This window comes from Pseudomonas sp. CFBP2511, assembly GCF_030209255.1.
Taxonomy (GTDB): domain Bacteria; phylum Pseudomonadota; class Gammaproteobacteria; order Pseudomonadales; family Pseudomonadaceae; genus Aquipseudomonas; species Aquipseudomonas avellanae.
This window is the reverse complement of record NZ_JARVSI010000001.1, coordinates 115,078-172,748: the sequence shown is the minus strand read 5'-3', so window position 1 is coordinate 172,748 and position 57,671 is coordinate 115,078. Positions and strand designations below refer to the sequence as shown.

The window sequence follows — 57,671 nt, the reverse complement described above, 5'->3', positions numbered from 1 at the left end:
AGAAACCACATTGCCATCTGACTCCAGCTCCCCTGCCAGTTGCGTTTCCCAGCCGATGAAGTAGTCGACGCCCTGTTGCCGAATCGCGTCCACCTGATCCTGTGGGCGAGATATCGAAGGTGAGTCCTTGAGGCCGATGACCCTGGGCAACCGGGCAATGGCGTTGAGGGTGGCTAAGGACTTTTCGTTACCTGACAACGCGGCCTCGTTGTACATGAAGATGTCCAGCTGCGTCGCGTCATGAATGGCCTGGTAATGGTCGATAATCGCCTGCTGGCTGATGCCGGGTGTGAAGGGCGAGGTGAACATGACTGCCTGCGCGCCTGCCTCCTGAGCCAGCCGGGCAAAGTCCAGCACCTCTTGTGTGGAGCTGCGTTCAATCCCGGCGATGACCAGCTTGTCGCCTGCATGCCGTAGCGTCATTTCCAGCATCTGCAGCCATTGCTGGCGCGACAGCCGCCAGCCCTCTCCAGAGGTCAGGCACGGGATGTAGCCATCTACGTGGGGTGCCAGGCTGTTAAGGAGACGTTTCAGGCTTGTTTCGCAGACCTGTTCCTGCTCGTTCAGGGGCGTAATCAGCGGCACCAGAATGCTTTTACCCGACATGTTGGAAGTCCTCATTGCGGATCACCAGGGCGCACGACTGCTCATAGAGACGTTGCAGCATCTCCGGGAACGCAGGCCGTTCGGGCGTGTTTTCAAACGGCTGGAGGAAAGGCTGCAACACCTGCAGGCGCAGCAACTCCAGGTCGTGGGTATAAAACGGCAGTTCGTGCTCCAGCACCTGCGCCGCGAGCAGTTTCTTCTCGGCGGGCAAGCCCTTGAACAGCGAGTCATTGGCAGCGCGCTGGAGTACCTGTTCACTGCAGCCCTGGCGCTGGATGGCCATGTCGGTATGCAGCACATCCATGAACGGGTAATAAACGTCCTGCAGGGCTCGGCTTTTCTTCCAGATAATGGCGTCGCAGATGCCTACCTGGGCGAAATTCATCTGCACGCTGCTTGTGTAGAAACGCGAGAAAAACCCCAGGCATTTGTCGCGCACGCCAGGGTCTGCATGGTGCATACCCATGAAAACCGTTGCGTCGATCATTGGCAGGCGCAGGTTTGACATGGATCGCTCAGACATGGAAATGCTCCAGCGCATGGGCGATCATCTGGACGGCGGCATCGAACTCTTCCGGTTTACGTGCCAGCGCCAGCCGAATGTAACGCTGACCTTTTTCGGGCTGGCTCCAATAGAAGTATTTACCCGGCAGCACGTAGACGTCCCATTGCAGCAGATATGTTTGCAGCTCATCGGCGTCGATACCTGCCGGCAGAATCTCGAACCACGCGACGCTGGTGTCGATCATCGGCTGCATGTACTTCAACACCTTGCCCTCAAGACAGTCTCGAGCCCTGCGGCGGTTGACCTCCAGCACAGAGCGCACGGAGTTGAAGTCATCGTCGTTGCTGTCTTCGATATAGCGCGTCACCACGTTGAGGATGAACGGTGAGACGTTCAGTAGAACGCTGGTGACGATGCTGTAGATCTCGGCGTTGATGTCCTTGCTGGCCATGAGCGTGGCGCATTTGGTGTCTTGCAGGGGCCAGGTCTTGCCGGTGTCTTCCATGATCAGATAGCGCGTGCCGATATCGTCGAGTATCGCGTACGCGTCCACGCGCTCGCGTCCTGCGGCCATGAAAAACGAGGCGAAGCAGAAGTCGAGTATCAGCAGTTTGTTGTAATCCCGGCAGTACCTGGCCACTTCCACGAAGGTGTCCGGGCCGTCGGCAAACAGGCTTGAGCCGGTCGGATTATTGGGGTCCACAAGAAAGATGGCGTCCAGCCCGATAGCCGCTTTCTGCAGGTTTGCGTACACCTCGCTCGACGAGCTGAACAGGCTTTCATCCAGCGGTGACATGGGCACTTCCATGTGCTTCAACAGATCGTGCAGGTTATCGAAACACGGCTCGATCAGGCCCACACTCAGGGTGTTCTTGCGCAGGTACGTTGCGGTAATGTGCATGGCGATGGAGGCTGCGTAAACGAGGTAAATCTCGTCGTGGCGCTTCAGGGCATGGTGCTGTCCGTGGAAGGTAAAAAAGGCACGAATGAAAGCCTGCTCACTCTGGTATTGCGTCTGGTTCTGCGCCTGATACCACAGCTCGGGCAGGCTGGCGACGATCATGCGCTGGGTGTCGCTCTGATCCTGGTGCGTGTGGGCATCGGCCAGGTTGAAACGGGTCTTGAGGGCAGAAATTTCGTGTTGGGTAATATCTTCCAGAACAGGCATTGCTCTTGAAGAATCGATACTGGCTAACAAGCTATTCATACCATTATCCCTATGGTGTCGTTATTGTTTGAGCCGGAGCCGTTCCGGATGTCCAGAACGCCTGAGCAGATTTCCTTATTTTGGGCCGAAATAACACTGTACCTAGGTGCACGCACGCAGTTGTTATTGTTTCGAACGGTTTACCTGTTCCTAGGTACAGTAGATTTTAAGCGTTAAATACGTGATTCTTTCTACATGTTGCACAGGGTGGAGGGCGTTATGTCGAGCGGGTTTGAGTTTCAGGCGGCCAGTTACAGTCATATGCCCGTTGAGTTGCTGGAGTCGCTGTATTCCATGCGCAAGAATATTTTTTCAGACCGGCTTGAATGGAATGTTCGTGTCAGTGATACATTCGAGTTCGATGAGTACGACAATGCCGATGCGACGTACCTGGTCGGTAGCTGGAACGGCATTCCACTGGCCGGATTACGGCTGATCAACACCTGCGACAGCTATATGCTTGAAGGCCCTTTTCGCAGCTTTTTTGATTATCAGCCACCCAGGAATGTTCGCGTTGTTGAGTCCAGTCGTTTCTTTGTCGACACGATTCGCGCTCGTTCGCTGGGTATTGCGCATGCATCGCTGACCGGGATGCTGCTGTTCGCCCTGCACAACCACGTGGCGTCGTCTGGCCTGGATTCAGTCATCACGGTGGTCAGCAAGGCGATGGCGCGAATTGTGCGCAAAGCCGGATGGGTCTACAGGGTTCTGGCGACCGGAGAAGCAACGCCTGGCGAAACAGTGCTATTGCTGGAAATGCCCGTGACGGCTGATAACCACCGTCGCTTGCTCGATAACATTGCCCTCAGGCAGCGTGTTACGGATGACCTGCTGCGCTGGCCGATAGCGCTCGGTCCATCGGGTTGCGCGCAACGGGCCTGCGTCTCAGACCATGCCCATCTTGATGGCCTTGTAAACGGCCTGCTTTGCAGTGCGGACCTCGAGTTTGCTTGAGACGTTGGACATGTGAAATTTTACCGTGCGTTCCGATATGGAAAAGATCTCGGCGATTTCGCTATACGCCTTGCCCATTGCCACCCATTTCAGGATGTCTGTTTCGCGGCTGGACAACTTGCAATTCGCGGTGGGCGGAAAGAGTTCATGGGGCGCTCTGGTCTTGATCAGGCGATCGTGGAAGCGAATGAGGCTCATCTGAATATCAGCGGCCTTGTCACGGATGCGCTGGTCGAAGTCATGCTGCTGCTTGGCATTGCACAGGCTCAGAGCGGCAAAAAGCCCACTGGCATCGTGCAGGGTGAAAGTGGCCCCCGAGGACAATTGATATTTAGCCGATCGTTTCAGGAAATCATCGGTTTCGACGCACTGAACAGCGTTTCTGGCTTCCCTCCAGAAGAAGGGTGTAATGCTGTGCCAGGCATGTTTGATGATCGGGTCGATCAGGTGGTAGTTGGACGCAATATAAGATTTCAACCATGAGTCGGGATAATTGGAAAGGATGATGGGCTTGGCTTTACGGGCCTTGGGCGTGGTGAAATAGGCATACGTAAAGTCGCCAATATGATGCAGGTCGTTTTCAAAGTCTTCGATGAGTTGGCGAAGCGGAGCAGGGGCGCCGTTGATCTTTAACGGTGGACAGTCAAGTTGGTTTTTCACGGTACGAACCTCCATGTAATACCTTGTTTATTGTTTTGTTTTTTCTCGGTTTGGCCGCACTCATTATCCTCATTTGTATTTTTAGTAGTACATGAAAACCTGAACCACGTGTGTTTTTTGTTATTGAACAAGGAGTTAGGTGTAAGAAATCTCATTCATCAGGCATTGGCAAGTGAACAGGTGCGTTTTCGAGCGCTGAGCCTTGTGGGGCAATCATGTGTGCATAAGGTTTTTGATTGCGATTGCAATCATATTTCCCGTCTCATTAAGCTGCAAGGTACTTGTCCGACAGCAAGGAGTCATGATGAACGCCGCAAATGGCCATCCGTTGGCAACGCAGACCCGGGCGGCAGCGCTGGCTTGCATGGAAAAGGTTCAGACAGTGGCAGGGCTTGGGTTGCAGGGGTGCTGTTCGCCGCTGTTCGCGATGGCCGACATCGTCGAGCGCCTGACCAGAGACCCGTCCACTTCACGTCGTGTATCGGTGGTGTGCGCCAGCAGGCACATGTCTAGTGAGCAGGAGGGCATGCTTTCCAGCGCCTGGCCTTTGAAGTTTGCCGCTCAGGCCGGTGCAATCGAACTGCCACTGATCTACATGATCAGCAGCGAAACTTCGGCTCAGTTGAGCGCTTTTACGTCGGAATCGTCCGAGCGTGGAATTTTCTGCAATGACATCGAGACGCTGCCTTCTCGCTGGCCCAAGGGTGCTCATCCCTGGTTGCCGCTGTGGTTGCTGTCGAATCGCAAATGCCAGCCTTATGACCCTGCTGATGCCTCCGAGGCGCGGGCGATCACGCTGCATGCGCTGCGCAGCCTCTACGTCGAAGGCCACAGCGGTTTCTACTACATGGCGCTGCATGACGAATCCAGTGACGCGGTCAGCGCGCTGAACGAGGCCCAGGTGGCGGCGGCGGTGCAGGGCATGTATCGGCTTGGCGATGCCGTTTCCGGTGATGCCGGCACGCGTGTGCGTCTGTTGGGGGCGGGGCTGGCGCTGCGCTCGGTGCGCCAGGCGGCAGGTTTGCTCAGGGAGCACTGGGCTGTCGATTGCGAAGTCTGGAGTTGCCCAAGCTATACCCGGCTGGCGCGCGAAGCCGGATCGGCCAGACGCTGGAACCGTTTTCATCCGGGGCAGGCCCGACGGTCCTGGCACTTGCGTGATTGCCTGGGTGAAAGGCAAGACGCTGTCGTGGCGGTCACCGGTTATCCGCAGGCCGTCGTGGAGCAGTTGCGTGAGTATATGCCCGGCCGTTTCATGGGTGTGGGCGCTGATTCTTCTGCGTTGCACGGCTTGGCTGCACTCAGCCCGGAGTGGATCGTGGTTCAGGCGCTCACCGCTCTCGCCGAGGGCGGGCAGCTGGGTTACGAGCCTTTTGAGCAGGCCCTGCAACGTTATCGGCTTGCCTGATGTCAGCCCTTGGCGCCGCTTTGCCGGGCTGCCAGCGCAGCACGCTCCAGTGCGTCGGCAAACACCTGGCGTTGCTGGCCGTCGAATTGCGCCAGAAACAGCTCGGCCACTGCCGTCTGGTAGATCTGCCACATCTGTTTGCGCAGCGTTCGGCCCTTCTCGGTAATCGCTGCGACAGCGCCTCGACCGTCACTGTCGGAGCGGCGGCGTTCCACCAGCCCTTCGCTTTCGAGGCGGTCGACAAGGCGGGTCAGGTTGTAGCGTTCGATGGCCATGACATCGGCCAGTTCATGCATGCGCCGCATGCCCTGAGGGCCGCTTTCCACGCCCCAGAGCGCGTCGTACCACGCGTAGGGTGGCAGTTCGGCTGCGGCCAGACGTCGTTCGATTTCGCGGATCAGACAGCGGTGCGCCTTGACGAATCTGAACCACGTATCCGGTTCGGCTGACGACATGAATCACCTGGATCTGAAGTTCTAGAGGGTTGCAATAGTAACCGAACGCGGGCTAAATTCCGGCATGTGATTGCAATTGCAATCAGATTTTTCAAGGCAGACGCCTGTCTGGCGTTCACTGCCGCATCAAAGTAGGAGACGACGATGGCACAGCAACCCCGGTTTCTTGACGAGGATCCGCAAGAAACCCGCGAATGGCTCGAATCGATCGAGTCGGTACTCAACAGTGAAGGGCGTCCGCGCGCGCACTACCTGATCGATCAGTTGCTGGACTTCGATGTCGCCCAACACGGCGATTTCTATGGTCGGGTCACGACGCCCTACGTCAATACCATTCCCCTCGACCGCCAGCAGCCTTATCCGGGCGATCTGCAGGTTGAAAAGCGCATCAATGCCTTCATCCGCTGGAACGCGCTGGCCATGGTGCTGCGTGCCGGCAAGCATTCCGGTGTCGGTGGCCACATTGCTTCCTATGCGTCTGCGGCAGTGCTTTACGATGTTGGTTTCGATCACTTCTTTCGCGGGCGTACCGAGCAGTTCGCCGGTGATCTGGTTTACATCCAAGGCCATTCCTCGCCAGGCATCTACGGCAGGGCTTATCTGGAAGGTCGCCTGAGCGAAGAGCAACTGGATAACTTCCGTCGCGAAACCGACCGCGACGGTATTTCGTCCTATCCGCATCCGCGTCTGATGCCGGACTTCTGGCAATTTCCCACGGTTTCGATGGGCCTGGGGCCGATTACGGCGGCGTATCATGCGCGCTTCATGCGCTATCTGGAAAACCGCGGGCTCAAGGAGCATCAGGGCCGCAAGGTCTGGGCATTCCTTGGCGATGGCGAAATGGACCAGCCCGAGTCTCAGGCAGCCATTGCACTGGCCGGACGCGAAAAGCTCGACAACATCATCTTCGTCGTCAACTGCAACCTGCAACGTCTCGACGGGCCGGTGCGCGGTAACAGCAAGGTCATTCAGGAGTTCGAAAGCCTCTACCGCGCCGCTGGCTGGAACGTCATCAAGGTCATCTGGGGCGGCGGCTGGGATGCGCTGCTGGAGAAAGACAAGAGCGGTTTGTTGCGTCAGCGCATGATGGAATGCGTGGACGGTGAGTACCAGAACTACAAATCCCAGAATGGCGCTTACGTGCGCGAGCATTTCTTCGGCAAATACCCGGAGTTGCTGGAACTGGTCAGCGACCTGAGCGATGACGACATCTGGAAGCTCTCGCGCGGCGGTCACGACCCGGAAAAAGTCTACAACGCTTACGCAGCCGCCATGCGCCACCAGGGCGGACCGACCGTGATCCTGGCCAAGACAGTCAAAGGCTTCGGCATGGGTGAGGCGGGTGAAGGGCAGAACATCAACCATCAGTTGAAGAAACTGGGCGCTGATGCGATCAAGGCTTTCCGTGACCGTTTCGCGCTGGACATCACAGACGATCAATTGGGCGACATGCCTTACCTCAAGCCTGCCGAGGGCAGTACCGAGGCGCTATACCTCAAGGCCCGTCGCGCGCAACTGGGCGGGTACATTCCGGCGCGTTTCAGTGATGCCGCCACCTTGCAGGTCCCGCCGCTCTCGGCGCTGGATACCCAGCTCAAGAACACCGGCGATCGCGGTATATCGACGACCATGGCCTTTGTGCGCATCCTGTCGACGCTGCTCAAGGACCCGAACATCGGCAAACTGATCGTGCCCATCGTGCCGGACGAGTCCCGCACCTTTGGCATGGAGAACCTGTTCCGCCAGATCGGTATTCATTCCCACGTCGGTCAGTTGTACACGCCACAGGACGCGGGGCAACTGAGCTACTACAAGGAAAGCACAGACGGGCAGATCATGCAGGAAGGGCTCAACGAGTCCGGTGCCATTTCCTCATGGATCGCGGCCAGTACGTCCTATGCCAACCACGGCGTGATGACCGTGCCGTTCTATATTTTCTATTCGATGTTCGGCTTCCAGCGCGTGGGTGATCTTGCCTGGGCGGCGGGTGATGCCCGGGCGCGGGGGTTTCTGCTGGGGGCCACGTCAGGCCGGACCACACTGATGGGCGAGGGCCTGCAACATGACGACGGCCACAGCCATGTGATGTCATCGACGATACCCTGCTGCGTGTCGTACGACCCGACGTTTGCGTTTGAGCTCGCGGTGATCATTCAGGACGGCATGCGCCGCATGTTTGCCGAAAACGAAGACATTTATTACTACATCACGTTGCTCAACGAAAACTACCCGCACCCTGATCTGCCCGAAGGTGCCGAGCCCGGCATTCTCAAAGGCATGTACCCTTTGCAGGCCAGTGCATCGATCAACACCGGCAAGCACGTGCAACTGATGGGCTGCGGGTCGATCCTGCTGGAGGTCATCGCCGCCGCCCGCTTGCTGGAGGATGATTTTGGCGTGAGCAGCGAAATCTGGAGCGTCACCAGCCTTACCGAGCTGCGTCGTGAAGGCCAGGATGTGGAGCGCTGGAACCTGCTTAATCCCGAGCAGGAGCCGCGTCTGAGCTACGTGGAAAGCTGCCTGGCAGACAGGGAAGGGCCGGTTGTCGTGGCAACGGATTACATGAAGATATTCGCCGATCAGATTCGCCCGTTCGTGCCCCTGCGCCGCTTTGTGGCACTGGGTACCGATGGCTTTGGCCAGTCTGATACGCGTGAGTCGCTGCGTCACTTCTTCGAGGTAGACCGTTACTTCGTCGCGGTGGCGGCGCTAAAGGCGCTGGCCGATGACGGCAAGGTTGAACGCAAGGTCGTGGCGCAAGCCATCGAACGCTACAAAATCAACCCTGACAAGCAGAACCCGGTGCTGGTCTGAGGCTGGTTTAAAGGGGTTATGAAGGTATCGTCTGACCGGCCCTTTCGCTTGCTCATGAAAGGGCCGTTGAAGGCAGCCGATAATGTTGACGGCTGGACTCAGTCAGGCCGTCAGACGATCTTCCCGGAAGTCACGCAGCGCCTGTTCGATCTCTTCACGGGTATTCATCACGAACGGCCCGTATTGCACGATGGGCTCGCGCAGAGGTTTGCCTGCAATCAACAGCACTCGCGCACCGTGGGTGCTGCTGATCTGCAATTGACCTTCGCCAGACAGGCGCGCCATCTGGCGAGTAGCCACGGCTTGCGGGCTGCCCTCGATCTCGATACTGCCTTCGTACACATACAGCAACGCGAGGTGTCCTTCGGGCACCTGCGGGCTGATGCGACTGCCGGCAGGCATATGAAAGTCCAGGTACAGCGGCTCGGTGTCCGGGCGCTGCACAGCCCCGGCCTGTCGAACCGTGCCATCGTCGAAATGCCCGGCGATCACTACCACCTGCACACCGCCTTCGGTGGTCAGTCGAGGGACGTTTTCCGGCTGGATGTCCTGATAACTGGCTTCGTTCAGCTTGTTCTTGCCCGGCAGGTTCAGCCATAGCTGAAAGCCACGCATGGTGCCTTCTTCCTGTTCGGGCATTTCGCTGTGAATGATTCCGCGTGCTGCGGTCATCCACTGCACACCGCCACCCTGCAGCAGGCCGACATTGCCCATGTGGTCTTCATGGCGCATACGCCCTTCAAGCATGTAGGTCACGGTCTCGAAGCCGCGATGCGGATGGGGCGGAAAGCCTGCGATATAGTCGCCGGGCTTGTCCGATCCGAACTCGTCGAGCATCAGGAACGGATCGAACAGCTCGATGCCCCGGCCGCCGAAAACGCGCGTCAGTTTCACCCCTGCACCGTCTGAGGCAGGTTGGCCCGCCTGAATGGACAGCACTTTACGAAATTGAGTCATGTAAACAGAACACTCCTTATCAGATGATCGTGATAATGAGTGTCATGGTATGCGGGTCTGGTTGATAAACAGATTCAAATCCCGGGAGGGAATGATCGTATTTATCGATGTATTGCCGAGTGATGCCTGGTTATCAATCAGAATAAGCCTGCCCCGAAACAGCCTCCGGGACAGGTTTAAATGCTGCGGATGATCAGTGCGTGCTGCCCTGCGCCGACATGGACAACAGCTGTTTTTCCTGATTCCAGTCAAACGGCTCGTCGTTCTGTTCAGCTTCGTAACGGCGCTCTTCCAGGGCCTGATACAGTTCGATTTCATCATCGGGCATGAAGTGCAGGCAGTCACCGGCGAAAAACCACAGCAGGTCGCGAGGCACCAGATGCGCGATTTGCGGGTAGCGCTGAATCACCTGGCACAGAATGTCCTGGCCCAGGTACTGGCTTTCGATAGGGGCCAGCGGCAGTTGCTCGACCAGTTCGTCGAAGCGCTCCATGAACAGCGCATGGCTTTCTTCCGGAACCTGCTCGGCCTCGCCCAGCGCGACCAGGATGCTGCGCAGGTGTGCCAGCAGGCCAAGTTGGTGATCGAGAGTGGCGTCGGCCATCGGGGTAATCCTCAAATGCAAAACAGGCGCGAGAGTATAAAGCTCTACGCGCCTGCTGTGTGGTGCGACCTGATGGTTAGCGGATTTTGCCCGCTGCCAGGGTCAGTTCTTCCTTGTCGAAATCATCGACATCGATCACTTTGCGACGGGCCGCTTCGGCTGTGTGCAGTGTCTGTGCCTCGTCTGCCTGCAACACACCGATGCGCAATGCAGCGTCGATGGCGTGCTCGCCTGCGGTCGGTTTGACCTGGCCGCTCTTGAGCGCCACTTGCAGCTTCTTGTGCAACGGATAAGCAGCGCTCAGCAGGTCAATGGCATGTTGCAGTGCACCCACCGGATCCTCTGCCGATTGCGGGCGATAGCAGCCTGCCAGCAACTCTTCCAGCGTCGGGTCACCCTTGGCGCGCCCCAGCACCTGTGCGACTTCGGCATCCAGCTTGTCCGAAGGGCCTTTGTGACGACGGCCGAACGGAAATACCACTGCGCGCAACAGCCCGCCCAGCAAGGGGTTGGGGAAGTTGCCGAGGATTTCGTCCATGGCGCGTTCAGAGTGCCCCAGGCTTTCTTCCATGGCCCAGCGAAACAGCGGGCTCATGTGATCCGGCGAGCCGAGATCGTGATAACGCTTGAGCGCTGCCGAGGCCAGGTACATGTGGCTGAGTACATCACCCAGCCGCGCCGACAGGCGTTCGCGGCGCTTCAGCTCGCCACCCAGCAGCATCATGCTCAAGTCCGCCAGCATGGCGAACGCTGCGGCCTGACGGTTCAGTGCGCGGAAGTAACCCTGGCTCAGGGCGTTGCCCGGCGCTCGTTCGAAATGGCCAAAGCCCAGGTTGAGAATCAAGGTGCTGGCGGCGTTGCTTACCGCAAAGCCGATGTGTTTGAGCAGCAGGGTGTCGAACTCAACCAGCGCTTGCTGCTTGTCTTCGCGTCCGGCCAGGGCCATTTCCTTGAGCACGAACGGGTGGCAACGAATGGCGCCCTGGCCGAATATCATCAGGTTGCGTGAAAGGATATTGGCGCCTTCAACCGTGATGAAAATCGGTGCACCTTGCCAGTTGCGGCCCAGGTAGTTGTTCGGGCCCATGATGATGCCCTTGCCGCCATGCACGTCCATCGCGTGGCCGATGCATTCGCGGCCACGTTCGGTCAGGTGGTACTTGAGGATGGCCGACAGGACCGACGGCTTCTCGCCCAGATCGACCGCATTGGCGGTCAGCATGCGTGCGCTGTCCATCAGCCAGGCATTGCCGCCTATACGCGCCAGTGCTTCCTGAATGCCTTCGAAGGCCGACAGTGGCACATTGAACTGCTCGCGCACCTTCGCGTACTGGCCAGTCACCAGGCTGGTGTACTTGGCAGCGCCGGTGCCGACTGCCGGCAGCGAGATCGAACGGCCTACCGAGAGGCAGTTCATCAGCATCATCCAGCCCTTGCCGAGCATCGGCTGGCCGCCGATCAGATAGCTCAGGGGCACGAACACGTCTTTGCCAGAGTTGGGGCCGTTCATGAACGCCGCGCCCAGCGGCAGGTGACGGCGGCCGATCTCCACACCCGGTGTTTCGGTGGGGATCAGTGCCAGGCTGATGCCCAGGTCCTCTTCCTCTCCCAGCAGGTGTTCCGGGTCGTACGCCTTGAATGCCAGCCCCAGCAGGGTGGCTACCGGGCCAAGGGTGATGTAGCGCTTTTCCCAGGTCAGGCGCAAACCGATGACTTCCTCACCTTGCCACTGGCCTTTGCAGATGATTCCGGTGTCGGGCATCGCGCCGGCATCGGACCCTGCCAGCGGGCCGGTCAGCGCGAAACAAGGGATGTCTTCGCCACGCGCCAGACGCGGCAGGTAATGGTTGCGTTGTTCATCGGTGCCGTAATGCAGCAGCAGCTCAGCCGGGCCGAGGGAATTGGGCACCATCACGGTGGAGGCCAGGTCGCCGCTGCGGGTGGCCAGTTTCATGGCCACCTGGGAGTGAGCGTAAGCCGAGAAACCCTTGCCGCCGAACTCCTTTGGAATGATCAGCGCAAAGAAACCGTGCGTTTTCATGTGCGCCCAGGCTTCGGGCGGCAGGTCCATCGCCTGACCGATCTCCCAGTCGCTGACCATCGCGCAGAGTTCTTCGGTCGGGCCGTCGATAAAGGCCTGTTCTTCCTCCGTCAGTTGGACTTTCGGGTAGGCCAGGAGCTTGTCCCAGTCCGGACGACCGCTGAACAGCTCGCCGTCCCACCAGACTGTACCGGCATCAATGGCATCGCGCTCGGTTTCCGACATGGGCGGCAACACTTTCTGAAACCAGCTGAACATGGGTGCCGTGAAATGCTTGCGGCGCAGGTCTGGCAGCACCAGGGGCACGCACACTGCCAGCCACAGCACCCAGAACACAGTCAGCAGCCATCCTGGCGCGTGACTGAAAATGCCCATGGCCAGCAGATAGACGGCAACCACGCCTAGCGCCGGAAGCGGGGCGGTACGTCGATGAGCCAGCCAGGCAATGCCGACGACCAGCACTACAATCCACAACAACAGCATAAGTATTCCTCCGTGATGACTGCGGCCTTGGCAGCGGTCAAGAACTGGTCGCCAGGCAGTGATGAGACGACATCGATAGTGACCCTCGGTTGACGAGGAAGTTGCCGCTGTATGGGGTGCAGTATAGGGGTAGACTGGCGGGCGATTAATTTTCAGTGACTGCGAGGGGAACGCAATGCTCAAGATCTGGGGACGGAAAAATTCCAGCAATGTGCGCAAGGCACTCTGGATTGCCGAAGAAGTAGGCGTGCCGTACGAGACGCAGGATGCCGGTGGCGCGTTCGGGCTGGTCGACGAAGCCGCCTACCGCTCGAAAAACCCCAACGGCCGTATTCCCATGATCGAGGACGGCGATTTCGTACTCTGGGAGTCCAACGCGATCGTGCGTTACCTGGCCGCCCGCCATGCCCCTGATTCTGACCTGTTTCCCGCTGATGTTCAGGCCCGCGCTTCTGCCGACCGGTGGATGGACTGGACCACCTCGACCATCGCCGCTCCGTTCAGCCCGGTGTTCTGGGGCGTGGTGCGCACGCCGCCTGAAAAGCAGGACTGGCCGACCATCGAGCAAGGCATCAAAACGCTGCACGGCCTGCTGCTGGTTGCCGATGATGCCTTGTCTCGCCAGCCTTATCTGTCCGGTGAGACCTTCGGCATGGGCGACATTCCCTTGGCGTGCTTCGCCTACGGCTGGTTTGAAATGCCGATTGAACGTCCGCCGCTGCCTCACCTCCAAGCCTGGTACGAACGCCTCAAGACGCGCCCGGCTTATCGCAAGGCCGTCATGAGCCCGTTGACCTGACTGCTTTTCAAGGACTGGCCGGGCGTATGTCCGGCGCCTGATATTTACTATTAACAGATGTGTCTGTACTTGAATGACCCAGCCGCGCACCATGCCGGCTGGATCTTCACGACAGTTGGCTGCTCGCGGCCAGATCATTTCCTTTTCTGACGGGTACTTTCTCCGATATGTCTTCTGCTCTGTCCATTCGGCAGCTCACCAAAACCTACGGCAACGGTTTCCAGGCCCTGAGTGGCATTGATCTGGACGTTGCTGAAGGTGATTTCTTCGCTTTGCTCGGCCCTAACGGCGCAGGCAAATCCACGACCATCGGCATCATCTCGACACTGGTCAACAAGACCAGCGGCACGGTGAACATCTTCGGCCACGACCTGGACCGCGAACCCGCTGCGCTCAAGCGCTGCATCGGCGTGGTGCCGCAGGAATTCAACTTCAATCAGTTCGAAAAGACTTTCGACATCGTTGTGACTCAGGCCGGTTACTACGGCATCCCGGCGAAAATCGCCAAGGAACGCGCCGAGCAATACCTGACGCAACTTGGCCTGTGGGACAAACGTGACGTGCCTTCGCGCTCGCTGTCCGGCGGCATGAAACGACGCCTGATGATTGCCCGCGCGCTGATTCACGAACCGCGCCTGCTGATTCTCGATGAGCCCACCGCGGGCGTGGATATCGAGCTGCGCCGTTCGATGTGGACGTTTCTAACCGAACTGAACAAAAAAGGCATCACCATCATCCTCACCACGCACTATCTGGAAGAGGCTGAACAGCTGTGCCGTAACATCGGCATCATTGACCACGGGGTGATCGTGCAGAACACCGGCATGAAGCAATTGCTCAGCACCCTGACCGTCGAAACCTTCGTGCTGGACCTCAAAGCCTCGTGGCAAACCGCGCCGCAACTGCCTGGCTTCCCCAGCCGCTTGCTGGACAGCCACACCCTGGAAGTTCAGGTCGACAAGAACGTCGGTATCACCGCGTTGTTCAGCCAATTGGCCTTTCAGAACATCGAAGTGTTGAGCCTGCGCAATAAATCCAATCGCCTTGAGGAATTGTTCGTGTCCCTGGTGGAAAAAAACCTTGCGAAGGTGGCGCTATGACCGTGCAGAGCGGCGAGTTGCGCCCCAACCTGATTGCCCTGAAGACCATCGTGTATCGCGAAGTCCATCGTTTCATGCGGATCTGGCCGCAGACCCTGCTGCCGCCTGCGATCACCATGGTTCTGTACTTCGTGATCTTCGGTAACCTGATCGGCCGTCAGATCGGCGACATGGGTGGCTTTACCTACATGCAGTACATCGTGCCGGGGCTGATCATGATGTCGGTGATCACCAACTCCTATGGCAACGTGGTCTCGAGCTTCTTCGGCGCCAAGTTTCAGCACTCCATCGAAGAACTGATGGTGTCGCCGGTCTCCCCGCACACCATCCTGATCGGGTATACGCTGGGCGGCGTGTTGCGCGGTCTGATGGTGGGCTTCATCGTCACCATGCTGTCGATGTTCTTTACCGACCTGCAAGTGCACCACCTGGGCGTGACCATAATTGTGGTCGTGCTGACGGCGACGATCTTCTCGTTGCTGGGTTTCATCAACGCAGTGTTTGCGCGTAACTTCGACGATATCTCGATTATCCCGACGTTCGTGCTGACCCCGTTGACCTACCTGGGCGGCGTGTTCTACTCGATCAACCTGCTGCCGCCATTCTGGCAGACCGTGTCACTGGCCAACCCGGTCCTGCACATGGTCAACGCCTTCCGCTACGGCATTCTGGGTGTCTCCGACATCAAGATCAGCATCGCCCTGGCGTTCATGATCGTCGCGACCTTCGTCCTGTACTTCGGCTGCGCACGGCTGCTGGTGAGCGGGCGTGGTATGCGTCAGTAACATCGGGTGACGATGACCCGCTTGTGTGGCGGGTCACTCGTTTATGGATTGGCTTTCTTCATGGCGGGCCAAGGCAGCTTCCAGCTCCGCAGAGCGGGTTGCCCACTGTTCGGGTAGTAAAGGTTTTGACCATTCGACGATGTCTGGGTGTTCAAGGTCGGGTGGGGGTGAGAGCTTCCAGCGTTCCAGCACATCGATCAGCAGCGTGTTGAAAATGAACAATCCGAAAAAGCCCTCCCATAGCAGAGCCAGAAACCAGCCTTTTCGCCTTGCAGCCTCGAAAACATCATCAACGTAGGTCGCCCATATGCCTTTTGGGCGGTGGAATCTGGATGTCCTGTCGGACACGGCATCTGGCCCGATTTCCATGTAACTACGCATACACTCCCAAAGTGCCATTGCAGTTTCGCCCCCACCGCAATTGAAACCCATGCTGAAGTGCTTGTTGTCTTCTGATGCTTCGGGGTCAGGATTTTCAAATCCGATGAAAAGCCGCCCCGTTGTGACGCGACCCGCCTGACCGATGCTGGAGCACTGGGTGGCAGCCGCTGTGACTGACTCCCACGGGACGATCCAGTATTCACCGTTGTCACGAGGTACACAGGCTTCGCGGCGCTGACGATTGAAGCGGACGGGTGGGGGAGTAGGGCGAAGCAGGCCTTGGACGAGCATCAGGGTGGGGATGCCGGTGATAATTCCCCCCAGCCAAAGCAAGTCGATATCGTTCAAGCCGTAGGCCAAACTGATAAACATGATCATCATCGGCCATATCACCATCACTGCCGACCCCACGCTGTAGCAGCCGATGTCGAGATAAACCTCGTTTTTGCGCCAGATGATGTTGAGTGAGTCGACGGGTTGCTGGCCGGTAGGCAGCGGCAGCGGTGCCAGGTAGTCGTTCTGTGAAAACAGTTTCTTCTGGCGGGTGCCAGCGGGATGGCTGCTCATGATGTCGCCGCCTGTTGTGCCAGAGCGGCCAGTAGCTCAGGTGAGGGCGTTGCCCACTGTTCGGGTGGTAAAGATTTTGACCATTCAATGATGTCTGGGTATTCCAGATCGGGTGGGGGCGAGAGCTTCAGATTTTGCAGCTTTTCCGCTAGATAAGTGCCCAGAATCGTGATGAAGAATAAGCCGTGCAGCACATCGAACACATCACCTTTGCGCAGACTGGTGAAGATTGATCCTATTTGCGTTTTTTCATAGGGCATCGCGCCGACGCGGCTTTCAGGCACCGCCACCGGCCCGATTTCCATGTAACTACGCATACACTCCCAAAGTGCCATTGCAGTTTCGCCCCCACCGCAATTGAAACCCATGCTGAAGTGCTTGTTGTCTTCTGATGCTTCGGGGTCAGGATTTTCAAATCCGATGAAAAGCAGCCCCGTTGTGACGCGACCCGCCTGACCGATGCTGGAGCACTGGGTGGCAGCCGCTGTGACTGACTCCCACGGGACGATCCAGTATTCACCGTTGTCACGAGGCACACAGACTTCGCGGCGCTGACGATTGAAGCGGACGGGTGGGGGTGTTGGGCGGAGTAGGCCGTGAACGAGCATCAGGGTGGGGATGCCGGTGATGACTGCTCCGGCGATCAGCATAAATATGCTGAGTTGTGGTATTAGATTTCTAAAGCTGTAAGCCAGGGTCAGATAAAAAATCATCATCGGCCATATCACCATCACTGCCGACCCCACGCTGTAGCAGCCAATGTCGATATAAACCTCGTTTTTGCGCCAGATGATGTTGAGTGAGTCGACGGGTTGCTGGCCGGTGGGCAGTGGCAGTGGTGCCAGATAGTCGTTTTGTGAAAACAGTTTCTTCTGGCGGGTGCCAGCGGGATGGCTGCTCACCGTCTGATCCCGGGTTGCAGGAATACAGAGCACTGCTGTTCGCCCAGTTTGTATACCTGAGCACCGTCCAGTTTCGGAGTGGGATCATTGCGCAGGGCAATAACGCCATTTTCGGGCGTTACGGTAAAGGCCAGACCTTGCGCGCCGCCGATGAAGCCCTGAACACCGTATAGCGCGGTGAACGGTGTCCCGTAGCGCACGCGCAACGACACGCTGCGTGGCAACGAGCCGAGTTCGCGATCGACACGCTTGAAAACACCGGTAAGACGCAGCCCTTGGCCTTGTGCTACGGGAATCCACTCGCAAGTGCTGTTTCTCAGCCAGTGAGCGCCCATGTTGCGCACGGTGTGAGGACGTTCGGTCAGGCCAGGCGCGCCACGTGTTTCCAGCCAGAGCTGATAATCCATCGGGTCGCCGATCATCGACAGGTCCAGCCGGATGTTGTTGGGTGTCGCACCGGGCAGATCGATGGTCAGGGTCTTGATGTAGCCTTGGTAGGTTATTCCGTCGCGGTTGTCCGCCGGGAGAGCTTCTTCCTCTGCCGTGAAACTGATGCGGGGTGCGTAGAGAATAAGATAGAGGCGATCCAGCTCTTCCATCTGGCGCTTCTGACTGATGGGTGACTGGTCATGCGCACGTTGCCTGGACCAACAGCAATTACTCAAGAAGTTTTGTAACGGGGTTTGCTGAAGATACCAAGCGATCAGGTACAGAACGCCCAGTAGGGCAATTATCCAGACTATCGGCCCCATCCATAGCATATAGCCCGCAATGGCTACGTCTAAGGAGATGATGCCGAGAAGTGCGCGGGATGTGTAGGCGATTCCGACGATGGCTTGTGCGCCATAGGCAGCTACTTGTCCACCGACTACCTGCTGCCTTATTTCTAGCCAAGGGTCAGAGGAACCATGCGCGTTCTCCAGCTGCTGTCCGAGAGACAGAAATTCTGTTGTGGCTCCTGCCAGTGAAAGTCCCCCAATAACCCCCCCAAACAGAGTAATCGTCGGTGTCATCGCACTGCCCCTGCCCAGAACTTCTATCCCCATCCCCTTGCGCACCTGACTGTCCAGCACCGCAACCAATGCCGCCCCCCAATACAGCGCCGCAGAAGCCGTATCGTTGATCCTCTGCTCGTCCATCTTTTCAAGCGCACCGGCCTGATTCAGGTAGTTGTGGGTATTCAGGGTATTGAGCAGCAGCACGACCATTGGGGCCAGGCCGCCGCTGTTTTGTACGGCGGGTGAGTTGACGATTCTTGCGACCTGGCCGATGGAGATTGCGTGGGCGGTGCTTTTTACCCAGTGCACGAAGTCATTGATGCCGGGGCCGAAGGCCTGGAGCAGGCGGGTCCCGCCTTCGTTTATGACTCGGGTGCCTACTTCATTGCCCAGCCGGGCGGCCATGAGGATGGTGGTCCAGGCCCCGCTGAGGCGGTCGGTATGTTCACTTTTGAGCAGCAACAAGGCAGCGCCAAGACGTTTGACCAGCGTGCTCCAGACACCTGTGGCATCGCGAGCCATGTTGCTCATGTCGGAGAGAATCGGTTCGGCCAGATGCTCCAGTACTTTGGCCATGGCCTGACGTGCGTTGTCCTGGTTCTCCAGGCTCAGCGCGGCGAGTAGCTCGCCCAGTCGCGTTTCGCTATTGAGCGCGCCTTCAAGCGTCGGGCTCCAGGCAAAGAACAGTTGGCGTAGTGCGCCGGAATTTGCGCTGCGCACATACTCGGCGTATTGCTCGGCACCCAGGCTGCGCACACATTGCGCGCTCAGGCAGGCCATGGCCAGTTCATCCAGCCACAAACGGTGCGCGGGGTTGGTGTAATCCACGAACCATGTACCGCTCTGATGCCGTTTCAGAAACTGACTGCGATCCGCATAAAGTGTCGTGTGGCGGGCTTCCACGCGCTGGTAGTGGTCTGGCGCGGTCTGGTCCAGCCAGGCGTTCATCAACGGCAGGTCGATGTACTCGCCGACCTTGGCACTGACGTGATGGTTTTCCAGGTTGCTGACCTTTTCCTTCCGGTACTCGCGCACCACGCTTTCCACCTCGTCACTCAGGTCGGCGGGAATGAACGCTTTGACCGGCTCCACGGCTTCCTGGCGTTTGATCCGCAGCGCTTCGATAAGCCTGTCGGCCTGCTCGCGGCTGTACTGACGTCCTCTGCCGCGACTGACCCGGACCGCCTCTTTATTGAGTTCGTCTACACGCTGGCTGGCGTCCAGCAACAGTTGACCCTGCGCTGTCGTGATCTGAATATCCCGCTCGCGGTAGCGATACTTCAGCAGGCTTGCTACCTCGCCGGGCTCCTCGGTGACCAGGGTGCGAATGAAGCCGCCAATGCCCAGATGCAGGTTGTGATCCTCCTGCCATCTGGCGTGAGCGATTTCCACTTGCTCCTGCTCATGATTGATATCGCGCAGTACGCCCAGATCATCGTCCAGGCACGCGAATACCGACCATAAGCCCTGCGCCTGTTTGCGGGTATTTTCCAGCCAGGCCTGCGTGCGCAGGGCTTCCCAGGGCTGGGTGCTCCAGGCACCAGGCGCCACGTCATCTTCCCGGGCGTCGGGATAGTGCCTGGTCATGCTCTCACGCTCTTTATTATCGCGTGTCATCTTGACGTAGGCGTTGATGTTGGCGGAGGACGGGTCGCGTCTCATGACCTCGGCCAGTTTCTCGGTTTTTTCTCTGTTGAGCTCGCCGTTGCGCCGTTGATCGATTGTTACCGCCCAGGCAAAGGTGTCCGGTATCAGTTCGGCAATAACCTGCTCGGCTGCTGAAAGCGGTGGGCAGTGCGGGGCATGAAGAGCGTCGGCCACCTCGCGCAGGTCGATGGAGCGCATGTGTTGTTGGCGGACCTCCCGCTCGCTCAGGCGCGCGCAGTGCTTTACGTCAAGCGGCTGCTCGGTATAGAGCAGTTTCATGAAGCTTGTCGAGGGCCAGACCCGACAGCGAGCCGCTTTCAATCGCCGTAGCATTGTCAGCCAGTGCCTGAGGCTCCAGCATGCCCTGTGCTGATACGGCAAAGCGTTGCAGCGGTCCATGCCGTTGCCATACATAGAGAAAACCGCTTCGCAGTTGCCGAGCAGCCATCGCGTGGCTTTGCGGCGTTACGCCGGGCTGAAAAGCGGAATGAGTGGCTGCTTGCTCCGCAAGTGCATAACGCACAGGCACCACAAACACCTTTGCCTGGCTGGCAGGACAGCTTGCCACCGGGCTGTTGATATCGTCGTGAGGTCTTGTGCTGGCTGCGCGGTCGGCGTCAGCCAGACGGATGATCGCTGTGTGGCTTTCCCGGTTACTCATACGGCAGACTCCATGTTGCGGATGAGTTGGCGGGGCAGTTCAGCAAGCAGCTCGTCCAGGCGCTCTTCGGGCGACATAAACCGCTTTTCGAGAATGACCTGATAAGGCGCATGAGTGTCGCCGTGAGGAAAGTTCGCACCCAGGCAAGCGAAAAGCGCGACCCAGCGGGTGACCTGACTGTCGGTGCTGTAGCCATGACGTGCCGCGCTTTTTCGGCAGGCTTTTGCCCATTGATGTCTTTCGTCGGGGCCAAGCCCCTCAAGTGTTTCAGGAAAGAAACGTTGGCAGTGATCAAGCAGGTGCCGGTCGAACCGCTCTTGCTGAGCCTGGCACAGGGTGTCGAGCTGTCTGCTGCCAAGGGTAAGCCAGGGCTTATCTGAATAGCGTGCAGCGCGTTGTTCTGGCCCGTGCCGACAGATCGACAGATCACTACCATCTCTCAGGGGGAGTCTGATCAAGTCGATGGGGCCCAGCATCGAATCAAGCTCATGGTTTTCCAGACTTGCCAGCCACAGTCGTGTAATGCGCGGATCGTAATAACGAAAAAGCACGGTCACACCACTGTCCAGTTGCACATGCACCAGGCTGCGCAAATGCTCGATGAGCTCGGATTCTTTGGCCGCAGATTCCAGCCAGATGCCCGAATCATCCCGCCATTGCTGCTTGAACATTTCCTGCAACGGTATGTTTGACGTGACCTCAACCAGCATGGGGCCGCAGTCTGCAAGCGTTTCGTAGGCGGTGTTCACATAGAGCGGTTGGCACCGGGCGAACTCTTTCATGTGCAGAAGGCGCTGGGCGAGATCGTTGATCAGGGCTGCATCCAGTAACAGATAAACGCGGCTCATGGTTGTTCTCCCTTCAACTTCAGGCAAATAGCACACACTGGAGCCGCTTTTGCTGCTGCATCCTGAAATGCCTGTTTCTGTGAGGCAAGAGAGGCGCTCAGTAGCGCCGCTACAGGCGTCGGCAGCCCTGATACAGAACGTGCCCCGATGAAAGGAACGCCCCCCGGATTGATAGGACTGCTGCTGAAAATACCGCCAGCGCCTATGACGATGTGCTGACCACCTGCCTTGAGGGTAAGGCTCGCACCTGCATCCAGAATCAGGTTGGTGCCAGCCTTGATATGAACCTGCTGTCCTGCTTCGGCGACCAGAATCTGTCCGGCATGCCAGTAACTGTTGTTGTCCACGTGCAGATAATCATCTGCTTTTACCCGGACTTTGCGGTCTGCCCCTACGGTGCGCCGTTCCTCTGTTTCTACAACGCTGATGCTATTGCCCTTGACGGTTTCCAGCCGGTCATTGCCCACTTCGATACGGCTGTCATGGTTGATTTTCTGTTCCATGTCACGTTGTGCGCGCACATAGATAAGCTCTTGCTCGCTACGGTCCTCCAGATAGAGTTCGTTGAAACCGCCGCCGCCAGGCGTGCTGCGGCTGCGAAAGACACTGCGGGTTTGATGGGCCGGGAGTTCGTAGGGTGCTGGATTCAGGCTGTTGGGCAGGCAACCGCTGACCACCGGCTGATCCGGGTCTCCATCGATAAAGGTCACCAGCACTTCCATGCCTACGCGCGGAATGGTGACGCTGCCGTGCATGTTCCCGGCCCATTGGGACGCAACTCTCAGCCAGGTGCTGCTTCGTGCGTTAAACGTGCTCTCACGGTCCCAGTGGAACTGAACCTTGATTCGGCCATGGCTATCGCAGTGAACCTGCTCCGATTCAGGGCCGGTGACACGGGCTGTCTGACTGCCGAAGATGCGAGGCTTGCGGTGCTTGAGAGCGGGCCTGAAAAATACGTTCCAGGGCGTTGCAACGAAACTGTTCCTGTAGCCCTGAGTGAAGTTCTCTCTATCAAGGATATTGCCAACGAGCGCTTCTTCCAGAACCTGCGGTTGTTTGCCCTGATGATGCACGCGTGTCAGTAGCCAGAGCGTGTTCCATTCTTTTCGAGGATGATCGCTGAGCTGCAGAAAATGCCCGCTGACCAGCGCGGGCTGGTCGCTTTTCCCCTCTGCCTTTTGATAGTCACAACGGTGGCGCTCCAGAGCGTGCTGGCTCAACAGTTGGCCTCGGTCGCGGGTGTGAAAACTACCCGGATAGGTGTAGTCCTCAAGGTCTGGTTGGACCTTGTCCTTGTCAGGATGGTAGTCGGCTTGCGGCTGCCATCCGGCGTTCTCGAAGTTGTAATCGCGCCTGGCGGTATGACTGGTGCGGGTTTCCAGGCGCGTGCCGAAGCTGCGGACAACGGGCTCGTCAGCAGCCATCCCGCTGTCTTGATGGTAGGCGGTGGCCCGTGCCAGCTTACGGAATATGCTCTGGTTATCGCCGAATACCAGAACATGGCTTTTGCGGCTGTGCTGGAAATGGAAGTGCATGCCTTCCTCTTCGCACAGGCGCTGTATGAAATGCAGATCGGTTTCCTGGTACTGCACGCAATACTCACGAGGCAAGTAGCACGTATTGAGTTGAAACTGATGCGCGCTTTCGAAAATACCGTGGTCCTTGAGCACCAGGCTGATGATTTGCGGAACGGTCAAGGACTGAAAAATGCGCTGATTGGTGCGGTGTGCCAGATAGCTAAAATGGGGAGCCAGCGTGACGCTGTAATGCGTCAGCCGTCTGCCCGAGTCACGTTGACTGACCTGATAGATCTGCCCGTGGATGCCTGATTCCATGCCGTCGAATGCCAAGAATGCCTGTTTGTGCAAAAGCTGCTCGAGGTCTGGGTCAGCGCATTCGCTGACCAGATCTATCGTGAACGCATAGGGCCTGCTGATGCCTTCCGTACCGTCGAAGGCAAGCACTTGAAATGCGTAGGGCGATTCTTCGATAGTCAGACTGAAACGATGTTCTGGTGCAGGCATTTACGTGTCCCGGTCTACAGTTGTTTTTGGCGGGCGGCACGCTAACAATCCATCACCGAAAAAAATGCAGGAAATTTCCGAGTTTTAGTGCGGATAATGGACAGCTCCTTTCAAGGGCGGGTTTTTACGCTGTTGAAGCGCGCTGAATGACAGGTTTTCAAATCCCGCAACACACCAGCGCTTCCGACATTTCAAGATTGCGCTGATCCTTGAAGCTTTCCGCTTCAAGGAACCACCATGCGCTCAGGGATGATCGCGCTCGCGTTGGGGCTTGTGGCCCTGCGCTTTCTGCCGGTTTTGCCGCCGACCTGGCTCTTGTTGCTGATGCCGATACTGGCCTTGATGCTGCTGCCGTTTCGCACCTATCCACTGGCGCTGTTCCTGCTCGGCTTCACGTGGGCGTGCGTTTCGGCGCAGTGGGCGTTGAACGACCGTTTGCAGCAACGGCTGGACGGCCAGACGCTGTGGCTGCAAGGCAAAGTGGTCGGTTTGCCAAGCGTTGCCGAGGGCGTGGTGCGTTTCGAGCTGGAGCACGCCACGTCGCGGCGGGCGAAGTTGCCTGCGTTGATCCGTGTGGCGTGGTACGGCGGCCCTGAGGTGCGCAGCGGCGAGCGCTGGCGTCTGGCGGTCAAGCTCAAGCGCCCCGGTGGGCTGGTCAACCCTGATGCTTTCGATTATCAGGCCTGGCTGCTGGCCCAGCGCATCGGCGCGACCGGTACGGTGGTGGACGGTCGAAGGCTGGCGCCCGCGCATGCGGCCTGGCGCGACGGTATTCGTCAGCGTTTGCTGGTGGTTGATGCACAGGGCAGGGAAGGCGGGCTGGCCGCGCTGGTGCTGGGCGATGGCTCGGGGTTGTCGAGTGGCGACTGGCAGGTGCTGCAAGACACCGGCACCGTGCACCTGCTGGTGATTTCCGGGCAGCACATCGGCTTGCTTGCTGGCGTTATTTACGCGCTGGTCGCAGGTCTCGCCCGCTGGGGACTGTGGCCACGGGCTTTGCCCTGGCTGCCCTCGGCCTGTGCGCTGGCGTTCATTGCTGCGCTGGGCTACGGATTGCTGGCCGGTTTCGAGGTGCCGGTGCGGCGCGCCTGTGTGATGGTCGGCATGGTCTTGCTGTGGCGTTTGCGCTTTCGGCATCTGGGTGTGGTCTGGCCGTTTTTGCTTTCCTTCAACGCGGTGCTGATCGTTGAGCCGTTGGTGACGTTGCAGCCGGGTTTCTGGCTGTCTTTTGCAGCGGTCGGCATTCTGGTACTGATTTTCAGCGGCCGTCTGGGCACCTGGAGCTGGTGGCAGAGCTGGACTCGCGCGCAGTGGCTGATCGCTCTTGGCCTGCTGCCTATTCTGCTGGCGCTGAACCTGCCGATCAGCCTCAGCGGCCCGTTTGCCAACCTACTCGCGGTGCCTTGGGTCAGTGTGATCGTCCTGCCGCCAGCACTGATCGGCACGTTGCTGCTGCCGGTCCCCGTTGTTGGCGAGGGCCTGCTCTGGCTGGCGGGAGGCGCGCTGCAATGGCTGTTCGTGTTTCTCGGTTGGGTGGCCGAGGCCTTGCCCGCCTGGCTGCCCAGTGCGGTGCCTGGCTGGGCATGGCTGTTGAGTCTGCTCGGGGCCTTTGTTTTATTGCTGCCCAAAGGTGTGCCGCTGCGCCTGTTGGGCTGGCCATTGTTGTTGCTGTGCGTGTTTCCGCCGCTCAAGTCTGTGCCGATGGGGCAGGTCGAGGTGTTGCAACTGGACGTGGGGCAGGGGCTGGCGATTCTGCTGCGCACCCGCAATCACACACTGCTCTACGATGCAGGGCCGCGTTTCGGTGAGTTCGATATCGGCCAACGGGTGGTCGTGCCGGCGATGCGCAAGTCCGGTGTTCGTCACTTGGACCTGATGCTGATCAGCCATGCCGATGCGGATCATGCCGGCGGGGCGGCAGCGGTTCATCGGGCATTTCCGGTGAACCGCGTGCTGGGCGGGGAACTGACCCGGCTCGCCCCGCAACTCGATGCCCGGCTGTGTGAGAACAACGAGCGCTGGGAATGGGATGGCGTGGTGTTTTCCACCTGGCGCTGGGAGCAGGCGCCCAACGGTAATGCCGGGTCCTGCATGCTGAGCGTCGACGCCGGTGGTGAGCGTCTGCTGCTGACGGGCGACATTGATGTGCACGCCGAGCGTGCGGCAATGGACAGCGGTTTTGACCTTCGTGCCCACTGGTTGCAGGCTCCGCATCACGGCAGCCGCAGTTCATCCTCCAAAGTGTTTCTGCAGGCGGTTGCGCCGCTGGGCGTGCTGATTTCCCGTGGGCAGAACAATGCTTTCGGTCATCCGCATCCGTTGGTCATGTCGCGGTACCGATGGTTGGGAATTACCCACCATGACAGCGCCGAACTAGGTGCCATCAGTCTGCAACTGGGGGCGTTCGGCCAGCCTCGGGCGGAACGGGCGCAGCGGCGTTTCTGGCGTGACTGAGTGAAGGGATATCGATCGAGGCGTTCGGCACTTGGCGACCCCTATGATAGAGTGGCGCCAATTTTTCGAGGGAGTGATCACTGTGTGGGAACTGGTCAAATCGGGTGGCTGGATGATGCTGCCGATCATTTTGAGCTCCATCGCCGCTGCCGGCATTATCATCGAACGCCTGTGGACCCTGCGCGCCAGCCGCATCGCGCCGCCGCACCTGCTGGGTCAGGCGTGGCAGTGGATTCAGGAAAAGAAACTCGATAACGAAAAGCTCAAGCAGTTGCGCGCCGACTCGCCGCTGGGCGAAATCCTTGCCGCTGGCCTGGCCAATTCCAAGCATGGTCGCGAGATCATGAAAGAATGCATCGAAGAAGCCGCCGCCCGTGTCATCCATGACCTGGAGCGCTACCTGAGCGCGCTGGGCTCTATCGCCGCGATGGCCCCGTTGCTCGGTCTGCTCGGTACGGTGCTGGGCATGATCGAGATCTTCGGTTCGTTCAACAGCACCGGTGCAACGGCCAATGCCGGTGTGCTGGCGAGCGGTATCTCCAAGGCACTGATCTGTACCGCATCGGGCCTTATCGTCGCGATCCCGGCGATCTTCTTTCACCGCTTTCTGCAAAGCCGTGTCGATGAGCTGGTGGTCGGCATGGAGCAGCAGGCGATTCGTCTGGTTGAAGTGGTGCAGGGCGACCGTGATGTCGATCTGATCGACGCCAAAATCGACCTCAAGTCGCTGGCCAGGGCAGGCGGGAGCAAGAAGAAGTGAAATTTCGCCGCCGCAGGCCCCGGGAAAACATCGACATCAATCTGGTCTCGCTGATCGACGTGGTGTTCATCCTGCTGCTGTTCTTCATTGTGACCACCACCTTCACCCGTGAAACCCAATTACGGGTGGACCTGCCGCAGGCCGTCACCGGTACGCCCGAGGTGGACGCCGCTGCGAAGCATCTGGACATCGCCATCAATGCAGACGGCATTTTTTCCCTGAACAACCAGCTCTTGCCGAAAAACGATCTGGCGACCTTGATCGACGCGCTGCAACGCGAGTCGGCGGGCGATACCAGCCTGCCGCTGTCGATCAGTGCAGACGGCAAAACCCCACATCAATCGGTCATCACCGCGATGGATGCGGCGGGCAAACTGGGGTTCAGTCACCTGCGCATGACCACTGTCGAGGCCACACCGGCTAACTGATGGCACTTACCGACCGCTTGCTTGATGCCTGGTACAAGGGCCACCCTGCGCTGACGCTGCTGCGGCCACTCGAAAGCCTTTATCGACGCGTCGTGGATGGCAAGCGGGCGAAATTTCTGGCTGGCGAGGGCGATATCTATCGGGCGCCGGTGCCGGTCATCGTGGTGGGCAACATCACGATTGGCGGCACCGGCAAGACTCCGCTGATTCTGTGGATGATCGAGCACTGTCAGCGTAAAGGCCTGCGTGTCGGCGTGGTCAGTCGCGGCTACGGCGCCAAACCGCCAAGCCTGCCCTGGCGCGTTCAGCCTGACCAGAGTGCCAGCGAAGCGGGTGACGAGCCGTTGCTCATTGTGCAGCGCAGTGGCGTGCCGCTGATGATCGACCCTGATCGCAGCCGCGCCGTACAGGCTTTGCTCGCTGCCGAGCCGCTGGACCTGATTCTTTCCGACGATGGCCTGCAACATTACCGCCTGGCCCGTGACCTTGAGCTGGTACTGATCGATGCCGCCCGCGGCCTCGGCAATCGCCGCTGTTTGCCGGCCGGCCCTCTGCGCGAACCGGTCGAACGTCTGAGCAGTGTCGATGCCTTGCTGTACAACGGTGCGACGGCGGATCGCGATGACGGCTACGCCTTTACGCTCAAGCCGTCGGCGCTGATCAACCTGCGCAGCGGCGAGCGCCAGCCGGTCAGCTATTTTCCGGCCGGACAGGCGCTGCACGCGGTCGCCGGAATCGGCAACCCTCAACGTTTCTTCAACACCCTCGAAGGACTACACTGGCGACCGGTGACTCATGCGTTCGCCGACCATGCGCTCTACAGTGTGCAGGCGCTGACATTCACACCCGCATTGCCCTTGGTCATGACCGAGAAGGATGCGGTGAAATGTCGTGCTTTCGCAGCGGATGACTGGTGGTATCTGGCAGTCGATGCAGTACCGTCCGATGCCTTTGTCGGCTGGTTCGATGAGCAGTTGTTACGTCTTTCTCCATGATTGCTTCAGGATCTCCTATGGACACCAAATTACTCGACATCCTCGCTTGCCCGATCTGCAAGGGGCCCTTGAAGCTTAGCGCCGACAAGACCGAGCTGATCAGTAAAGGCGCAGGCCTTGCCTATCCGGTTCGCGACGGCATTCCGGTGATGCTCGAAAGCGAAGCCCGCACCCTGACCACCGATGAGCGGCTGGACAAATGACGGCAGCGTTCACCGTTGTCATCCCGGCGCGTTACGGCTCCAGCCGCTTCCCCGGCAAACCGCTGAAAACCATTGCTGGCAAACCTATGGTTCAGCTTGTCTGGGAGCAGGCACGCAAAAGCAGTGCCGAGCGCGTGGTGATCGCCACCGATGATGCGCGCATCGTCGAGGCTTGCCGCGCATTTGGCGCCGAAGTATTGCTGACCCGCGATGATCATAATTCCGGCACCGACCGGCTGGCCGAGGTGGCCACGCAACTGGGGCTGGCAGCTAACGCGATTGTGGTCAATGTTCAGGGCGACGAGCCGCTGATCCCGCCTGCGGTGATCGATCAGGTGGCGGCCAATCTGGCGAAGCATCCCGAGGCTGGCATGGCGACACTGGCCGAGCCCATCGACGATGTGGCTGCGCTGTTCAACCCCAATATCGTCAAGGTCTCGACCGACATCAATGGCCTGGCGTTGACGTTCAGTCGCGCGCCGTTGCCCTGGGCGCGTGATGCGTTGGCCAGAAGCAAGGACGAGTTGCCTGCAGACGTGCCGTATCGTCGTCATATCGGCATCTATGCCTACCGTGCGGGCTTTCTGCATGACTTCGTCAGTTGGGGGCCGTGCTGGCTGGAAAACACCGAAAGCCTCGAGCAACTGCGTGCGCTGTGGAATGGCGTCCGCATCCACGTCGCCGATGCACTTGAAGCGCCACCGGGTGGTGTCGACACCCCCGAAGACCTTGAGCGCGTAAGACGCCTTCTGGAGGCGTGATGCGGGTTATTCAGCGGGTGGGGAAGGTAAGGGCATGACCTTGCACGTGCAGTCTGCGGTTTCCTTGAGGCCGTTCAATACCTTTGGCGTTGATGTTCAGGCGCGGTTGTTTGCCCAAGCGCGCAATGACGACGAAGTTCGTAAGGCTCTGGCTTATTCGACCGAACATGACGTGCCGCTGCTGGTGATCGGCGGCGGCAGCAACCTGCTGCTCAGTGGTGATGTGCAAGCTTTGGTGCTGCGCATGGCCAGCCGCGGCATTCGCATCGTGCGCGAAGATTGTCTTGAAGCGATTGTCGAGGCGGAGGCGGGCGAGCCCTGGCATCCGTTTGTACAGTCTTGCCTTGAACTGGGGCTGGCGGGGCTTGAAAACCTCAGTCTGATACCCGGTACTGTCGGCGCGGCACCGATGCAGAATATCGGTGCTTATGGCGTCGAGATCAAAGACGTTTTTCACGGCCTGACGGCGCTTGATCGTGAAACGGGTGAGCTGCGCGAGTTTGCTCTGCAGGACTGTGCGTTTGGCTATCGTGACAGCGTATTCAAGCATCAGCCCGGACGCTGGCTGATCCTGCGCGTGCGCTTCAAGCTTTCGCGCGAAGCCAATCTGCACCTTGAATACGGGCCGGTTCGTCAGCGTCTCGACCAACTGGGTATCGATAAGCCGACCCCCTTCGATGTCAGTCGGGCAATCTGCGCCATTCGCAGTGAAAAGCTGCCTGACCCTGCGGTATTGGGCAACGCAGGCAGCTTTTTCAAGAACCCACTGGTTGCTGCCGAGTTGTACGCAACGATCAAAAGCCAGCATCCGGGCGTAGTGGGCTACCCACAGGCCGATGGCCAGGTGAAGCTCGCGGCGGGTTGGCTGATCGAGCAGGCTGGCTGGAAAGGCTACCGTGATGGCGACGCTGGGGTGCACACGCTCCAGTCGCTGGTGCTGGTCAATTACGGGCACGCCAGTGGGTTGCAGCTATTGAATCTGGCACGCCGCATCCAGGCTGATATCGTCGAGCGTTTCGGTGTTGAACTGGAGATGGAGCCGAATCTCTACTGAGGTCGGACGGCCACCTTTGTAGTGAAACCGGGCGACGCTTTGCTCGTCCGCGATCTCTGGAAATGTAGGAGCGGACTCGTCCGCGATGGGATGCGGAGCCAAGACCGGCCATCCTGGTTGTATCTGGTGCACCGAGGCAGCTGGTTTTGCTGCCGGTTTCGGCAGTTCGCGGACAAGCGAAGCGTCGCCCGGTCCGCTCCTACAGTCGATGTGTTTCCCTGAATCACAGACGTGAAAAAGCCCCGCCTGTCTGCACAGGCGGGGCTTTTTCATGGGCCGGGATTAAACGAGGGGTTTAGGCTCGGTTTCTTTCTCGGCTTCATGGTGCGGCTGAACTGCAGGTTGCTCAGTTGTCGCCACGTCAGTCTTTTCCTCGGTGGCCTGGGAAGGCTGGGCCGATTCTGCTTGCGCGCTGGCAGCAGTTGTTTCCTGCTGGCGGCGTGCTTCTTCTTCGCGCTTGCGGCGACGAACTTCACGTGGATCGTTCGGTGCACGGCCGGTGCTGCTGACCGGTACAGCCGGTGTTTCGACGATCACTGGTTCCTGCTCTGCTGGTGCAGATGCTTGTTCCTCGACAGCGGCTTGAGGCGCGATGTAAGGAGCAGGCTCGTCTTTCACGAACGCAGCAGGCTCGGCAGCAGGTGCCTCGACAGGCGTTGGCAGTTCGGATGATTCAGTGGCTGGCACTTGCTCATGAGCCGCTGCTTCGACCGGCGCTTGTGGCGCAGGTGCAGGCGTTGGCGTGAACGGCACGACGCGCTCTGCGTGAGGTGCTTCGAACAGCTCGGTCTGCGCGGCAATAGCCGGGGCTTCGACCGCTGCAGGCTGAACTTCCACTTCCGGAGCAGGCTGAGCAACTGGCGCATCGTCTGCAACCGGCGCTTCAACAGCAGGCACTTCGGCCGTCTGCTCTGCTGCCGGTGCTTGAGGTGCTGGCGTTTCAACTGCCGATGTTTCAGCTACCGGTGCTTCGACCGCAGGTGTTTCGACAACAGGAGCATGGGCAACAGCAGCCTGTTGCACAGGTTCTGCGGCTGGAGCGCTTTGGGTGGTGCTGTTTGCGCGCTCTGCCTGCTGGTGCGCATCGGCTTCGGCCGTGGCGCTGATTACACCGCTTGCTGCCGCGGCGGTGAAGCCCAGACCCGCCGACAGATCGGTGGCGCTGTTGTCTTCGTCGTTAACGGTTTCTTCAGCGCCGTTTTCTTCCGAACCGTTCTCTTCAGAACCTTCGATCACGTTGCCGTTGGCATCACGCTGACGCTCGCGACGGTTGCTGCGACGACGCTGACCGCGAGAACGGCGGCGAGGACGATCACCTTCGCTGCCATCGTTGCCATCCTGATTGTCGTCGTTGGCCTGTTCGTCGTTGAGCAGCACTTCCTCTTCTTCGCTCACGGCAACCGCAGCCTGTTCGGCGCGTGGTTGACGTTCTTCACGCGGTGCGCGCGGTTGGCGTTCTTCGCGTGGCGCGCGTTCAGGGCGCTCCTCACGAGCCAGGCTCACGGCAGGACCGGCCTGGGCTGCGGTGGCGACTGCGTCCAGAGGCTCGCGCAGTTCGCGGACCGGACGATCTTCACGGGCTTCACGCGGCTTGCGCTCACGGGATGTACGTGCCGGACGCTCTTCGCGCGGCGCTGACTCTTCGCGGGCTTCACGAGGCTCGCGAACGGCGCGTTCTTCACGCGGTGCACGTTCTTCGCGAGGCGCACGCTCTTCACGCGGTGCGCGTTCTGCACGTTCTTCGCGGGGTGCACGCTCTTCACGAGGCTTGCGCTCTTCGTCACGACGGTTGTTGCGGCCACGGCTTTGTTGACGACCGTTGCGACGCTCTTCGTTACGTGCCGGGCGCTGTTCGGCAGCAGGTTTTTCAACCACAGCCGGTGCAACAACAGGCTCTTCCTTGGTCGCGAACAGGCTGACCAGCGATTTCACCAGACCCTTGAACAGGCTTGGCTCGTGAGCGACAGGCGCAGGCGTTGGAGCAGGCGCAGCGACTTCCACCGGAACAGGTGCGTTGGCACGTGCCGGGGCTGTCTTGACGGCGGCTTCCTGGCGAACCAGGGTGCGGGTTGCTGCGGCCAGTGGGGCAATTTCTTCCAGTTCGGCAGCGGCAGCGGCGATCTCGTAGCTGGTCTGGCTGTTGTGCGCTTCCGGGCTGTCGTCACGCAGACGCTGAACCTCGAAGTGCGGCGTTTCGAGCTGGTCGTTCGGCAGAATGATAATGCGCGCACGGGTGCGCAGTTCGATCTTGGTGATCGAGTTGCGCTTCTCGTTGAGCAGGAACGCAGCCACCGGTATCGGCACCTGAGCACGTACTTCTGCAGTACGGTCTTTCAGGGCTTCTTCTTCGATCAGACGCAGGATGGCCAGCGACAGCGATTCGACGTCACGGATGATGCCGGTGCCGTTGCAGCGCGGGCAGACGATGCCGCTGCTTTCGCCCAGCGATGGGCGCAGGCGCTGACGGGACATTTCCAGCAGACCGAAGCGCGAGATGCGACCGACCTGAACGCGGGCGCGGTCGGCTTCGAGGCTTTCGCGGACTTTTTCTTCCACGGCGCGCTGGTTCTTGGCCGGCGTCATGTCGATGAAGTCGATGACGATCAGGCCGCCGATGTCACGCAGACGCAATTGGCGGGCGATTTCCTCAGCCGCTTCAAGGTTGGTCTGCAGGGCGGTTTCTTCGATGTCGCTGCCTTTGGTGGCGCGCGCCGAGTTGATGTCGATGGACACCAGGGCTTCGGTCGGATCGATAACGATGGAACCACCGGAAGGCAGTTCGACAACGCGCTGGAAGGCGGTTTCGATCTGGCTTTCGATCTGGAAGCGGTTGAACAGCGGCACGCTGTCTTCGTACAGCTTGATCTTGCTGGCGTACTGCGGCATCACCTGGCGGATGAAGGTCAGGGCTTCTTCCTGGGCTTCGACGCTGTCGATCAGGACTTCGCCGATGTCCTGGCGCAGGTAATCGCGGATGGCGCGGATGATGACGTTGCTTTCCTGGTAGATCAGGAAAGGCGCCGAACGATCCAGGGACGCTTCCTTGATGGCAGTCCACAGTTGCAGCAGGTAATCGAGGTCCCACTGCATTTCTTCGCTGCTGCGGCCAAGGCCGGCAGTACGAACGATCAGGCCCATGTCGGCTGGAGCGATCAGGCCGTTCAGCGCTTCACGCAGTTCGTTGCGCTCTTCGCCTTCGATACGGCGCGAGATGCCACCGGCGCGAGGGTTGTTCGGCATCAGGACCAGGTAACGGCCGGCAAGGCTGATGAAAGTGGTCAGGGCTGCGCCCTTGTTGCCACGTTCTTCTTTCTCGACCTGAACGATGACTTCCTGGCCTTCGCTCAGGACGTCCTTGATGTTGACGCGGCCTTCAGGGGCTTTCTTGAAGTACTCGCGGGAGATTTCCTTGAGGGGCAGAAAGCCGTGGCGCTCAGAGCCGAAATCGACAAAGGCAGCCTCAAGGCTGGGTTCGATACGAGTGATCCGGCCTTTATAGATGTTGGCCTTCTTCTGCTCGCGTGCACCTGACTCGATGTCCAGGTCGTAGAGGCGCTGGCCGTCTACCAGTGCAACACGCAACTCTTCGGGTTGAGTTGCGTTAATCAGCATTCTTTTCATGTAGTACCGTCGGTTTCCGGGCTGCCGGAAACGGCGTTCGGCACACACGACTTCTCACGGTCGGTGTCAGGGCGCGTCAGGAGTGGTTGGCCACTCCAGTGTCTAGCGAGGTCCTCGCCCAGAGGGGGCGGAGGGTCGCGACGACGTTTCCTGCTTGCTGTGGTGGCATAAGACACCCTTTTCAGCAAAAGCTTTGTCAGGAGGAGGAATCGACCATCGGTAGCGGACGAGATGAAGCGTCTAAAACAAGCCTTGTGCTACACAGTCCGATGGTTGTGCGTCTCCACCCTACACGTATCCCTGATAATTCGGGTGCTGCCGCGCGCAGAATCCGCAGCGGGTTGGCATTTACCGCGATCTTCGATAGGGAAGGTCGCGCATCATGGCTTGAGGCGTTGTTCCCGAAGCATTCGCCCTTAGCGTCTGGAAGCGACTGCACTTTGTGAACTGGCCATGGACTGTCCGCACTGGTCGCGAGCTGTCTGCTCTGCGATCAGGCGTGTTTCCGGCCTCATGTCACCTGCGCTTGTTACGCTTCCAGCGTGCTCCGTTGTCACCGAACACTGCGTAGGACGGCCTCCCGTCCTTGTGAATTGCGTTGGTCAGGGCCGGTTGTCAACCGTTGGTCCGCTGTCCGGCCGCTTTTGGCGGCGTTCGCGACTATAGCAGCAATCATTAAGTGCTTCAAATCCATAAAAAATTGTTATGATTTGCGGCATGACGAATATTGCCCCTCCAACCCCCGGCGTTCAGCTGGTTGAGGTTGCGCCGGAACTTGCCGGTCAACGCATCGATAATTTTCTGATCACTTATCTCAAGGGTGTGCCCAAGACCTTGATTTACCGCATTTTGCGCAAAGGCGAAGTGCGTGTGAACAAGGGCCGGATCAAGCCCGAATATAAGTTGCAGGCAGGCGATATCGTGCGCATCCCCCCTGTGCGCGTGCCTGAGCGCGACGAGCCCGTGCCGGTTGCGCAGGCCCTGTTGCAGCGCCTTGAGGCGGCGATTGTCTACGAAGACAAGGCGCTGATCGTGCTCAACAAGCCTGCGGGCATTGCCGTGCACGGTGGCAGCGGCCTCAGTTTCGGCGTGATCGAAGCCTTCCGCCAGCTGCGCCCGGACGCCAAGGAGCTTGAACTGGTGCATCGCCTCGATCGCGACACCTCGGGCCTGCTGATGATTGCCAAGAAGCGCAGCATGCTGCGTCACCTGCATGAAGCCCTGCGTGGCGACGGCGTCGACAAGCGTTACATGGCGCTGGTTCGCGGCAACTGGGCCACGGCGCAAAAGCAGGTGCGGGCACCATTGCTCAAGAGCAACCTGCGCTCCGGCGAGCGGATGGTCGAAGTCAACGAGGAAGGCAAGGAGGCGCTGACGCTTTTCAAGGTGCTGCGTCGTTTCGGCGACTTCGCCACGATGGTCGAGGCCAAGCCGGTGACCGGGCGTACTCACCAGATCCGCGTGCACACACTGCACGCGGGTCATGCCATCGCGGGCGACACCAAGTACGGCGACGAGAGTTTCAGTCGTGAGATTCGCGATCTGGGCGGCAAGCGCCTGTTTCTGCATGCCTACATGCTGACCGTGCCGATGCCTGATGGCAGCAAATTGAATGTGCAGGCACCCGTCGACGAGATGTGGGCAAAGACAGTGGAGCGTCTGAGTGCAACGTGATTACGATCTGTTGATTTTCGACTGGGACGGCACGCTTGCCGATTCGGTCGGGCGAATTGTGCTGTCCATGCGGGCAGCGGCGCTCGAAGGCGGGCTTGAGATCCGCGACGACTTGGCCATCAGGGGTATTATCGGTCTGGGGTTGCCTGAGGCAATTCGCACCCTCTATCCGAAGATCAGCGACAGTCGTCTGAACGAGTTCCGCCAGCACTATGCCGACAGCTACATGGCAATGGATAACGAACCTTCGCCTCTGTTCGACGGCGTTGTGGAGTCGATGCTGGCGTTTCGCGAGGATGGCTATCGGCTGGCGGTCGCCACCGGCAAGGCGCGGCGCGGGCTTGATCGGGTGCTGAAAGCCAATGGCTGGCTGGACTATTTTGATATCACGCGTGCCGCCGACGAGACGGCCAGCAAGCCTGATCCATTGATGCTCAACGAGATCATGGCGCACTGTGATGTGGCGCCGCAGCGTTCGCTGATGATTGGTGATGCGTCGTTCGATCTGTTGATGGCACGCAACGCAGGTATGGATTCGGTCGCGGTGGGCTATGGCGCGCAGCCGCTGGATTCATTGCGTGAATTCGGTCCGCGTCTGGCCATCGAGCATTTTTCCGAGCTGCGTACCTGGCTGAACAGGCGCAGCGTCTAGTTTTCTGTGAGGGTGAGTGAAGCATGTCTGACGAATGGAAAGCGCCTGTCTCGCAAAAAACGGACGAGGCCATTGAGAGCAGGGAAGAGGCCAAAAGCTGGAAACTTCTTGAAAAGACGCTGCTGGCCAGCGTGCAGGAACAACGACGTGCACGCCGCTGGGGGATTTTCTTCAAGTTGCTGACGGTCGCGTTTCTGTTTGTAGCGATCGTCTTGCCGATGCTGGACTTTGAAGGCGGTGCATCTCGCCGTTCCAGTCACACCGCATTGATCGACGTGCAAGGCGTAATTGCCGACAAGGAATCGGCCAGTGCCGAAAACATTACCACGGCACTGCGCGACGCGTTTGGGGATGAGAAAACCAAAGGTGTGATTCTGCGTATCAACAGCCCGGGCGGCAGCCCTGTGCAGTCAGGCTACGTTTATGACGAGATCCGTCGTCTGCGTGCCGAGAAGCCAAATATCAAGGTGTATGCCGTCATTACCGATCTGGGCGCCTCAGGTGCTTATTACATTGCCAGTGCTGCCGACCAGATCTATGCCGACAAGGCCAGTCTGGTGGGTTCCATCGGTGTGACGGCAGCCGGTTTCGGCTTTGTCGGCGCCATGGAAAAGCTGGGTGTTGATCGTCGTACCTACACGTCGGGTGAGCACAAGGCGTTTCTAGACCCGTTCCAGCCGCAGAAGGCCGATGAAACGCAGTTCTGGCAGAGCGTGCTGGACACCACTCATCGCCAGTTCATTGCCAGCGTCAAGCAGGGTCGCGGTGATCGCCTGAAAGACAAGGATCATCCGGAGATGTTCTCCGGGTTGGTCTGGACCGGCGAGCAGGCCGTGGCGCTGGGGCTGGTCGATGGCCTGGGCAGTGCCAGTTATGTGGCGCGAGAAGTGATCAAAGAGAAGGACATCGTCGAGTACACCGTCGAAGAGTCGCCTTTTGATCGTTTTTCGAAAAAGCTGGGCGCCAGTATCGCCGAGCGGATTGCCATGCTTGTCGGCTTTGGTGGTCCGAGCCTGCGCTGATCGTAAGCGAGCGAGACGGAGCCCGACCAATGGTCGGGTTCTTTGTCTGCACTCAAGGCACGCTCACGCCTTCCTTTATTAGCATGTCTACTAGGCGAATCAGTGGCAGGCCTATCAGGCTTGTTGCGTCAGCACCTTGCGTGCTGCGAAACAGGCTGACCCCCAAGCCTTCTGCCTTGAAGCTGCCAGCGCAATCGTAAGGCGTTTCTGCACGCAGGTAGCGTTCGATGCTGGCCTGGTCGAGTTCGCGCATGTGCACCGTGAAAGGCACGCAGTCGACCTGGCATTCGCCTGTCGAGCTGTTGAGCAGGGCGAGGCCGGTCAGAAACGTCACGCGGGTGTCGCTGGCCGCCGTCAGTTGTTCCCGTGCCCGCTCGAACGTGTGCGGCTTGCCCAATATCTGTCCGTCGAGTACCGCGACCTGATCGGAACCGATGATCAGGTGTCCTGGATACTCGCTCGCGAGTGCCTCGGCTTTCTCGCGGGCAAGCCGCTGCACAAGGTCGTGAGGGGGCTCGCCGGGGCGATGGCTTTCATCGATATCCGGCGACTCGCAGGCGAACGGCAGGCGCAGGCGGGCGAGCAGTTCGCGGCGGTAGGGGGAGCTGGAAGCAAGGAGCAGGGATGGCATGCGGTTCTCCGTAGGCTGAGTGTTGATTCTAAAGAGTGACCAGAGTGACGAACAGGCCTGAATTTCCTTTGACATGCCAAGGGGGCATCCCTAGAATGCTGCGCCTATGTTGAATGACCCGATTCCATCTCACGTTGACCCGCGCAAATTGTCTGATCGCGGCACTACCCTTCAGGGTGAAGTGCTGCTGGGCGATTTGAAGAGACTCTGCGACCCGCTTGCCGATACTGTCGGTACGGTGCAGGCGAAATTCATTTTTGAGCGCGACGAACGCCGATCAGTGGTTATCCACAGTTCGATAGACGTCTCGGTCAAGATGGTCTGCCAGCGTTGTCTTGAGCTGGTCACCCTGCCGATCCACAGCGAATGCAGTTATGCCGTGGTGAAAGAGGGTGCGAATACCCAGTCGTTACCGAAAGGTTATGACGTGCTGGAACTGGGCGAAGATCCTTTGGATCTGCTGGCATTGATCGAGGAGGAGCTATTGCTCGCCTTGCCCATTGTGCCTGCTCATCATCCTGAAGAATGCCAGCAACCGGCGGGTCTCGATGAGCCCGAACCGAGCGTGGACGAGGTAACGCGGTCCAACCCGTTCAGTGTATTGGCGCAGTTAAAGCGTGACCCAAACGTTTAGGAGTTAATCAATTATGGCTGTTCAGCAGAACAAAAAATCCCGCTCTGCCCGTGACATGCGTCGTTCGCACGACGCTCTTGAGGCAAGCACTCTGTCGGTAGAAAAGACCACTGGTGAAATTCACCTGCGTCACCACGTATCGCCAGAAGGCGTATACCGTGGTCGTAAAGTGATCGACAAGGGCGCTGACGAGTAATTTCTTGTCCGCTCCGATCATCGCGATCGACGCAATGGGCGGGGACTTCGGTCCCCGCAACATTGTTCAGGCAAGCCTTGCGTGCCTGACAGCTACACCCTCGCTGCATCTGGCCCTTGTCGGCCAAGCCTCCCTTATTGAAGAACTGATTGCCTCCCATGCTGCTGTGGATCGCTCGCGCCTGCGCGTCGTTAATGCCACTGAAAGCATTGCCATGGATGAGCGTCCGTCTCAGGCCCTGCGTGGCAAATCCGATTCTTCCATGCGTGTTGCCCTTGAGCTTGTTTCCAGTGGTCAGGCCCAGGCATGTGTCAGTGCCGGCAATACCGGTGCGCTGATGGCGCTGTCCCGCTATGTGCTCAAGACTTTGCCCGGGATCGACCGGCCCGCGATGATCGCGGCCATTCCTACCCGGACCGGTCACTGCCAGCTATTGGACCTGGGCGCGAATGTCGATTGCAGCGCCGAGGCGCTCTATCAGTTCGCGGTGATGGGTTCTGTACTGGCCGAGACGCTGGGCGTTACAAAGCCCAGGGTTGCCTTGCTCAACGTAGGTACGGAAGACATCAAGGGCAATCAGCAGGTCAAGCTGGCTGCCGGTCTTTTGCAGGCGGCCGCCGGGCTCAACTACATTGGCTACGTTGAAGGTGACGGGGTGTATCGCGGGGAAGCTGATGTGGTGGTGTGTGACGGCTTTGTCGGTAACGTGTTGCTCAAGTCGAGCGAAGGTCTGGCGACGATGATTGCCGCCAGAATTGATGCGCTGTTCAATCGCAACCTGCTGAGCAGGGCGGTCGGAGCGCTGGCCTTGCCATTGCTCAGGCGGCTGCAGACCGATCTTGCGCCTGCCCGCCATAACGGTGCAAGTCTGCTCGGATTGCAGGGGGTCGTGGTGAAAAGCCACGGTTCTGCCAGTGTTTCAGGCTTTCAGAGTGCGATTCAGCGAGCGATCGTCGAATCGCGCGAAGACCTGCCGCAGCGACTGAAGGGGCGGCTTGAAGTGATGTTCGCGGACGGACGAACCTGAAAATGTGACGCATCAGACTGGTCAGTCATCCAACCGATCAGTCATGTAAAATCGAATTCCTGCGTTCGGCCTGTCCGAACGCTCATTTTGGCGACAATAATTCAGAGGCTTGTCAAATGTCTGCATCCCTCGCATTCGTCTTTCCGGGTCAAGGATCGCAATCACTCGGCATGCTCGCCGAGCAAGGCGCGCAGCATCCATTGATCCTCGACACTTTCGAGCAGGCTTCCGAAGCCCTTGGCTACGACCTGTGGGCGCTGACCCAAAGCGGTCCGGCCGAGTTGCTCAATCAGACCGACAAGACCCAGCCTGCCATTCTGACCGCTTCGATCGCCTTGTGGCATGTATGGCTGGCCGAGGGCGGTGCGGTTCCTGCGTTCGTTGCCGGTCACAGCCTGGGTGAATACAGCGCGCTGGTTGCTGCGCAAAGCCTTAGCCTGGCCGATGCCGTGAAGCTCGTCGAGCGCCGCGGCCAGTTGATGCAGGAAGCTGTGCCAGCCGGTCAGGGCGGCATGGCAGCCATTCTGGGTCTTGATGACGCCGACGTCATTGCTGCCTGCGCTGAAGCGGCACAAGGTGAAGTTGTCAGTGCCGTGAATTTCAACTCGCCGGGTCAGGTGGTCATTGCCGGTTCCGCCGAGGCCGTCAAGCGCGCCATGGAGCTGTGCAAGGCGCGAGGCGCCAAGCGTGCTTTGCCGTTGCCGGTCAGCGTGCCATCACACTGCGAACTGATGCGTCCTGCTGCAGAGCGTTTCGTCGAGGCGGTCGAAGCCATTGAATGGCAAGCGCCCTCGATAGCGCTGGTGCAGAACGTCAGCGCCAGCGCGGTCAGTGACCTGGCGACGCTCAAGCGTGATCTTCTGGAACAGTTGTACAAGCCGGTTCGCTGGGTTGAGTCCATTCAATGTCTGGCGAGCCACGGTGCAACCCGGCTTGTGGAATGCGGGCCGGGCAAAGTGCTGGCTGGTCTGAACAAGCGTTGCGCCGAAGGCGTGATTACTTACAACCTTGACACCCCGGACGCCTTTGCCGCCGCACGCGCGGCACTGGCCTGATTAGGAGACGCCTGTATGAGCCTTCAAGGTAAAGTTGCACTGGTAACCGGTGCCAGTCGCGGTATTGGTCAAGCCATTGCGCTTGAGTTGGGACGCAATGGTGCGGTCGTTGTAGGCACTGCGACCTCCGAGTCCGGCGCCGAGCGCATCAGCGCAACGTTCAAGGAAAGCGGCATCGAAGGCTTTGGCCTGATGCTGGATGTCTGCGATGCAGAGTCTGTGAGTTCTGTTCTGTCGACCATTCAGGAGCGCGTAGGCGCACCGTTGATTCTGGTCAATAATGCCGGTATCACCCGTGATAACCTGGTGATGCGCATGAAAGATGACGAATGGTACGATGTCGTCAATACCAACCTGAACAGCCTTTTCCGTCTTTCCAAGGGTGTTCTGCGCGGCATGACCAAAGCGCGTTGGGGACGAATTATCAGCATTGGTTCGGTTGTGGGTGCCATGGGCAACGCCGGTCAAGTAAACTATGCTTCCGCGAAGGCCGGGCTGGAAGGTTTCAGCAGGGCCTTGGCCCGTGAAGTCGGGTCGCGTGCAGTGACCGTGAACTCGGTTGCACCAGGTTTCATCGACACCGACATGACGCGTGAGCTGCCAGAGGCTCAGCGTGAATCACTGATTACCCAGATACCCCTGGGCCGTCTGGGGCAGGCAGAAGAGATTGCGCACGTAGTCGCTTTTCTTGCTTCCGAAGGCGCAGGTTACGTTACCGGGGCTACAATCCCGGTCAACGGCGGCATGTACATGAGCTGATGTGACGATCTGTTTCAAAAAAATGTCATACGATTTTGTCTAAAATCCGTTATAAAGCTGCAATCTATGAATGGGTGAAGGTACGGTTGGGCATAAGGGGAGAGCGTTAAGCTTGAAATTCGCAAAACCTCTTCTATACACTTACCCACTGGCCAGATGCCTGAACATTTCCACTAGGAGTTAAAACTAGGTATGAGCACCATCGAAGAGCGCGTCAAGAAAATCGTTGCCGAGCAACTTGGCGTCAAATCAGAAGAGGTTGTCAACACTGCTTCTTTCGTTGAAGACCTGGGCGCTGACTCCCTGGACACCGTTGAGCTGGTAATGGCTCTGGAAGAGGAATTCGAGACCGAAATCCCTGACGAAGAAGCGGAAAAGATCACGACCGTTCAAGCAGCAATCGACTACGTCAACAGCCATCAGGCTTAAGATTTGTAATCGCTGACTGCTGTCACGGGAAAACCGCACTGCTTTAATCGGCGTGCGGTTTTTTCTTTAAAAACGCTGTGATTGTTCTGTAAACAAGAGAGAAGGAGAGTCCTGTGTCGCGTAGACGCGTCGTGGTCACCGGGATGGGCATGCTTTCGCCACTGGGCAATGACGTGCCCAGCAGTTGGCAAGGCATTCTGGCGGGCCGCAGTGGCATTGGCCTTATCGAGCACACGGACTTGTCAGCCTTCACCACCCGTTTCGGCGGTTCGGTCAAGGGTTTCAACGTCGAAGAATACCTGGCGCCCAAAGAAGCGCGTCGGCTCGATCTCTTCATTCAGTACGGCCTCGCAGCCAGCTTTCAGGCGGTGCGTAATGCCGGCCTTGAAGTCACTGATGCAAACCGTGAGCGCATCGGCGTGGCAATGGGTTCGGGCATCGGTGGTCTGACCAACATCGAAAACAGCAGTCGTCTGCTGCATGAGCAAGGTCCAGGGCGGATTTCTCCGTTTTTTGTGCCAGGCTCGATCATCAACATGATTTCCGGTTTCCTGTCTATCCATCTGGGTGCACAGGGGCCTAACTACGCCATCGCCACAGCGTGCACGACTGCGACTCACTGCATCGGCATGGCGGCGCGCAACATCGCCTACGACGAAGCTGACGTGATGATTGCCGGTGGTGCTGAAATGGCAGCCTGTGGCCTCGGTCTGGGCGGCTTCGGCGCTGCGCGCGCGTTGTCGACCCGCAACGACGACCCTACGCGTGCCAGCCGCCCTTGGGACAAAGGCCGTGACGGTTTCGTGCTGTCCGACGGTGCCGGTGCGATGGTGCTTGAAGAACTCGAGCACGCCAAAGCGCGCGGCGCGACCATCTATGCCGAACTGGTCGGGTTTGGCATGAGTGGCGACGCCTATCACATGACCTCCCCGCCTGATGACGGTGCCGGCGCCGCACGTTGCATCGTCAACGCCCTGCGTGATGCCAAGGTCAATGCGGATCAGGTGCAGTACATCAACGCACACGGTACCTCGACACCTGCGGGCGATCTGGCCGAGGCATCTGCAATCAAGTCGGTGTTCGGTGATCACGCCTACAAGCTGGCGGTCAGCTCGACCAAGTCGATGACCGGCCACTTGCTGGGTGCTGCCGGTGCGGTCGAGGCAATTTTCAGCGTGCTGGCAATGGTTGATCAGGTGGCTCCGCCGACCATCAATCTGGATGAACCGAGCGAAGGCTGCGACTTGAACTTTGTGCCTCACGAAGCGCGCCGGATGCCGATTGATGTAGTCCTGTCGAACTCCTTCGGGTTCGGTGGCACCAATGGCTCGCTGGTGTTTCGTCGGTTCGCCGAGTAATGCTCGCGTGGGTTGATGGCTGCTGCGCAGACACCCTGTCTGTCAAGGACAGGGGGCTTGCGTACGGTGACGGAGTGTTTGAAACCGTCGCCGTCAAGGGTGGTCAGCCATTGCTTCTTGAGCGTCACTTGCAGCGTCTCGAAAACGGCTGCCAGCGCCTGGCAATTGCAATCGATCAGGTGCTGGTCCGCACAGAAATGACCCGTTTCGCTGCCGAACTTGGCGACGGGGTCATGAAGCTGATTCTCACCCGTGGCGACAGCCAGCGCGGTTATGCCCCGGCTCCCGATATTCAATCACGTCGAATTCTACTGGGCAGCCCCGCGCCGGCTTACCCGGTTGCGCATGCCGAGCAGGGCGTGCGCCTGTTTGCCTGCCAGACCCGTCTGGCCGAGCAGCCGCTGCTGGCCGGGCTCAAGCACCTGAATCGCCTTGAACAAGTGCTGGCGCGTTCCGAATGGAGCGACAGCGAACACGCCGAGGGGTTGATGTGCGACACCTCCGGGCGGCTGATCGAAGGTGTTTACAGCAACCTGTTTCTGGTCAGCGCCGGGCGCCTGTTGACCGCTGACCTGAGCCGTTGCGGGGTCGCAGGCGTGATGCGCGCCGAGTTGCTCGATCAGGCACGAAACCTGGGACTGGCTGTCGATATCCGGGACGTGCACTTGTCCGACCTCGAAGCGGCGGACGAAGTGTTTCTGTGCAACAGCGTCTACGGCGTCTGGCCAGTGTGCAGGTTTGCAGCGCTGAACTGGCCGGTTGGTCCGCTCACCCGTAAACTGCAAGGCATCGCTCGCGCCCTTCTGGATATCTGATTCGTGATCCGAAAATTATTGGTGTTGCTGGAAACCGCCATCGTTCTGGCGGTCCTGCTGCTCGGCTTTGCTTTCTGGCAGCAGAAAGAGGCGCTGAACCAGCCGCTCAAGGTGGCTCAGGAGCAATTGCTCGATGTTCCGGCTGGCTCCACGCCCACCGGCGTTCTCAACCGCTTGCAAGTCGATGGCGTGATCAAGGACGCTTTCTGGCTGCGCCTGTACTGGCGTTTCAACCTTTCGGGGCAGCCCCTGCACAGCGGTGAATACCGCATGCTGCCGGGCATGGACGTCAACGCCCTGTTCGATGTCTGGAAGCGCAAGGAGGTCGTGCAGTACAGCCTGACGCTGGTTGAAGGCTGGAATTTCCGTCAGGTTCGCGCTGCGCTGGCCAAGCAGGCCAAGCTCGATCAAACGCTCGCGGGGCTGTCCGACAGTGAGTTGATGGCGAAAATCGGCCACCCCGACGTGTTCCCTGAAGGCCGCTTCTTCCCAGACACCTACCGCTACGTGCGCGGCATGACCGATGCCGAATTGCTCAAACAAGCCTATAACCGCCTGGAAGAAGTGCTGGATGAGGAGTGGCAGGCAAGATCGTCAGAAGCGCCTTATTCCAATCCTTATCAAGCCCTGATCATGGCGTCGATGGTCGAGAAGGAAACCGGTGTGCCTCAGGAGCGCGGGCAGATTGCAGGCGTATTCGTGCGCCGCTTGAAGCTGGGCATGCAACTGCAGACCGACCCGACCGTGATCTATGGCATGGGCGAGCGCTACAACGGCAAGTTGACCCGCGCCAATCTCAGAGAGCCCACGCCCTACAATACCTACGTAATAGCCGGTATGCCGCCGACACCGATTTCGCTGGTGGGGCGCGAGGCCATTCATGCTGCGCTCAACCCGGTGGCGGGCAGCAGCCTGTATTTCGTCGCCAAGGGTGACGGCAGCCATGTGTTTTCTGACGATCTTGATGCGCACAATTCGGCTGTGCGTGATTATCAGCTCAAGCGCCGTGCCGATTACCGCTCGAGCCCCGCGCCTGCTGCGGCACCGGCTCCGACAGGGGCACCTGCCGCCGATTCGCCTGCTTCACCACCCGAGCCCGAGACTGCACCGGATGCCCCGCAGTCCGAGCCGGATACGCAATAATGACGACTAAGGATGACCTGTGACTGGCTTGTTTATCACTCTTGAAGGTCCGGAAGGTGCAGGCAAAAGCACCAATCGCGACTATCTGGCGGCGCAACTGCGAGCGCAGGGTGTTCAGGTATTGCTGACCCGCGAGCCGGGCGGTACGCCGCTGGCCGAGCGTATTCGCGAGCTGCTGCTGGCCCCCAGTGATGAAGGCATGAGCGCCGACACCGAGCTGTTGCTGGTGTTCGCTGCACGTGCGCAACATCTGGCCGAGGTCATCCGTCCCGCGCTGGCGCGTGGCGAAGTGGTGCTGTGTGACCGGTTTACCGAGATGTTATCTATCTTCAGTGTAAAGGGTAAACCTCTCTCAAATTTCCGACTTTGACCTCCAGGCAAACCCTCGTCACCTTGATCTCCCGTATCTACTGGGTATCAGCCATGATCGAATCGATCTGGACGTCGTATTTATAGCATCCGCTAGATCCTAAATGTAAACAAGCCCCTCAAACCACTTTTTTTCGATGTTTGTAAACTAGGTTTCTTCACCACCCACGCTATCTTGCCTGATCGGAGCCTCTATTTTCCCTATAGGCCCGGATTCATTGGGTTTCGAGGTTTACATAAAGGAATTTTTCGCCCCTCAGTCCTTCAAGAATAAGTCTTCCGCACCCCTAATCTAGGTGAAAACGCACCATCTTCGTTGACATGAGAACCTCCGAAGGCCTCGCAGATTTTCACCGGTTTACGCGTGATGGTTCCAACGCCTTGGCGCAGGGCAGCGCGTCCTTGGCACCCCCTCAGTATCGCAGCACCCTACGGCCAGCCGCCTAGCCACATCCCCCAGTCCCCAGCCAAGCAGCTCCACAAGCGCACATCCACAAATCCGCTCCTAGAGATGTTTACCCGCAATCCGCCCCTGAGAACATAACTTCACGTTCTACAAGCTGACGGCTCGATAAGTCGAGGTCTGGTAAGCACAAGATTCGCAAGCCAATAGAACGTATATCTGGTAGCTTATCGCCATCAATTTCTCAGTCGATTTCGGGTAGGTTTCATGGACGATCACGCACCCCTTTATTGCCTGGGGCTTCTTGGGAATATCCCTCAGAATCTTATGCCGTCACTTCGCGAGTCAATTTATAGCGGCTTGGAGACTCTGGGCCTCGTGGTCGGCCGGGATGTCAGCTTGTTCGAAGGAAGCGCTCTGGAATTCAAGCCGGCGATCGACCGTTGCAGCGCGGCCTTATGCTTCGACGTTGCTAATCATGAGCAGGCAGCGATTGAAAAGCTGATGCAGCGTCGTGTTCCATTGATTCCTGTTGCCAGTACCAAATCCAGATTTGCGTCGGAGTTTCCTGGCAAGCTTGGAGCTCTCAATGGGCTTGAGGTAAGCGATGGGGCTAATACCCTTGCTACCGCTTTGCTGGAGAGTGCTGCGCTCATCCCAAGGCAGCGGCGCATCTTCCTTAGCTATCGCCGTGTAGAGTCCACTGAGGTGGCCCTACAGCTCTTCGCAGCACTGTCCGCCCGTCAGTACGATGTATTCCTTGACACTCACGGCATTCAGTCTGGAGAGCATTTCCAAGAGGTACTCTGGCAGAAGCTGTGTGATTCGGACGTGATGATCTACCTAGACACGCCCGGATATTTCGACAGCCGCTGGACTGAGGCTGAGTTCGCGCGGGCCACCCTGCGCGGGCTGTCAGTGTTAAGAGTCGCTTGGCCCGATGTAGAGTCCAAAGCGAGCCAGATCATCGGAGGGGAGGTAATACTATCTGAGACGTCCTTTGCTCCAGCAGTAAGTGCAGCAAGTGGCGTCGAACCCGAGCTTAACCGAAGAATCGCAGATACCCATCTGGATGAGATCGTCCGATTGGTCGAGCTACTTCGCACTCAAAGCGTAGCGAGTAGATACGCCAAAGTGGTCAGCAAACTTGGCCATACGCTGGCCGAATATGGCGGAGAGATCATAGGCCAATCGGTTAGCCGAAGCTTGATCGTATCGATGCGTGGGAAAAACATCACGGTCTACCCTGAGCTCGGCGTTCCTACGAGCTATGCGCTGTACGAAGCAACTCTGAATATGCACACCCCTCCTGTTGCCGTTGTTTACTACCATGTCGGTATCAAGGAAAGGAAATGGCGAGCTCACATGGAGTGGTTTGCGGGCTATGTCACTGATCATGTCCGGCTGGTAACAACTGAAGATGCTGCTTGGGAGTTCAGTGTGTGGCATCAATCTGGCACGTAGATCCTTGGGAGTCCTTGACCCGGGTTGATGACATGACGGCATTATGATGTATAGCCACTGAAGCACCTAGAGGCCCTGAATATGAGCAGCATTTTCCTTTCCGCCAGCGTTCCGAGCAGCGACAGCGAGTACTACAAAGGCTGCAGCCCTGTACTGATACAGGCAGCACTGCGCGCCTTTCTGTTTAGCGTCGTGGGACGCAAGCATTTGGTTTTTGGTGGGCACCCGTCAATTTCCCCTTTGATTTTAGCCGTCTGTGAAGAACTAGGTATCAAGAACAAGAATGCGGTGACGATATTTCAGAGCAAATATTTCGAAGCCAGCTTTCCTACTGAGAGTCTCCGCTTTGCCAACTTAGTTCTTACTCCCGCCGCCGAAACGGTCGAAAAAAGCTTGTCTATCATGAGAAAGCAAATATTTGCCGACTTTGATTATGATTCGGCCGTATTTATTGGTGGTAAGAAAGGCATTAGGCAAGAATATCGGCTATTTAGAAGAATGCATCCGTATGCCATAGCGCTCGCGTTGCACAGTCCGGGCGGTGCTGCCTCTATGATAGGAGGTGCGGTTGTAGAAGATGATGAGCTCCTAGATTATGACAGGCTGTTTATCAAGAATCTAAATATAAGCAAAGATTTTATAAAGGAAATGCCTGCGCCCAAGCGCTCACGTGCAGTGCTTAATGACAAAGGAGTATGACTATGCATTACGGTTTTGAAATGGCGGTGCAGGAGAATGAGATTCTCGTAGACCCTTTGGTTGTTAATCGTCATAAACATGACCTCAGCAACAAGGTCGTTGATCTTACCAAATACTTTTTGAGCGATAATCAAAGTATTGATGCAGAATTAATTGCAAAGCATCTCTTTCCAGAAATGCGGTGTGATGTTTTCATCTCCCATTCGTTTAATGATAGATCTAAGGCCATTCAGTTAGCTCATGATCTCAGGAAACGTGGAATTGTTGCATTTGTTGATTCTATGTTTTGGGGCTCCGCTTATGAGCTGCTCAGGGCAATCGACAACAAATACTCTATTCCTTTTGGACAAGCACACTACAGCTATGAACGGCTCAATCGGTCTGCGGCTCACGTAAATATGATTCTGGCAACCGCATTGCAAAAGATGATAATGCATTCATCCATGCTTTTATTCTTGAATACCGAAAACTCAATTTCAACAAAGCATTCTGTTCAAGACGAGAAAAAGACTCACTCGGCTTGGATTCATATGGAATTGACATTTAGTCATATGCTCTGGCAGATCGAGCAAAGCAAAAATCTCTTGGATGGAATGGAGTCTTACAAGTCCGAATCTGCTTCTATCTACCACAAGGCTGAGACGGAGCACCTGAAGGCTCTGACCTACAGTAAATTCTTGAGCTGGTTGAACAGTATTAAGATAAAAAACGACCCCCAAGCATTCATAACCGCTGCAGCAAATCTTTACCGTAATCCAAACAGGGTTCTTTAAGTGGACAGAAAACTTAAGCACCTTGAATTCGTACAGTCCGTTATCAATCGGTTGTCTACAAACTCATTTCTTCTCAAAGGGTGGTCAGTACTGCTGATTTCGGGGTTATTCGCACTGGCAGCAGCTCAGGACAATAAAGGTTTTGCAATATACGCTCTCGCGCCGGCCATTGCGCTGTGGGGGTTGGATGGATATTTTCTTGCCCTGGAACGTAACTATCGCAAGCTTTATGACAAAATTCGGCTGTTGAATCCTGATCAAGTTGATTTTGCTATGATGCCTTTGGTAACCAGCGGAAATAGCGACTTCTTTCAAGCTTGCTTTTCAAAGACGATTCTGGTTTTTCATGGCGCGGTGATCATTTCGATTGCTGCGGCGGCCAGCATCTTCTGAAACTCGTTTAGCGGATGCCTATGGCATCCAATGGGGGAGAGGGAAATGTCTGCAGCGAATCCTCAAAGACGAGCTTCAAACAACATTCGGCTATCATCTCCCTTAGCCTCGTAGCGTAAGAAACAATGCATTACAGGATATTACAGTGCCAATCGATCTTCGTACCCTTCGATCTGCGGCCACGCGCAGTCGTCAATATACTACAGCCAGTAACTCTCAAGCCGCCCGAGCTCTGGGTTATAGAACCGCGTTTCTTTGCCATAGCCACAAGGACAGAACCTTAGTTCAAGGCTTGATCGAGGTTTTCAGGGAGGAGGGGCTGCACCTTTATGTCGATTGGATGGACAGTGAGATGCCGCCAACCACTAATGGAGATACTGCTAAAAAGATCAAAAACAAGATTGTGGAAGCCGACCTCTTTCTTTTCTTGGCCACACCAAACTCAATGGTATCGAGGTGGTGCCCTTGGGAAATTGGCTATGCAGATGGTATGAAGCGAAACGAGCAGATATTCGTTATCCCAACCGTTGAGAATGGTACGAACTTCGGTAATGAGTACGTCGACATCTACCGTCGGATTGACGAGGCCAGGGGAGGCGGACTTGCTGCCTGGTACCCGCGCAGACAATACGACGGCGTTCAGGCGCGCTCCCTTTAATGATGCGTTTATGATCATCAATTATCGCTAATAGGGGCAGAGGCGGGCTTTGAAGCGAAGCGTCTTTTACCATGTTTTACCGGGCCGGCGGTCGTGGACAAAGCCCCGCCATGAGTGACCGTCCTTGCGTTCGAGCTTTCATCCTTACCGCTGCGCGCTCCGCTTGCCCGAAGTCCACTCCTAGATGCATTCGTAAAATGGGGCTGACGACAGCTAGGGCGTAGCAGATCAACCATGTACAGGATTCGAGATTAAGTTTCGTAGAAGTCTTCGAGGGTCTTCCTATGCATGCAATCCTCGACGCCGTTGATGTCATGCTAAACGCGAATGACGAGTCGCTCATCCCAAGCCCAGCCACCAAGAAGACCACCATCCGCTCATGAATCAATCCCCACACGACGCCCCAGTCTTGTTACCCAACCAACCCATGACATGCTGGAGACCAGGCCAGCCGATCCCGCGGCCGGACGTTGTGATGTTCGATGAGTTTGAAAGCTACCGGGAAGGCGCAAATATGAGGCGGTTAATGAGCCCGTATCGCGCCGTGGGACTGATACTGCATAGAGCTCGGAACGAACGCTCTCATATCTAGGAGGATACGACAGCGCTGATTCTGACTGACAGTCACATCGGAAACTTGCGGCGCTCCAGCTTGCCCTCATACCTCTTAAGGGTATTCACGATAGGCCTGGTTTTGTTATGTTCCTTCAAGGCCGCCAACGCCTGGTTGATGATGTAGGAGGTCTCGATCGATTCCTTCGAGATTACCCCGGTGATGTTGCGACGCAGCGTCCATTTCACCGCTAGCCATTCGAAATTCACCCAGATACGAGCTTGCTTGATCTGCCGGGCTTTGATGAATCCATATGTCAGCTCGTAGAGCTCAATGAAATGGCTGCCGTAGATGTTATAGATGAAGTCTTCATCGTATATCCCGTAACGGATGGCATTGGCGCAGCCCTCCATAGCATTAAGGATGGCAACAGCTGACTGGCGGTGCTTCGTCTTCGGACTGACTTCCGCCTTTGCTGCATCATCGGTGGGCTTCGATGCACCTTTTGCATTCGCAGCAGATTCTTCAGGTACCTCGCCTGTTGTTTTGTTTGCGGCGGTACATCTATCAGCCTCAGGCTGATCCGCCATTGTAGGCTTGGGGGTCATAACGTCATTGGCAGGCTGAACATCTGGAAAGACAGTTTTGGGCAATTCTGTCTGTGGAACCAGACTCTCCATATAGGCCGAAGCTTTTCGTCTATCAAGCTTGCCGTTGCTCAACATCATTCCCTGACGAACCCTGAACAAGTCTTGCAGGTGCTGCGCGAGCTCCGCCATCTCTTTCACGAAATCGAGTGCATTTTTCTCGCTTGCCGTTTTTCGGGTGAAGCCGATGGTTGTCCCTACCAAGCCAATGCTGAGGTACGCGAGGATCGGCATCAGGTAGGCTGACGGATTTATTTGGGTGATCGAGCAGCCGCTGCAATATGCCTGCTGGTAGAACAGATAGCCGAGGGCGGCGATCATAAGCACGAATACAAGAGTGTACAGGGCAGGAAAGACAAATTTGAAACGGTTTACGAACTTGAAAAGCATTTCGTTCACTCAATAAAAAAGCGCCACCCTGATGGGTTGGCGCTTAGTTGCCTAAAGCATGGGAACTAGATCAGAACAGACCCAAATCAATTTCTTTGGCAATCAATTCAAGGCGTAATTTCATAATTTAATCCTCACTAATGGTAGGCACCTAAGCACATCAGCTCTTCAGCCACGACCGATTCTCACATCATCCGCCTTGGGAAAGCAATCAAATTGTGACGATTGACAGGCTTGTGACTCGTCACGTTTACGCGAGCTTATTTTCTGGGAGCTATAGCGGAAACCCAAGCGCAGAGGGCCTTCAAACCCCGATATCGAGCCGTTCCTCAGGGGCTGAGGGCTAACAAGACATACTGGGCATCGCCTGCCGCTTAGCTGCTCAAGCGCTGCAGGGAGGCCGTTTGGAAAGGGCTGGGAGTCTTCATCATCATTGTTCAGGGCCTCGACGTTCCTATCGAAGTGGGATGAGACGCCGCCGACGCGCAGCTTCCTTCCTAAGGCCGCGGAGTCACGGGCGTAGTTGTCTCCGTCATCGCATTCCTCGGTGTCTGGCATCGGATAAGCTGGCGCGCGTTTCCCTTGTAGATTCAGTGTTCTCATTGACCCAAATGGTTGCCCGCGCAGGTACAACGACGGCATCAAGAGCGCTCCATTCCTGCGTCGATGATCACCGGTGGCAGCTAATGCCCGTCAGGGCCGGGTGCTCCACAACACATTCCCAAGCGTCTCTAAATGGTGAGGGTTGCATTCAACATTCGCTCTGCCAAGCCTACCTTAGACCGTGGTTAAATCCCTCATGGTTTACGGCCACACATGGGGAGACGGGCTGATGGTGGAGAAACACGGAATGGATGGTGCCATGGACGCCTCCGAAGAAGGCTACCAAGCCGAGATCCATCCTTCCAACCAGGATGGTCAGGTCATGGCAGTTCTTGAGCATTGGCGCAGTGCCTGGACTGACCTCAGTCGCACTCAAGAAGTTATCGATCAGGGCCCAAGCTTCGTACTGTGGTATTCCGACACAAACGCTTTCACGAATCCGGGCGCGTTCTTCTCTGCCGATGCGATTGATCAGATGATCCCACCTGAAGAAATCCGCAAAGCGCTGCGTGAGCATCTTGATGCGATCAATCATGCGCGTGACATGGCGGTAGTGCTAGTTATGAGAGAAGCTGCCGGAGCCCAAGCCGCCGTAGCAGTTATACCCAAAACCGCAGAATGCAAGCCGCAAGCCTGGTTTGAAATGGCCAAGATCCGAAAAGCATCGTTCGCTGATAGGGTCTGGATTCCACTTCGTGCCAACTCAGTGATCTCTAAGGACGGGGAGGTGGGTCGGGAGGGCTACCTTGAAGATTATTTCGGGCTTAGCTCTGTGATGTTTGATCTCGCGAATCGTGAGCAGATATCTAAAGTGGACTGGGGTGACATCGGCGACATCACCTTCACTGGGGGCACGGAAACCCGATATGTTCGAACAGATGATGTGGCAGCGGATGCTGTTGATCAAGCTGGAAAGGGTTTGGAGAAAAACCGAAGAGCCGAGATTGGGCAGGGCAAACCGGTGGCCTCATTGCGTCTGCCTTTTACAAATTTAACCCTAGAGTTGAGTGTCGGCTCAACAATACTGAAGCCTGTACAGCCAGCAGGATCAACTACCCCAGATGCTTCTGAACCTCCAGAGCCGGTACGGATCACGACCTACTATTGGGCGGGTGATTGGGGGAGCCACCGCGGCGATGCATTGGGCACCGGGCTTGTCATCGAACAAAGCTTTGATGGGGAAGCCCCCAGCGAATGGCATTTGCATCAAGATTTTGTGATCTCACTGGGCTTGCAACGACAAGGTGACAGTTGGCTACGACCTGCCGAGGGTTTTCAGGAAGTCGTGAGGCTCGCCCGCGACGAGTGTGGTAGTCCTGTGCTGCTTGAGGTTCGTAATGAGCATCTTCGTGATTATCTGAAAGCCCGGGGGATGTATCTGCTGATTTCGAGTTATCGAAGTCGCTCTCAGGTTGTGTCGGATGCCTCTCATATCGGCTGGGCTTCAGATCTGGTGGAAGAAGTAAAGGATGGGGATAAGTGGGAGGGTATCAACCGGTCAATACACGAAGGCGGCATGCCCTATGGCTCCTCAACTGGCGTTTTCCACGCATCGCGCACTGACATTGACAAGGATGACGAAGTCCCGGTCGCCGGACTTCCAAGCGACGATGCTGTTGTGTCCACAACCTGGTCGATCAAGCATCAGGGGCGCAAGTTGCAAAATTTGAGTGGTTCGCTTTGGAAAAACGATGTAGTCGAGCCCTCGAAGGTCAGTGAGCGGGTGCTGGGTGAGCCGCCGCTTACGAAAGTGGACTTCGCGGTTGACGGCTCCGGGGAACGTTTGAGTGGTGATCAACTTGCTAACAGTGGACGCTGGTTATGGTTCCGCCCGAACGTGACGGCACTTCTTGGCAGTTATCGAGGCTCCTCTCTGAATTGGTATACACGGGACACCGGTACCATCGGAATTTCACGTGGATACAGCGTTCATTTTGGTCTAAACGATCTCGGGTTTATCAATGTGTATGCCAAGGACATCGGACGGCTTCCGCTTTGGCAGCAGCGTGTTTGGGCCGGTGCCAACATGGTGCCAGACGGGGGCGTTTCTGCAGAGCTGCTGGCATCGCAAATGAAAGCAGACCCTGCAAGTACAAAAGCGCCGGAGATGAGGCTGCGATCGACGTATGACGAGCTTAATGCTGAGTTTCGAAAGTTAACCGGTAAGCCCTTGTTTGCGCCTCATCATGCGATTGAAGGCATCTTCGGCAGGATCCACCGGTTCCGGGCGTTGGAAATAACCGGCGTGCTTGAATTAGCCAAAGATCTAGCTAGGGTAACGGTGGAGTCGATGGATGGCAGTGCGTTATCAGTGCTGGCTCCGCCGCCTGGCCAGAAGCCAGGCTCGATCAAGCATTTGGAGGGCGCGTTGCAGAAGGGCATAAGCCTAGATGACGCGAGAGCGTTGACCAAGGTATTAGTAGGAATCAATGAACTAAGACAGGCTGATGCCCATCTTCCGTCTTCCGAGTTCGCCAATGCGTTTTTTCTGGTTGGCGTCGATCACCAGGCTGAACCGGTGGCTCAAGGCTGCCAGATGCTAGAGTCTTTGGTTGATTCCTTGGCTCAGATGGTGCAAGCCTTTTCTCAGTTCCCACGTAAAGGCAAGTGACACCAGCCCCGGGATGATTACCGGGGCGCTGCCTCCAAGGCTATAGCGCTCTTAAAGGGCGATCAACTCCAGTTCCGGTGCTACGTGAGTTTTCCAATGTGCAAGCAGAGGGAGACAGGCGAGGTGGTACATGAGCCAGCAGGCGTAGATACTGGAAGCGAGGTAACAGGATTCAGATGCCAGTTTTCCGTGAGCCATCTCGTGGCGCAAGCTTGGGCCTCCCTTCATGTTGAACAGCAGATCAATGGTGTAGATCAGGTCTACGCCAAAAATCGACTCCAATTGCTCCCGCCTATTTTTGAGTAGTCCACTGATTGACCTGTCTTCCTGAAGCATTTCTTCATTGAGTTTTGAGGTGTCGATCCCGGCATTGCTGAGCACATGGCGCAGCGAGTTTTCAAGCTGGGGGAATAGTAGGTGACAGGCAGACATCATGTCGCCCTGAAGAAAGCGTGCCAGGCCCAATGCATAAGTGCCTTCAAAACCAGATGCTACGAAAGGGCTGGCTGAGGCAATGGCCATCAGATGCCTGTCGTCAGTGGCAAAGTTGGTCAGCAGTGTTCGGGCAGCAGGCTTTACGCGGCTTTCGACCCAATACTGATAGTGAAAATCCAGGTATGGCAGGCATTGATGGTCGTACCATTCCGACGATGGTGTGTCGTTGAGGTTGCTAGTTGGCGCCTGGTTGACGACCCGCCCTAAAACGTCCGTGTAGAGCTGCCCACTGAAGAGGTCGGACAGGAAAGAATCACTACGAGCTTTAATAACATCCGTGTGCAGCGCCATTTTTTCCGGAATGGCGCAGATATGGGCAAACCTGTAAAGAAAGTCCGGAAGCGTTAAATCCTTGAATATATCAACAGTACCTGTGCGTTCCATAGAAAAGTCCATGGGCGTGCAGAAGGGTGAAAGCTCATGGGCAGCTTGTGCTTGCTGATCGAGCAACTCGACCTTCAGTTTTTCCTGCTCCTTCTGCATCCCTGGAATTGAACGCAGCTCCCGGATGGCGTCCCGCGTCCAGCTCGCTTTGGCCATAAAGCTGTCGACCCCTTCGCGCATCTTGAGCGTCTGTTCAATGGACTTCAGCTTACAGTGCTTAAAGGCTTCGTAGTCTTTGGATTGTTTGTGTGCATGTGCGGCCAATTCCCAGACACTCTTGACGGCCATGGCATAGTCATTGAGCTTGCTCGTCTCAGCGGCGTGCTCCGCATCCTTGGCGACCTGTGACCATTCGATGAGTTTGAATGTTTGTCCAAGAAGGGCAAGTCGGTTGAAGGACGGGAAGCAACCCAGTTCTTTCGCTTGAAAGTACAACTGTTTCCATGTGGCAGTGGCGATCTCAGGCAGCGAGTTCTGCTTGCCGGTACCTGTAATGATGTGAAAAACCCTCTCAATCAGATCAACAATTTTTGATGAAAGGCCGGAGGCTGGCTCGTAGGCGAAAGATAGTTTGTCTTCAAGGTAGAATGTAACCGTTTGGCAGTACGATTCTATGGCTAGGGTGGCGGTAGGTTGTAGTTTTCTGTGGTTGTACCATGCCACATCGGCAACGCGGGCACGGATCAAAGGATGATCGATTTGCTCCGCGATGTTGGCGAGTACATGGCTCTGCGGCCCAGCTATATCAGCGGGAATAGGGGTGCGCATACCATCCTTGATTGCTCTTGGGCCAAATGCGTCATGTCGGTCGACTGAGAAGTGATAGCTGCAGACGACCATCAGCATCCGGTATGCGCGAGACGCTGCATGATTCCCTTCAGCGCACGCCTGCTTGTAAAGAGTTCGGAGCTGGGAGTCCATGGTGTAGAACTCCAACGTATCAATGAACTGCATCAAACTGCCGATCTTGGTCTGCTCGAAGTCTTCAATAGAAGCCATCTCTAATTCAGAGCGTTTCGGTTCGTCATTACTGATCATACTTGACTCCATGTCTATCCCCGGCATCGCTCCGAACGTCATTGCTCTTCCAGCGTGCCGATGTTTACGACGCGGCAGCCAAGGGGTCGTTTGCGACGGCTGAGCCAGAAAGCCCGAGCTCATGCTGCTCAGAAATAGAAAGCACTTTGTTTAGAAGCTTATCAATCGGGAAGTTGTCGTAGCGTTCAGCAAGCGTTTTGCGCAGCCGCATTAGGCGCAAGTTGGCCGTATCTACGAGCGAGGCATACGTCGTCGCACGAACACGTCCTTGGGTTTGCCCATGCATATCCAGCACGTATTTTTCTGGAGCCACGCCTTTGGCAATCGAATGGCCTACCACCCAAGCCGTTACATACGGCGATCCCTGCACAAACCCTGATGAGCAAATGTCCTGGACATATCCGTCAGCCTGGTAGACCTCGCCGCGTTTCAGTTCAAATCCGCCACGCTTGAGCTCTATTAACAGAATGTTCTGCATTTGTACCAAGGCCACATCCGCAGGATTGAAGGTCTCAAATCCGCTGAGCTGTATGCTGGACTGATCTGGCAGTACCACGATGTCAGGACGCCTTTTATCATTGATGAACTGGGCATCCTGATCGCCCCAGAGCTGCTTGGCTAAGTTTCGCAGCGTGCTGTTCGACGTGTACTCCATCGACTCGTACTCTGGCCCGAAGATCCAGCGAGAGCGCAGAAGCAGAGGGTGGAGCGTGTGTAGCTCATCCGTGTTCCGATCAGCTGAGAGTCGGCTGATGGCCTCGACAACTCGAAGACGGTCGTCAATCTCATCCAAGACGCGTAAGGCATCCTTGACCGACCAATCGGTAAGAAGTGTGTCGAGCCCATCAATATCCGTCGAGGTGAGCTCCGCGAGCTTCCGTAGGAGAGCGGCACCGCTTTTTGATTTTTCAAGGTTGATCACTGCCTTTACGGCAGTGGCCAAGAAATCCGGCGAAATCGTCGGATGGGCCTCGGCGATGGCTTTTGTGAACTTGGTGACCTCGCGCTGTGCGCCTTTGCCCAGCGTTTTAAGCTCTACCCGGTTTTGGACAAGGGCATCCTCGGATGTGGCTTCGACCACTTCAGAGGCAAGCTCAAGCGAGACCTTCTCGAT

At 57.5% G+C, this 57,671-nt stretch carries 50 protein-coding genes and 1 pseudogene (2 of these 51 only partly in view); 32 read left to right on the top strand and 19 right to left on the bottom strand.

The window, feature by feature from the left end; all coding sequences use genetic code 11:
* The 3 genes in view from QRN38_RS00760 to QRN38_RS00750 are tightly spaced (at most 7 nt apart) and all read right to left on the bottom strand, a layout consistent with a single transcriptional unit that may run on beyond the window.
* Positions 1-606, bottom strand: the 5' portion of a protein-coding gene (locus tag QRN38_RS00760; protein WP_005770480.1) for a dihydrodipicolinate synthase family protein. It extends 192 nt beyond the left edge of the window; only the first 606 of its 798 coding nucleotides appear in the window; the start codon lies at positions 604-606; its stop codon lies off the left edge, out of view.
* Complete coding sequence (locus QRN38_RS00755) at positions 596-1,114, bottom strand: DUF6190 family protein (RefSeq protein ID WP_024668316.1); 519 nt, start codon at positions 1,112-1,114, stop codon at positions 596-598. The genes QRN38_RS00760 and QRN38_RS00755 overlap by 11 nt, the downstream gene beginning before the upstream one ends.
* A 7-nt stretch (positions 1,115-1,121) precedes the next feature.
* A complete protein-coding gene (locus tag QRN38_RS00750) occupies positions 1,122-2,318 on the bottom strand; it encodes an aminotransferase class I/II-fold pyridoxal phosphate-dependent enzyme (protein ID WP_007245823.1) in 1,197 nt (398 codons plus the stop codon).
* 219 nt (positions 2,319-2,537) lie between these two features.
* Here QRN38_RS00750 and QRN38_RS00745 point away from each other — a divergent pair, with 219 nt between their 5' ends.
* Complete coding sequence (locus tag QRN38_RS00745) at positions 2,538-3,272, top strand: acyl-homoserine-lactone synthase (protein ID WP_024668317.1); 735 nt, start codon at positions 2,538-2,540, stop codon at positions 3,270-3,272.
* On the opposite strand, the gene QRN38_RS00740 is transcribed toward QRN38_RS00745, so the two are convergent.
* Complete coding sequence (locus QRN38_RS00740; RefSeq protein WP_024668318.1) at positions 3,204-3,947, bottom strand: helix-turn-helix transcriptional regulator; 744 nt, start codon at positions 3,945-3,947, stop codon at positions 3,204-3,206. The genes QRN38_RS00745 and QRN38_RS00740 overlap by 69 nt on opposite strands.
* A gap of 289 nt (positions 3,948-4,236) precedes the next feature.
* On the opposite strand from QRN38_RS00740, the gene QRN38_RS00735 reads away from it, so the two are divergent.
* Positions 4,237-5,340 (top strand): transketolase-like TK C-terminal-containing protein, encoded by a 1,104-nt coding sequence (locus QRN38_RS00735; protein ID WP_005770657.1) that lies wholly within the window; start codon positions 4,237-4,239, stop codon positions 5,338-5,340.
* A gap of 2 nt (positions 5,341-5,342) precedes the next feature.
* Here the strand turns inward: QRN38_RS00735 and QRN38_RS00730 are convergent, their stop codons facing one another.
* Positions 5,343-5,795, bottom strand: a complete 453-nt coding sequence (locus QRN38_RS00730) for a MarR family winged helix-turn-helix transcriptional regulator (RefSeq protein ID WP_005770656.1) — start codon at positions 5,793-5,795, stop codon at positions 5,343-5,345.
* A gap of 144 nt (positions 5,796-5,939) precedes the next feature.
* On the opposite strand from QRN38_RS00730, the gene aceE reads away from it, so the two are divergent.
* Positions 5,940-8,609 carry a pyruvate dehydrogenase (acetyl-transferring), homodimeric type gene (aceE, locus tag QRN38_RS00725; RefSeq protein WP_054089991.1) on the top strand — a complete coding sequence of 890 codons (2,670 nt, stop codon included), beginning with the start codon at positions 5,940-5,942 and terminating at the stop codon, positions 8,607-8,609.
* A gap of 102 nt (positions 8,610-8,711) precedes the next feature.
* Here the strand turns inward: aceE and QRN38_RS00720 are convergent, their stop codons facing one another.
* From QRN38_RS00720 to QRN38_RS00710, 3 genes are all read right to left on the bottom strand, one after another.
* Positions 8,712-9,566: a pirin family protein gene (locus QRN38_RS00720; protein ID WP_005770654.1), complete on the bottom strand. Its 855-nt coding sequence runs from the start codon at positions 9,564-9,566 to the stop codon at positions 8,712-8,714.
* Positions 9,567-9,759: 193 nt separating this feature from the next.
* Entirely contained in the window at positions 9,760-10,170 is a 411-nt protein-coding gene (locus QRN38_RS00715; RefSeq protein WP_005770653.1) for a PA2817 family protein, read from the bottom strand.
* Between the two features lie 76 nt (positions 10,171-10,246).
* Complete coding sequence (locus tag QRN38_RS00710) at positions 10,247-12,694, bottom strand: acyl-CoA dehydrogenase (protein WP_057417608.1); 2,448 nt, start codon at positions 12,692-12,694, stop codon at positions 10,247-10,249.
* Positions 12,695-12,869: 175 nt separating this feature from the next.
* On the opposite strand from QRN38_RS00710, the gene QRN38_RS00705 reads away from it, so the two are divergent.
* The 3 genes from QRN38_RS00705 (at position 12,870) to QRN38_RS00695 (ending at position 15,378) form a co-directional block, all read left to right on the top strand.
* Complete coding sequence (locus QRN38_RS00705) at positions 12,870-13,493, top strand: glutathione S-transferase (RefSeq protein WP_057417607.1); 624 nt, start codon at positions 12,870-12,872, stop codon at positions 13,491-13,493.
* 167 nt (positions 13,494-13,660) lie between these two features.
* Positions 13,661-14,593, top strand: coding sequence for an ABC transporter ATP-binding protein (locus QRN38_RS00700; protein ID WP_005619741.1), 933 nt, complete (start codon positions 13,661-13,663; stop codon positions 14,591-14,593).
* Entirely contained in the window at positions 14,590-15,378 is a 789-nt protein-coding gene (locus tag QRN38_RS00695) for an ABC transporter permease (RefSeq protein ID WP_005619739.1), read from the top strand. The genes QRN38_RS00700 and QRN38_RS00695 overlap by 4 nt, the downstream gene beginning before the upstream one ends.
* A gap of 33 nt (positions 15,379-15,411) precedes the next feature.
* On the opposite strand, the gene QRN38_RS00690 is transcribed toward QRN38_RS00695, so the two are convergent.
* The 6 genes from QRN38_RS00690 to QRN38_RS00665 are packed head-to-tail and all read right to left on the bottom strand — an operon-like array spanning position 15,412 to position 23,406.
* Positions 15,412-16,326, bottom strand: coding sequence for a hypothetical protein (locus QRN38_RS00690; RefSeq protein ID WP_057417606.1), 915 nt, complete (start codon positions 16,324-16,326; stop codon positions 15,412-15,414).
* Entirely contained in the window at positions 16,323-17,228 is a 906-nt protein-coding gene (locus QRN38_RS00685; protein WP_057417605.1) for a DUF6708 domain-containing protein, read from the bottom strand. Before QRN38_RS00685 ends, QRN38_RS00690 begins: the two co-directional genes overlap by 4 nt.
* Positions 17,225-20,152, bottom strand: coding sequence for a hypothetical protein (locus QRN38_RS00680; RefSeq protein ID WP_233594513.1), 2,928 nt, complete (start codon positions 20,150-20,152; stop codon positions 17,225-17,227). The genes QRN38_RS00685 and QRN38_RS00680 overlap by 4 nt, the downstream gene beginning before the upstream one ends.
* Positions 20,121-20,534: a toxin VasX gene (locus QRN38_RS00675; protein WP_233594514.1), complete on the bottom strand. Its 414-nt coding sequence runs from the start codon at positions 20,532-20,534 to the stop codon at positions 20,121-20,123. The genes QRN38_RS00680 and QRN38_RS00675 overlap by 32 nt, the downstream gene beginning before the upstream one ends.
* On the bottom strand, positions 20,531-21,382 hold the full coding sequence (locus QRN38_RS00670; RefSeq protein WP_011104750.1) for a DUF4123 domain-containing protein: 852 nt from the start codon (positions 21,380-21,382) through the stop codon (positions 20,531-20,533). The genes QRN38_RS00675 and QRN38_RS00670 overlap by 4 nt, the downstream gene beginning before the upstream one ends.
* Positions 21,379-23,406, bottom strand: a complete 2,028-nt coding sequence (locus QRN38_RS00665; protein ID WP_057417604.1) for a type VI secretion system Vgr family protein — start codon at positions 23,404-23,406, stop codon at positions 21,379-21,381. The genes QRN38_RS00670 and QRN38_RS00665 overlap by 4 nt, the downstream gene beginning before the upstream one ends.
* 237 nt (positions 23,407-23,643) lie before the next feature.
* Here QRN38_RS00665 and QRN38_RS00660 point away from each other — a divergent pair, with 237 nt between their 5' ends.
* From QRN38_RS00660 to murB, 7 genes are all read left to right on the top strand, one after another.
* A complete protein-coding gene (locus tag QRN38_RS00660; RefSeq protein WP_057417603.1) occupies positions 23,644-25,860 on the top strand; it encodes a DNA internalization-related competence protein ComEC/Rec2 in 2,217 nt (738 codons plus the stop codon).
* An 82-nt stretch (positions 25,861-25,942) separates the two neighbouring features.
* The gene (gene pocA, locus QRN38_RS00655; RefSeq protein WP_003381119.1) at positions 25,943-26,620 is read left to right on the top strand and encodes a flagellar polar localization protein PocA; all 678 of its coding nucleotides are present in this window, start codon (positions 25,943-25,945) and stop codon (positions 26,618-26,620) included.
* Complete coding sequence (gene pocB / locus QRN38_RS00650) at positions 26,617-27,048, top strand: flagellar polar localization protein PocB (protein WP_003381117.1); 432 nt, start codon at positions 26,617-26,619, stop codon at positions 27,046-27,048. The genes pocA and pocB overlap by 4 nt, the downstream gene beginning before the upstream one ends.
* Complete coding sequence (lpxK, locus tag QRN38_RS00645) at positions 27,048-28,043, top strand: tetraacyldisaccharide 4'-kinase (RefSeq protein WP_005770644.1); 996 nt, start codon at positions 27,048-27,050, stop codon at positions 28,041-28,043. Before pocB ends, lpxK begins: the two co-directional genes overlap by 1 nt.
* A 17-nt stretch (positions 28,044-28,060) precedes the next feature.
* Positions 28,061-28,246: a Trm112 family protein gene (locus tag QRN38_RS00640; RefSeq protein WP_003381112.1), complete on the top strand. Its 186-nt coding sequence runs from the start codon at positions 28,061-28,063 to the stop codon at positions 28,244-28,246.
* On the top strand, positions 28,243-29,007 hold the full coding sequence (gene kdsB, locus QRN38_RS00635) for a 3-deoxy-manno-octulosonate cytidylyltransferase (protein ID WP_005770642.1): 765 nt from the start codon (positions 28,243-28,245) through the stop codon (positions 29,005-29,007). The genes QRN38_RS00640 and kdsB overlap by 4 nt, the downstream gene beginning before the upstream one ends.
* Positions 29,008-29,041: 34 nt before the next feature.
* Positions 29,042-30,061, top strand: a complete 1,020-nt coding sequence (gene murB, locus QRN38_RS00630) for a UDP-N-acetylmuramate dehydrogenase (protein WP_057417602.1) — start codon at positions 29,042-29,044, stop codon at positions 30,059-30,061.
* A gap of 282 nt (positions 30,062-30,343) precedes the next feature.
* On the opposite strand, the gene rne is transcribed toward murB, so the two are convergent.
* On the bottom strand, positions 30,344-33,682 hold the full coding sequence (gene rne, locus QRN38_RS00625) for a ribonuclease E (RefSeq protein WP_412779200.1): 3,339 nt from the start codon (positions 33,680-33,682) through the stop codon (positions 30,344-30,346).
* Positions 33,683-34,399: 717 nt separating this feature from the next.
* On the opposite strand from rne, the gene rluC reads away from it, so the two are divergent.
* The 3 genes from rluC to QRN38_RS00610 are packed head-to-tail and all read left to right on the top strand — an operon-like array spanning position 34,400 to position 37,030.
* Positions 34,400-35,356 carry a 23S rRNA pseudouridine(955/2504/2580) synthase RluC gene (gene rluC, locus QRN38_RS00620; protein WP_005619727.1) on the top strand — a complete coding sequence of 319 codons (957 nt, stop codon included), beginning with the start codon at positions 34,400-34,402 and terminating at the stop codon, positions 35,354-35,356.
* Positions 35,346-36,008 carry an HAD-IA family hydrolase gene (locus QRN38_RS00615; RefSeq protein WP_005770637.1) on the top strand — a complete coding sequence of 221 codons (663 nt, stop codon included), beginning with the start codon at positions 35,346-35,348 and terminating at the stop codon, positions 36,006-36,008. The genes rluC and QRN38_RS00615 overlap by 11 nt, the downstream gene beginning before the upstream one ends.
* Before the next feature lie 23 nt (positions 36,009-36,031).
* Positions 36,032-37,030: a S49 family peptidase gene (locus QRN38_RS00610; protein ID WP_007245839.1), complete on the top strand. Its 999-nt coding sequence runs from the start codon at positions 36,032-36,034 to the stop codon at positions 37,028-37,030.
* A 52-nt stretch (positions 37,031-37,082) separates the two neighbouring features.
* Here the strand turns inward: QRN38_RS00610 and QRN38_RS00605 are convergent, their stop codons facing one another.
* Positions 37,083-37,661 (bottom strand): Maf family protein, encoded by a 579-nt coding sequence (locus QRN38_RS00605; protein ID WP_007245840.1) that lies wholly within the window; start codon positions 37,659-37,661, stop codon positions 37,083-37,085.
* A gap of 106 nt (positions 37,662-37,767) precedes the next feature.
* Here QRN38_RS00605 and QRN38_RS00600 point away from each other — a divergent pair, with 106 nt between their 5' ends.
* The 15 genes and pseudogenes from QRN38_RS00600 (at position 37,768) to QRN38_RS00530 (ending at position 49,836) form a co-directional block, all read left to right on the top strand.
* The gene (locus QRN38_RS00600) at positions 37,768-38,295 is read left to right on the top strand and encodes a YceD family protein (RefSeq protein WP_003381104.1); all 528 of its coding nucleotides are present in this window, start codon (positions 37,768-37,770) and stop codon (positions 38,293-38,295) included.
* 13 nt (positions 38,296-38,308) lie between these two features.
* A complete protein-coding gene (gene rpmF, locus QRN38_RS00595; RefSeq protein WP_002552688.1) occupies positions 38,309-38,491 on the top strand; it encodes a 50S ribosomal protein L32 in 183 nt (60 codons plus the stop codon).
* A 4-nt stretch (positions 38,492-38,495) separates the two neighbouring features.
* Complete coding sequence (gene plsX / locus QRN38_RS00590) at positions 38,496-39,518, top strand: phosphate acyltransferase PlsX (protein ID WP_010207935.1); 1,023 nt, start codon at positions 38,496-38,498, stop codon at positions 39,516-39,518.
* Between the two features lie 116 nt (positions 39,519-39,634).
* The gene (gene fabD / locus QRN38_RS00585) at positions 39,635-40,573 is read left to right on the top strand and encodes an ACP S-malonyltransferase (protein ID WP_007245842.1); all 939 of its coding nucleotides are present in this window, start codon (positions 39,635-39,637) and stop codon (positions 40,571-40,573) included.
* A 15-nt stretch (positions 40,574-40,588) separates the two neighbouring features.
* Positions 40,589-41,332, top strand: coding sequence for a 3-oxoacyl-ACP reductase FabG (gene fabG / locus QRN38_RS00580; protein WP_005770626.1), 744 nt, complete (start codon positions 40,589-40,591; stop codon positions 41,330-41,332).
* 192 nt (positions 41,333-41,524) lie between these two features.
* Entirely contained in the window at positions 41,525-41,761 is a 237-nt protein-coding gene (gene acpP / locus QRN38_RS00575; protein WP_003381096.1) for an acyl carrier protein, read from the top strand.
* Between the two features lie 113 nt (positions 41,762-41,874).
* On the top strand, positions 41,875-43,119 hold the full coding sequence (gene fabF / locus QRN38_RS00570; RefSeq protein ID WP_011104743.1) for a beta-ketoacyl-ACP synthase II: 1,245 nt from the start codon (positions 41,875-41,877) through the stop codon (positions 43,117-43,119).
* Complete coding sequence (gene pabC, locus QRN38_RS00565; RefSeq protein ID WP_057417600.1) at positions 43,119-43,934, top strand: aminodeoxychorismate lyase; 816 nt, start codon at positions 43,119-43,121, stop codon at positions 43,932-43,934. Before fabF ends, pabC begins: the two co-directional genes overlap by 1 nt.
* A 3-nt stretch (positions 43,935-43,937) precedes the next feature.
* Entirely contained in the window at positions 43,938-45,077 is a 1,140-nt protein-coding gene (mltG, locus tag QRN38_RS00560; RefSeq protein ID WP_057417599.1) for an endolytic transglycosylase MltG, read from the top strand.
* 19 nt (positions 45,078-45,096) lie between these two features.
* Positions 45,097-45,444: pseudogene (gene tmk, locus QRN38_RS00555) on the top strand (dTMP kinase); the annotation flags it as partial.
* 672 nt (positions 45,445-46,116) lie between these two features.
* Positions 46,117-47,313: a Thoeris type III anti-phage system protein ThcB4 gene (gene thcB4 / locus QRN38_RS00550; RefSeq protein WP_057417598.1), complete on the top strand. Its 1,197-nt coding sequence runs from the start codon at positions 46,117-46,119 to the stop codon at positions 47,311-47,313.
* Between the two features lie 81 nt (positions 47,314-47,394).
* Positions 47,395-48,012, top strand: coding sequence for a Thoeris type III anti-phage system protein ThcA (thcA, locus tag QRN38_RS00545; RefSeq protein WP_057417597.1), 618 nt, complete (start codon positions 47,395-47,397; stop codon positions 48,010-48,012).
* A gap of 2 nt (positions 48,013-48,014) precedes the next feature.
* Entirely contained in the window at positions 48,015-48,785 is a 771-nt protein-coding gene (locus QRN38_RS00540; RefSeq protein ID WP_057417596.1) for a toll/interleukin-1 receptor domain-containing protein, read from the top strand.
* Entirely contained in the window at positions 48,786-49,178 is a 393-nt protein-coding gene (locus QRN38_RS00535; protein ID WP_057417595.1) for a hypothetical protein, read from the top strand.
* 145 nt (positions 49,179-49,323) lie between these two features.
* Entirely contained in the window at positions 49,324-49,836 is a 513-nt protein-coding gene (locus QRN38_RS00530; RefSeq protein ID WP_057417594.1) for a toll/interleukin-1 receptor domain-containing protein, read from the top strand.
* A gap of 624 nt (positions 49,837-50,460) precedes the next feature.
* Here the strand turns inward: QRN38_RS00530 and QRN38_RS00525 are convergent.
* A complete protein-coding gene (locus QRN38_RS00525) occupies positions 50,461-51,426 on the bottom strand; it encodes a DUF4760 domain-containing protein (protein ID WP_057417593.1) in 966 nt (321 codons plus the stop codon).
* 862 nt (positions 51,427-52,288) lie between these two features.
* On the opposite strand from QRN38_RS00525, the gene QRN38_RS00520 reads away from it, so the two are divergent.
* Positions 52,289-54,640, top strand: a complete 2,352-nt coding sequence (locus QRN38_RS00520) for a hypothetical protein (RefSeq protein ID WP_144433543.1) — start codon at positions 52,289-52,291, stop codon at positions 54,638-54,640.
* Positions 54,641-54,691: 51 nt separating this feature from the next.
* On the opposite strand, the gene QRN38_RS00515 is transcribed toward QRN38_RS00520, so the two are convergent.
* Both QRN38_RS00515 and QRN38_RS00510 read right to left on the bottom strand, forming a co-directional pair.
* Entirely contained in the window at positions 54,692-56,557 is a 1,866-nt protein-coding gene (locus QRN38_RS00515) for a DUF7380 domain-containing protein (protein WP_235814499.1), read from the bottom strand.
* 64 nt (positions 56,558-56,621) lie between these two features.
* Positions 56,622-57,671, bottom strand: partial view of an ATP-binding protein gene (locus QRN38_RS00510; protein ID WP_057417590.1) — the 3' portion only. The gene runs 927 nt beyond the window's last position; only the last 1,050 of its 1,977 coding nucleotides appear in the window; its start codon lies beyond the right edge, outside the window — the gene reads right to left on this strand; its stop codon occupies positions 56,622-56,624.

Coding starts and splice junctions, on each gene's coding strand:
- QRN38_RS00755 (WP_024668316.1), bottom strand. CDS start 1,114: ATGTCAAACCTGCGCCTGCCAATGATCGACGCAACGGTTTTCATGGGT.
- QRN38_RS00750 (WP_007245823.1), bottom strand. CDS start 2,318: ATGAATAGCTTGTTAGCCAGTATCGATTCTTCAAGAGCAATGCCTGTT.
- QRN38_RS00745 (WP_024668317.1), top strand. CDS start 2,538: ATGTCGAGCGGGTTTGAGTTTCAGGCGGCCAGTTACAGTCATATGCCC.
- QRN38_RS00740 (WP_024668318.1), bottom strand. CDS start 3,947: ATGGAGGTTCGTACCGTGAAAAACCAACTTGACTGTCCACCGTTAAAG.
- QRN38_RS00735 (WP_005770657.1), top strand. CDS start 4,237: ATGAACGCCGCAAATGGCCATCCGTTGGCAACGCAGACCCGGGCGGCA.
- QRN38_RS00730 (WP_005770656.1), bottom strand. CDS start 5,795: ATGTCGTCAGCCGAACCGGATACGTGGTTCAGATTCGTCAAGGCGCAC.
- aceE (WP_054089991.1), top strand. CDS start 5,940: ATGGCACAGCAACCCCGGTTTCTTGACGAGGATCCGCAAGAAACCCGC.
- QRN38_RS00720 (WP_005770654.1), bottom strand. CDS start 9,566: ATGACTCAATTTCGTAAAGTGCTGTCCATTCAGGCGGGCCAACCTGCC.
- QRN38_RS00715 (WP_005770653.1), bottom strand. CDS start 10,170: ATGGCCGACGCCACTCTCGATCACCAACTTGGCCTGCTGGCACACCTG.
- QRN38_RS00710 (WP_057417608.1), bottom strand. CDS start 12,694: ATGCTGTTGTTGTGGATTGTAGTGCTGGTCGTCGGCATTGCCTGGCTG.
- QRN38_RS00705 (WP_057417607.1), top strand. CDS start 12,870: ATGCTCAAGATCTGGGGACGGAAAAATTCCAGCAATGTGCGCAAGGCA.
- QRN38_RS00700 (WP_005619741.1), top strand. CDS start 13,661: ATGTCTTCTGCTCTGTCCATTCGGCAGCTCACCAAAACCTACGGCAAC.
- QRN38_RS00695 (WP_005619739.1), top strand. CDS start 14,590: ATGACCGTGCAGAGCGGCGAGTTGCGCCCCAACCTGATTGCCCTGAAG.
- QRN38_RS00690 (WP_057417606.1), bottom strand. CDS start 16,326: ATGAGCAGCCATCCCGCTGGCACCCGCCAGAAGAAACTGTTTTCACAG.
- QRN38_RS00680 (WP_233594513.1), bottom strand. CDS start 20,152: ATGAAACTGCTCTATACCGAGCAGCCGCTTGACGTAAAGCACTGCGCG.
- QRN38_RS00675 (WP_233594514.1), bottom strand. CDS start 20,534: ATGAGTAACCGGGAAAGCCACACAGCGATCATCCGTCTGGCTGACGCC.
- QRN38_RS00670 (WP_011104750.1), bottom strand. CDS start 21,382: ATGAGCCGCGTTTATCTGTTACTGGATGCAGCCCTGATCAACGATCTC.
- QRN38_RS00665 (WP_057417604.1), bottom strand. CDS start 23,406: ATGCCTGCACCAGAACATCGTTTCAGTCTGACTATCGAAGAATCGCCC.
- QRN38_RS00660 (WP_057417603.1), top strand. CDS start 23,644: ATGCGCTCAGGGATGATCGCGCTCGCGTTGGGGCTTGTGGCCCTGCGC.
- lpxK (WP_005770644.1), top strand. CDS start 27,048: ATGGCACTTACCGACCGCTTGCTTGATGCCTGGTACAAGGGCCACCCT.
- QRN38_RS00640 (WP_003381112.1), top strand. CDS start 28,061: ATGGACACCAAATTACTCGACATCCTCGCTTGCCCGATCTGCAAGGGG.
- kdsB (WP_005770642.1), top strand. CDS start 28,243: ATGACGGCAGCGTTCACCGTTGTCATCCCGGCGCGTTACGGCTCCAGC.
- murB (WP_057417602.1), top strand. CDS start 29,042: ATGACCTTGCACGTGCAGTCTGCGGTTTCCTTGAGGCCGTTCAATACC.
- rne (WP_412779200.1), bottom strand. CDS start 33,682: ATGAAAAGAATGCTGATTAACGCAACTCAACCCGAAGAGTTGCGTGTT.
- rluC (WP_005619727.1), top strand. CDS start 34,400: ATGACGAATATTGCCCCTCCAACCCCCGGCGTTCAGCTGGTTGAGGTT.
- QRN38_RS00610 (WP_007245839.1), top strand. CDS start 36,032: ATGTCTGACGAATGGAAAGCGCCTGTCTCGCAAAAAACGGACGAGGCC.
- QRN38_RS00605 (WP_007245840.1), bottom strand. CDS start 37,661: ATGCCATCCCTGCTCCTTGCTTCCAGCTCCCCCTACCGCCGCGAACTG.
- QRN38_RS00600 (WP_003381104.1), top strand. CDS start 37,768: ATGTTGAATGACCCGATTCCATCTCACGTTGACCCGCGCAAATTGTCT.
- rpmF (WP_002552688.1), top strand. CDS start 38,309: ATGGCTGTTCAGCAGAACAAAAAATCCCGCTCTGCCCGTGACATGCGT.
- fabD (WP_007245842.1), top strand. CDS start 39,635: ATGTCTGCATCCCTCGCATTCGTCTTTCCGGGTCAAGGATCGCAATCA.
- fabG (WP_005770626.1), top strand. CDS start 40,589: ATGAGCCTTCAAGGTAAAGTTGCACTGGTAACCGGTGCCAGTCGCGGT.
- acpP (WP_003381096.1), top strand. CDS start 41,525: ATGAGCACCATCGAAGAGCGCGTCAAGAAAATCGTTGCCGAGCAACTT.
- pabC (WP_057417600.1), top strand. CDS start 43,119: ATGCTCGCGTGGGTTGATGGCTGCTGCGCAGACACCCTGTCTGTCAAG.
- thcB4 (WP_057417598.1), top strand. CDS start 46,117: ATGGACGATCACGCACCCCTTTATTGCCTGGGGCTTCTTGGGAATATC.
- thcA (WP_057417597.1), top strand. CDS start 47,395: ATGAGCAGCATTTTCCTTTCCGCCAGCGTTCCGAGCAGCGACAGCGAG.
- QRN38_RS00540 (WP_057417596.1), top strand. CDS start 48,015: ATGCATTACGGTTTTGAAATGGCGGTGCAGGAGAATGAGATTCTCGTA.
- QRN38_RS00525 (WP_057417593.1), bottom strand. CDS start 51,426: ATGCTTTTCAAGTTCGTAAACCGTTTCAAATTTGTCTTTCCTGCCCTG.
- QRN38_RS00520 (WP_144433543.1), top strand. CDS start 52,289: ATGGACGCCTCCGAAGAAGGCTACCAAGCCGAGATCCATCCTTCCAAC.
- QRN38_RS00515 (WP_235814499.1), bottom strand. CDS start 56,557: ATGATCAGTAATGACGAACCGAAACGCTCTGAATTAGAGATGGCTTCT.